This window comes from Streptomyces sp. NPDC058052, from assembly GCF_042885515.1.
Classification (GTDB): domain Bacteria; phylum Actinomycetota; class Actinomycetes; order Streptomycetales; family Streptomycetaceae; genus Streptomyces.
In genome coordinates, this window is the sequence record NZ_JBHVRX010000004.1 from 279911 (window position 1) to 335774 (window position 55864).

58 protein-coding genes, 1 tRNA gene, 1 pseudogene and 1 riboswitch (2 of these 61 cut by a window edge) are annotated in these 55864 nt (G+C 72.7%); of the genes and pseudogenes, 35 read left to right on the top strand and 25 right to left on the bottom strand.

What is annotated here, in order from left to right; translation table 11 throughout:
- The 27 genes from ACFVU3_RS08050 to ACFVU3_RS08180 form a co-directional block, all read left to right on the top strand.
- Positions 1–661, top strand: the 3' portion of a protein-coding gene (locus ACFVU3_RS08050; protein ID WP_390064694.1) for a terminase large subunit. The gene continues 1148 nt to the left of window position 1, outside the view; 661 of the gene's 1809 nt are visible here — the last part of the coding sequence; its start codon lies beyond the left edge, outside the window; its stop codon occupies positions 659–661.
- An 18-nt stretch (positions 662–679) separates the two neighbouring features.
- Positions 680–862 (top strand): hypothetical protein, encoded by a 183-nt coding sequence (locus tag ACFVU3_RS08055; protein ID WP_390064695.1) that lies wholly within the window; start codon positions 680–682, stop codon positions 860–862.
- Positions 862–2874: a phage portal protein gene (locus ACFVU3_RS08060; protein ID WP_390064696.1), complete on the top strand. Its 2013-nt coding sequence runs from the start codon at positions 862–864 to the stop codon at positions 2872–2874. The genes ACFVU3_RS08055 and ACFVU3_RS08060 overlap by 1 nt, the downstream gene beginning before the upstream one ends.
- Before the next feature lie 12 nt (positions 2875–2886).
- Entirely contained in the window at positions 2887–3603 is a 717-nt protein-coding gene (locus tag ACFVU3_RS08065; protein ID WP_390064697.1) for a hypothetical protein, read from the top strand.
- A 53-nt stretch (positions 3604–3656) separates the two neighbouring features.
- On the top strand, positions 3657–4892 hold the full coding sequence (locus tag ACFVU3_RS08070) for a phage major capsid protein (RefSeq protein ID WP_390064698.1): 1236 nt from the start codon (positions 3657–3659) through the stop codon (positions 4890–4892).
- Between the two features lie 14 nt (positions 4893–4906).
- Entirely contained in the window at positions 4907–5284 is a 378-nt protein-coding gene (locus ACFVU3_RS08075) for a hypothetical protein (RefSeq protein WP_390064699.1), read from the top strand.
- A gap of 79 nt (positions 5285–5363) precedes the next feature.
- The gene (locus ACFVU3_RS08080; protein WP_390064700.1) at positions 5364–5717 is read left to right on the top strand and encodes a hypothetical protein; all 354 of its coding nucleotides are present in this window, start codon (positions 5364–5366) and stop codon (positions 5715–5717) included.
- A 4-nt stretch (positions 5718–5721) separates the two neighbouring features.
- Positions 5722–6315, top strand: a complete 594-nt coding sequence (locus ACFVU3_RS08085; protein WP_390064701.1) for a hypothetical protein — start codon at positions 5722–5724, stop codon at positions 6313–6315.
- Positions 6312–6644: a phage head closure protein gene (locus ACFVU3_RS08090; RefSeq protein WP_390064703.1), complete on the top strand. Its 333-nt coding sequence runs from the start codon at positions 6312–6314 to the stop codon at positions 6642–6644. The genes ACFVU3_RS08085 and ACFVU3_RS08090 overlap by 4 nt, the downstream gene beginning before the upstream one ends.
- A 2-nt stretch (positions 6645–6646) precedes the next feature.
- On the top strand, positions 6647–6991 hold the full coding sequence (locus ACFVU3_RS08095; RefSeq protein WP_390064704.1) for a hypothetical protein: 345 nt from the start codon (positions 6647–6649) through the stop codon (positions 6989–6991).
- Complete coding sequence (locus ACFVU3_RS08100) at positions 6991–7170, top strand: hypothetical protein (protein WP_390064705.1); 180 nt, start codon at positions 6991–6993, stop codon at positions 7168–7170. The genes ACFVU3_RS08095 and ACFVU3_RS08100 overlap by 1 nt, the downstream gene beginning before the upstream one ends.
- Before the next feature lie 2 nt (positions 7171–7172).
- Entirely contained in the window at positions 7173–7568 is a 396-nt protein-coding gene (locus ACFVU3_RS08105; protein ID WP_390064706.1) for an HK97-gp10 family putative phage morphogenesis protein, read from the top strand.
- Positions 7565–7987 carry a DUF3168 domain-containing protein gene (locus ACFVU3_RS08110; RefSeq protein ID WP_390064707.1) on the top strand — a complete coding sequence of 141 codons (423 nt, stop codon included), beginning with the start codon at positions 7565–7567 and terminating at the stop codon, positions 7985–7987. Before ACFVU3_RS08105 ends, ACFVU3_RS08110 begins: the two co-directional genes overlap by 4 nt.
- 67 nt (positions 7988–8054) lie before the next feature.
- Entirely contained in the window at positions 8055–8468 is a 414-nt protein-coding gene (locus tag ACFVU3_RS08115; protein WP_390064709.1) for a phage tail tube protein, read from the top strand.
- A 13-nt stretch (positions 8469–8481) separates the two neighbouring features.
- Positions 8482–8883, top strand: a complete 402-nt coding sequence (locus ACFVU3_RS08120) for a hypothetical protein (protein WP_390064711.1) — start codon at positions 8482–8484, stop codon at positions 8881–8883.
- 14 nt (positions 8884–8897) lie between these two features.
- Positions 8898–9203, top strand: a complete 306-nt coding sequence (locus ACFVU3_RS08125; protein ID WP_390064712.1) for a hypothetical protein — start codon at positions 8898–8900, stop codon at positions 9201–9203.
- Positions 9190–11448, top strand: coding sequence for a phage tail tape measure protein (locus ACFVU3_RS08130; RefSeq protein ID WP_390064713.1), 2259 nt, complete (start codon positions 9190–9192; stop codon positions 11446–11448). Before ACFVU3_RS08125 ends, ACFVU3_RS08130 begins: the two co-directional genes overlap by 14 nt.
- Before the next feature lie 4 nt (positions 11449–11452).
- Positions 11453–14806, top strand: coding sequence for a hypothetical protein (locus ACFVU3_RS08135; RefSeq protein ID WP_390064715.1), 3354 nt, complete (start codon positions 11453–11455; stop codon positions 14804–14806).
- A 13-nt stretch (positions 14807–14819) separates the two neighbouring features.
- Positions 14820–15260 (top strand): hypothetical protein, encoded by a 441-nt coding sequence (locus ACFVU3_RS08140; RefSeq protein WP_390064717.1) that lies wholly within the window; start codon positions 14820–14822, stop codon positions 15258–15260.
- Positions 15261–15324: 64 nt separating this feature from the next.
- Positions 15325–15549 carry a hypothetical protein gene (locus tag ACFVU3_RS08145; protein ID WP_390064718.1) on the top strand — a complete coding sequence of 75 codons (225 nt, stop codon included), beginning with the start codon at positions 15325–15327 and terminating at the stop codon, positions 15547–15549.
- Positions 15549–16463, top strand: coding sequence for a peptidoglycan-binding protein (locus ACFVU3_RS08150; RefSeq protein ID WP_390064720.1), 915 nt, complete (start codon positions 15549–15551; stop codon positions 16461–16463). The genes ACFVU3_RS08145 and ACFVU3_RS08150 overlap by 1 nt, the downstream gene beginning before the upstream one ends.
- Before the next feature lie 13 nt (positions 16464–16476).
- A complete protein-coding gene (locus tag ACFVU3_RS08155) occupies positions 16477–16836 on the top strand; it encodes a hypothetical protein (RefSeq protein ID WP_390064721.1) in 360 nt (119 codons plus the stop codon).
- Positions 16833–17177: a hypothetical protein gene (locus tag ACFVU3_RS08160; RefSeq protein ID WP_390064723.1), complete on the top strand. Its 345-nt coding sequence runs from the start codon at positions 16833–16835 to the stop codon at positions 17175–17177. Before ACFVU3_RS08155 ends, ACFVU3_RS08160 begins: the two co-directional genes overlap by 4 nt.
- A 112-nt stretch (positions 17178–17289) precedes the next feature.
- A complete protein-coding gene (locus ACFVU3_RS08165; protein WP_390064724.1) occupies positions 17290–18543 on the top strand; it encodes a helix-turn-helix domain-containing protein in 1254 nt (417 codons plus the stop codon).
- A gap of 87 nt (positions 18544–18630) precedes the next feature.
- Positions 18631–19092 carry a hypothetical protein gene (locus ACFVU3_RS08170; RefSeq protein ID WP_390064725.1) on the top strand — a complete coding sequence of 154 codons (462 nt, stop codon included), beginning with the start codon at positions 18631–18633 and terminating at the stop codon, positions 19090–19092.
- A 145-nt stretch (positions 19093–19237) separates the two neighbouring features.
- Complete coding sequence (locus ACFVU3_RS08175; protein WP_390064727.1) at positions 19238–19783, top strand: glycine-rich domain-containing protein; 546 nt, start codon at positions 19238–19240, stop codon at positions 19781–19783.
- Positions 19784–19814: 31 nt separating this feature from the next.
- Positions 19815–20027 carry a hypothetical protein gene (locus ACFVU3_RS08180; RefSeq protein WP_390064728.1) on the top strand — a complete coding sequence of 71 codons (213 nt, stop codon included), beginning with the start codon at positions 19815–19817 and terminating at the stop codon, positions 20025–20027.
- Between the two features lie 59 nt (positions 20028–20086).
- Here the strand turns inward: ACFVU3_RS08180 and ACFVU3_RS08185 are convergent, their stop codons facing one another.
- Together ACFVU3_RS08185 and ACFVU3_RS08190 are read right to left on the bottom strand one after the other, a co-directional pair.
- Entirely contained in the window at positions 20087–20329 is a 243-nt protein-coding gene (locus ACFVU3_RS08185; RefSeq protein WP_390064730.1) for a helix-turn-helix domain-containing protein, read from the bottom strand.
- A gap of 107 nt (positions 20330–20436) precedes the next feature.
- A complete protein-coding gene (locus ACFVU3_RS08190) occupies positions 20437–21387 on the bottom strand; it encodes a hypothetical protein (RefSeq protein WP_390064731.1) in 951 nt (316 codons plus the stop codon).
- A 184-nt stretch (positions 21388–21571) separates the two neighbouring features.
- Between ACFVU3_RS08190 and ACFVU3_RS08195 the strand changes: the two genes are divergently transcribed.
- Both ACFVU3_RS08195 and ACFVU3_RS08200 read left to right on the top strand, forming a co-directional pair.
- Positions 21572–21724 carry a hypothetical protein gene (locus ACFVU3_RS08195; protein ID WP_390064732.1) on the top strand — a complete coding sequence of 51 codons (153 nt, stop codon included), beginning with the start codon at positions 21572–21574 and terminating at the stop codon, positions 21722–21724.
- 117 nt (positions 21725–21841) lie between these two features.
- Positions 21842–22105 carry a hypothetical protein gene (locus ACFVU3_RS08200; RefSeq protein ID WP_390064734.1) on the top strand — a complete coding sequence of 88 codons (264 nt, stop codon included), beginning with the start codon at positions 21842–21844 and terminating at the stop codon, positions 22103–22105.
- A gap of 70 nt (positions 22106–22175) precedes the next feature.
- Here ACFVU3_RS08200 and ACFVU3_RS08205 read toward each other — a convergent pair whose 3' ends face one another.
- Positions 22176–23465, bottom strand: a complete 1290-nt coding sequence (locus ACFVU3_RS08205) for a tyrosine-type recombinase/integrase (RefSeq protein ID WP_390064735.1) — start codon at positions 23463–23465, stop codon at positions 22176–22178.
- A gap of 98 nt (positions 23466–23563) precedes the next feature.
- A tRNA-Leu gene (locus tag ACFVU3_RS08210) sits at positions 23564–23649 on the bottom strand.
- 381 nt (positions 23650–24030) lie between these two features.
- On the opposite strand from ACFVU3_RS08210, the gene ACFVU3_RS08215 reads away from it, so the two are divergent.
- The gene (locus ACFVU3_RS08215; protein ID WP_390064737.1) at positions 24031–24801 is read left to right on the top strand and encodes an ABC transporter ATP-binding protein; all 771 of its coding nucleotides are present in this window, start codon (positions 24031–24033) and stop codon (positions 24799–24801) included.
- 90 nt (positions 24802–24891) lie between these two features.
- The gene (locus ACFVU3_RS08220; protein ID WP_390064739.1) at positions 24892–27423 is read left to right on the top strand and encodes an ABC transporter permease; all 2532 of its coding nucleotides are present in this window, start codon (positions 24892–24894) and stop codon (positions 27421–27423) included.
- Between the two features lie 63 nt (positions 27424–27486).
- Here the strand turns inward: ACFVU3_RS08220 and ACFVU3_RS08225 are convergent, their stop codons facing one another.
- The 9 genes from ACFVU3_RS08225 to ACFVU3_RS08265 form a co-directional block, all read right to left on the bottom strand.
- Entirely contained in the window at positions 27487–28779 is a 1293-nt protein-coding gene (locus ACFVU3_RS08225) for a class I SAM-dependent methyltransferase (RefSeq protein ID WP_390064740.1), read from the bottom strand.
- 162 nt (positions 28780–28941) lie between these two features.
- Positions 28942–30327, bottom strand: a complete 1386-nt coding sequence (locus ACFVU3_RS08230) for an NAD(P)/FAD-dependent oxidoreductase (RefSeq protein ID WP_390064742.1) — start codon at positions 30325–30327, stop codon at positions 28942–28944.
- 370 nt (positions 30328–30697) lie between these two features.
- The gene (locus tag ACFVU3_RS08235) at positions 30698–31612 is read right to left on the bottom strand and encodes an exopolyphosphatase (protein WP_390064744.1); all 915 of its coding nucleotides are present in this window, start codon (positions 31610–31612) and stop codon (positions 30698–30700) included.
- Positions 31609–32148, bottom strand: a complete 540-nt coding sequence (locus tag ACFVU3_RS08240) for a DUF501 domain-containing protein (protein WP_390064745.1) — start codon at positions 32146–32148, stop codon at positions 31609–31611. Before ACFVU3_RS08240 ends, ACFVU3_RS08235 begins: the two co-directional genes overlap by 4 nt.
- A 34-nt stretch (positions 32149–32182) precedes the next feature.
- Positions 32183–32653, bottom strand: coding sequence for a septum formation initiator family protein (locus tag ACFVU3_RS08245; RefSeq protein ID WP_390064747.1), 471 nt, complete (start codon positions 32651–32653; stop codon positions 32183–32185).
- A gap of 102 nt (positions 32654–32755) precedes the next feature.
- Positions 32756–34042, bottom strand: coding sequence for a phosphopyruvate hydratase (eno, locus tag ACFVU3_RS08250; protein ID WP_390064748.1), 1287 nt, complete (start codon positions 34040–34042; stop codon positions 32756–32758).
- 290 nt (positions 34043–34332) lie between these two features.
- Entirely contained in the window at positions 34333–35073 is a 741-nt protein-coding gene (locus ACFVU3_RS08255; protein WP_390064749.1) for a transglycosylase family protein, read from the bottom strand.
- A 4-nt stretch (positions 35074–35077) separates the two neighbouring features.
- A riboswitch (cyclic di-AMP (ydaO/yuaA leader) is annotated at positions 35078–35252 on the bottom strand.
- 263 nt (positions 35253–35515) lie between these two features.
- Positions 35516–36565 carry a transglycosylase family protein gene (locus tag ACFVU3_RS08260; RefSeq protein WP_390064751.1) on the bottom strand — a complete coding sequence of 350 codons (1050 nt, stop codon included), beginning with the start codon at positions 36563–36565 and terminating at the stop codon, positions 35516–35518.
- A 223-nt stretch (positions 36566–36788) separates the two neighbouring features.
- Positions 36789–38069: a cytochrome P450 gene (locus ACFVU3_RS08265; RefSeq protein ID WP_390064912.1), complete on the bottom strand. Its 1281-nt coding sequence runs from the start codon at positions 38067–38069 to the stop codon at positions 36789–36791.
- A gap of 167 nt (positions 38070–38236) precedes the next feature.
- Between ACFVU3_RS08265 and ACFVU3_RS08270 the strand changes: the two genes are divergently transcribed.
- Positions 38237–39448, top strand: a complete 1212-nt coding sequence (locus ACFVU3_RS08270) for a globin domain-containing protein (RefSeq protein WP_390064753.1) — start codon at positions 38237–38239, stop codon at positions 39446–39448.
- Here the strand turns inward: ACFVU3_RS08270 and ACFVU3_RS08275 are convergent.
- The 4 genes from ACFVU3_RS08275 to ACFVU3_RS08290 form a co-directional block, all read right to left on the bottom strand.
- Positions 39445–39669 carry a hypothetical protein gene (locus ACFVU3_RS08275; RefSeq protein ID WP_390064754.1) on the bottom strand — a complete coding sequence of 75 codons (225 nt, stop codon included), beginning with the start codon at positions 39667–39669 and terminating at the stop codon, positions 39445–39447. The two genes, ACFVU3_RS08270 and ACFVU3_RS08275, sit on opposite strands and share 4 nt — an antisense overlap.
- Positions 39666–40625 carry a nucleoside triphosphate pyrophosphohydrolase gene (locus tag ACFVU3_RS08280; RefSeq protein WP_390064755.1) on the bottom strand — a complete coding sequence of 320 codons (960 nt, stop codon included), beginning with the start codon at positions 40623–40625 and terminating at the stop codon, positions 39666–39668. Before ACFVU3_RS08280 ends, ACFVU3_RS08275 begins: the two co-directional genes overlap by 4 nt.
- 26 nt (positions 40626–40651) lie before the next feature.
- Positions 40652–41344 carry a SurA N-terminal domain-containing protein gene (locus ACFVU3_RS08285; RefSeq protein WP_390064756.1) on the bottom strand — a complete coding sequence of 231 codons (693 nt, stop codon included), beginning with the start codon at positions 41342–41344 and terminating at the stop codon, positions 40652–40654.
- A gap of 122 nt (positions 41345–41466) precedes the next feature.
- Positions 41467–42462, bottom strand: a complete 996-nt coding sequence (locus tag ACFVU3_RS08290; RefSeq protein WP_390064757.1) for a glycosyltransferase family 2 protein — start codon at positions 42460–42462, stop codon at positions 41467–41469.
- Between the two features lie 126 nt (positions 42463–42588).
- Between ACFVU3_RS08290 and ACFVU3_RS08295 the strand changes: the two genes are divergently transcribed.
- The gene (locus ACFVU3_RS08295; protein ID WP_390064758.1) at positions 42589–44964 is read left to right on the top strand and encodes a YfhO family protein; all 2376 of its coding nucleotides are present in this window, start codon (positions 42589–42591) and stop codon (positions 44962–44964) included.
- Positions 44965–45089: 125 nt separating this feature from the next.
- On the opposite strand, the gene ACFVU3_RS08300 is transcribed toward ACFVU3_RS08295, so the two are convergent.
- The 4 genes from ACFVU3_RS08300 to ACFVU3_RS08315 all read right to left on the bottom strand — a co-directional run bounded on the left by ACFVU3_RS08300 (position 45090) and on the right by ACFVU3_RS08315 (position 50687).
- Positions 45090–46217 carry a hypothetical protein gene (locus ACFVU3_RS08300; RefSeq protein ID WP_390064759.1) on the bottom strand — a complete coding sequence of 376 codons (1128 nt, stop codon included), beginning with the start codon at positions 46215–46217 and terminating at the stop codon, positions 45090–45092.
- Positions 46218–46402: 185 nt separating this feature from the next.
- Positions 46403–47953: a protein kinase gene (locus ACFVU3_RS08305; protein WP_390064760.1), complete on the bottom strand. Its 1551-nt coding sequence runs from the start codon at positions 47951–47953 to the stop codon at positions 46403–46405.
- A complete protein-coding gene (locus tag ACFVU3_RS08310; protein ID WP_390064762.1) occupies positions 47950–48579 on the bottom strand; it encodes a hypothetical protein in 630 nt (209 codons plus the stop codon). Before ACFVU3_RS08310 ends, ACFVU3_RS08305 begins: the two co-directional genes overlap by 4 nt.
- Before the next feature lie 50 nt (positions 48580–48629).
- Positions 48630–50687 (bottom strand): N-6 DNA methylase, encoded by a 2058-nt coding sequence (locus tag ACFVU3_RS08315; RefSeq protein ID WP_390064764.1) that lies wholly within the window; start codon positions 50685–50687, stop codon positions 48630–48632.
- 187 nt (positions 50688–50874) lie between these two features.
- On the opposite strand from ACFVU3_RS08315, the gene ACFVU3_RS08320 reads away from it, so the two are divergent.
- Positions 50875–51585, top strand: a complete 711-nt coding sequence (locus tag ACFVU3_RS08320) for a hypothetical protein (protein WP_390064766.1) — start codon at positions 50875–50877, stop codon at positions 51583–51585.
- 54 nt (positions 51586–51639) lie between these two features.
- Here the strand turns inward: ACFVU3_RS08320 and ACFVU3_RS08325 are convergent, their stop codons facing one another.
- The 3 genes from ACFVU3_RS08325 to ACFVU3_RS08335 are packed head-to-tail and all read right to left on the bottom strand — an operon-like array spanning position 51640 to position 54124.
- Positions 51640–52401, bottom strand: a complete 762-nt coding sequence (locus tag ACFVU3_RS08325) for an N-acetyltransferase (protein ID WP_390064768.1) — start codon at positions 52399–52401, stop codon at positions 51640–51642.
- Between the two features lie 52 nt (positions 52402–52453).
- On the bottom strand, positions 52454–53215 hold the full coding sequence (locus ACFVU3_RS08330) for an HNH endonuclease family protein (protein WP_390064914.1): 762 nt from the start codon (positions 53213–53215) through the stop codon (positions 52454–52456).
- A 45-nt stretch (positions 53216–53260) separates the two neighbouring features.
- Positions 53261–54124 carry a hypothetical protein gene (locus ACFVU3_RS08335; protein WP_390064770.1) on the bottom strand — a complete coding sequence of 288 codons (864 nt, stop codon included), beginning with the start codon at positions 54122–54124 and terminating at the stop codon, positions 53261–53263.
- Positions 54125–54222: 98 nt separating this feature from the next.
- Here ACFVU3_RS08335 and ACFVU3_RS08340 point away from each other — a divergent pair.
- Positions 54223–54783: pseudogene (locus ACFVU3_RS08340) on the top strand (TetR/AcrR family transcriptional regulator); the annotation flags it as partial.
- A gap of 139 nt (positions 54784–54922) precedes the next feature.
- Here ACFVU3_RS08340 and mfd read toward each other — a convergent pair.
- A protein-coding gene (gene mfd / locus ACFVU3_RS08345; protein ID WP_390064771.1) for a transcription-repair coupling factor crosses the window boundary here: on the bottom strand, positions 54923–55864 show its 3' end. 2586 nt of this gene lie beyond the right edge of the window; 942 of the gene's 3528 nt are visible here — the last part of the coding sequence; its start codon lies beyond the right edge, outside the window; the stop codon is at positions 54923–54925.

The following is a 55864-nucleotide window of genomic DNA, read 5'->3' on the forward strand; positions in this document are numbered from 1 at the left end:
CGCGCCGAGCCCCGGATGGATCGCCGGCCGCCTCGAGGGGCAGCGGTGCTGGGGCGGCCTCGACCTGTCCTCCAAGCTGGACCTCACCGCCTGGGCGCTGTACTTCCCGAGCGGAGAGATCCTGTGGCGCTTTTGGGCGCCGGAGTCGGTACGGCCGCTGCTCGACGAGCACACCAACGGCGCGTTCGGGGAGTGGGCGGACGACGGCTGGGTGACGCTGACCGAGGGCGACACCATCGACTACGACACGATCTACGACGACATCGAAACGGACCACAACTTCTACAAGATCGTCAACGTCACGTACGACAAGTGGTGCGGCGAGCCGGTCCGCCAGCAGATCGTCAAGCGGACCCGGCTCACCATGATCGAGTCCGACACCACTTTCACCCGCATGACTCCGCCGATGAGCGAGTTCATGCGCGGCCTCAAGGCGCGCGAGTACGCGCACTTCGGCAACCCGGTCGCCCGGTGGATGGCGGACAACCTGGAGTGCAAGAGCCCTCGCGACGACCCCGACCGGATCCGCCCGGTCAAGCCCGACCGCGGCAAGACCGGGAAACGCATCGACGGCATGCCTGCCGCGCTGTTCGCCATCGACGGCGGCCTGCGCGGCATGCCCGCCGCTTCCATCTACGAGTCCCAGGGCATGGCCCTCTGACCCCTCAAGGAGGTGGCCATGGCTGACCTGTGGGACGTCCTCGCATTGCTCGGCATCGTGCTCCTCGGCACCGGCCTCGGCATGCTCGCCCCCTGGCTCGGCGTCGCATCCGCCGGCCTCGCGCTCCTGGCCCTCGGCCTCGGCGGCGCCCTCGCCACCGAACGCCGCGCCCGGGCCACCGAGCAGAAGGGGGGAACCTGATGGGATTCCTGCGCAGCGCCCTGTCCGGCCTGGCCACCCCGGAGAAGTGGGTGGAGGACTGGATGCGCGGCGGCTCGACCAACTCGGCCGGCATCCGCGTCGACCAGGACACCGCCCTCACCTACTCGCCGTTCTTCGCCGGCGTGCGGGTGCTCAGCGAGGACGTCGCCGGCCTGCCTCTGTTCCTCTACGAGCGGCTCCAGCCGCGGGGAAAGCAGCGCGCCACCGAGCACCCGCTGTACACCCTGCTGCACGACCAGCCCAACGCCATGATGAGCGCGGCCTGGCTCAAGGAAGTCCTCATGAGCCACGCCCTGACCTGGGGCGACGGGGTCGCGCACGTCGTCACCCACCCGCGTACTGGGGTGATCGAGGAGATCTGGCCCCTGCGCCCGGACCGCCTCACCATCGGCGTGAAGCGGACCGGCGCCGGACGGTTCGAGCGCCGCTACCGGTACGACGACGACGTCAACGGCATCCACACCGTCCTCCTGCCCGAGCAGGTCCTGCACGTGGCCGGCCTCGGGTTCGACGGCGTGCGCGGGTACCCGGTCGTCGAGCTGGCCGCCAACTCGATCGGCCTCGGCCTGGCCACCGAGCATCACGGCGCCAAGGTGTTCAGCAACGGGGCCGCGCCCGGCGGTGCGCTCTCGCACCCCGGGAACCTCTCCCCCGAGGCGCGGCGCCGGATGGCCGACGACTGGGAGAACATTCACCGCGGCATCGACCGCGCGCACCGCGTCGCCATCCTTGAGGAGGGCGTCACCTTCCAGCAGGTCGGCGTCCCCAACGACTCCGCCCAGTTCCTCGAAACCCGCAAACTCCAGGTCTCCGAGATGGCCCGGTGGCTGCGACTGCCGCCGCACAAGGTCGGCGACCTCGACCGGGCCACCTTCTCCAACATCGAGCAGCAGCAACTTGACTACGTGTCGAGCGCGCTGAACGTGTGGCTGGTCCGCTGGGAGCAGGCGGTGCTCACGCAGCTGCTGCTCCCCGAGGAGCGGAAGAAGTACTACGCCGAGTTCCTCGTCGACAGCCTCTTGCGCGGCGACACCCTCACCCGCTACCAGGCGTACGCCGTCGGCCGGAACTGGGGCTGGCTGTCCGCCAACGACGTCCGCGACCGGGAGAACATGAACCCGGTGCCCGGCGGCGACGAGTACCTCGTCCCGCTCAACATGGTGCCGGCCGCGCGGGCAGTGCCCGGCCTGGAGACCGCGGCCGCCGCCCGGGCCGGACGCTGGGCCCGCCTCCTCGCCGGCCGCACTGCCGCGCGGGAGTCGACGGCCGAGGCATGGGCCCGGAAGCTCAAGGAGTCCGACCAGGAGGTCGCCGACCTCGAGGCCGAGAAGCTCGCCGCCCTGGTCGACGAGCACCTCCGCCCCGCGCGCGGCCGCGGCCGCCGCTCGCTCGCCGCGTTCCTCGCCGCGCTGTCCGTCCTGTACGCCGACGACGGCCCGATCATGGACCGCCTCGTCGGACTGTGGGTGCCGCTCATGACCGCGCTCGCCGGCGAGGTCGCGGAGGCCGCGGCCGAGGAGGTCGCCTACGAGGAACCGGTCGACCTCACCGTGTGGGCCGCCGCCTACGCCCGCTCCCACGCCGCCTACCAGGTGGCCTCGTCGTACGGGCAGATCCGCGGCGTGGTCGACCGGACCGAAGGCACGCCGGAGGACATCGCCGAGGCGGTTGTCGAGCGGTTCACGAAGTGGCAGGAGGAGCGGCCCGCGCAGACCGCCCGGTGGGAGTCCACACAGCTGCCGGCCGCCGCCGCCCGCGAGACGTGGAAATCGGCGGGCGTGCAGCAGGTGCAGTGGGTCGCGCGCGGCTCGGAGACCTGCCCGTACTGCAAGCGCCTCGACGGCACTGTCCAGGAGATCGAGACCCCGTTCATCGCCAAGGGCGACGAGGTCGAGGGCAACGACGGCGAGGCACTCGTCGCCAAGCGCAACACCTTCCACCCGCCCGTTCACCCCGGATGCGACTGCCAGCTCGTACCGGTCATCGACTGAGAAGAGGAGCACGTGAAGCCACAGCGTCACTACGCACGCGCCTACGTCCAGCGTGCGGACGGCGACGAGGCGGGCCAGCCGCTCTCGATCATCGCCGCGACCGAGGGCCGCAAGGGCGACGGCCTCAACCTGACCATGGCCGGCGCCCGCCTGGAGCGGTTCGAGTCCAACCCGGTCGTCGGGTACGGCCACTCCTACTGGGGCCGCGACGGCCTGCCGATCGGGAGGTCCGACAAGACCTGGATCGACGGCGACAAGCTCCGCATGGACCTGACGTTCGACCAGGACGACGAGTTCGCCGTCAAGGTCGAGCGCAAGTACCGGGCCCGGATGATGAACGCTTTCAGCATCGGGTTCGACGTGTGGAACATCGGCGACGACGGCGTCCCCGAGGGGTGGGAGCTGTTCGAGGTCTCCGCCGTCCCGCTGCCGATGGACCCCAACGCGATCGTCGAGTCCGGCCGCAGCGCCCTCGATCTCGCCCGCTCCCTCGACGTCCGCCACACGCCGGACGAGTTCGCCCAGGCCGTCATGTCCCAGCTGGCCGAGCTGGATGCCGCGGGCGTCCGTGCGGGCGCGGTGCTGTCCAAGAAGAACAAGGGCCTCGTCCAGGCCGCGCGGGATGCGCTCCAGGAACTCCTCGACGCCGCCGGCGCCGGGACCGACGATGACGAGCGGGCCGCGCCCGTCGTCGACCACGCCCGGCTGCTCCGCCTCGCCGGCGTCTGACCCCTCGCGCCGCGCAGCCGCGCGGGGCACCCCACCACAGGAAGGACCCCCTGATGGCCACCATCCGGGAGCTGCGCGCCAAGCGCACCAAGCTCGGTGCCGACGCCCGAGCGATCATGACCGCCGCCGAGGAGGCGGGCCGCTCCATGACCCCCGAGGAGGAGGTGAAGTTCGACAAGCTCGTCGACGAGCGCGACGGCGTGGACCGCCACATCGAGCGGGCCGAGAAGCTCGCCGACGACGAGCGGGACGAGGCCGCGCGCGAGGGCCTGGAGCGCGGCCACGGCCGCGATGGCCAGGGCGACGAGGCGATGGGCGCGCTGCGCGCCTACCTCCTCGGCGGCCGGTCCGTCCTCACCGAGCGGCAGGCCCGGGCGCTCGTCTCGGGCAACGACCCCGAGGGCGGGTTCCTCAACGCTCCGCAGCAGTTCGTCCAGGACCTCCTCAAGGGCGTGGACGACATGGTCGCCCTGCGCCGCCTGGCCACCGTTCAGCGGCTCACCCAGGCGGAGTCCCTCGGCGTGCCGACCCTCGACCAGGACCTCAACGACGCCGACTGGACGAGCGAGCTGTCGACCGGCAGCCAGGACGACTCGATGCGGTTCGGCAAGCGTGAGCTGACCCCGAACCCGCTGGCCAAGCGGGTCAAGGTCTCCCGCAAGCTGATGCGCACCAGCGTCATCTCGCCCGAGGTCCTCGTCCGCCAGCGCATGGAGTACAAGTTCGGTGTGACGGCCGAGAAGGCGTACATGACCGGCGACGGCAACAAGAAGCCGCTCGGCCTGTTCACCGCCTCGCCCGACGGGATCCCGACCTCGCGGGACCTGGACATCTCGACGTCTGGCACCGGGCTCGTCAACGTCGCCGCAGGCAACGCCGCGGACGACCTCATTACGGCGAAGTACACCCTCAAGGGCGCGTACCACGCCAACGCCCGCTGGCTGTTCCACCGCATGGTCGTCGCCTCGGTCCGCAAGCTCAAGGACGGCGACGGCAACTACATCTGGCGCGCCGGCCTGGCCACCGACCAGCCCGACCTCATCCTCGACCTGCCGTTCATCATGTCGGAGTTCGCCCCGAGCACCTTCGGGGACGGCGACTACGTCGGCATGCTCGGTGACTTCTCCTACTACTGGATCGCCGAGGCCCTGCAGTTCGAGGTCCAGCGTCTGAACGAGCTCTACGCCGAGCAGAACCAGGTCGGGTTCATCGGCCGGATGGAGGCCGACGGCATGCCCGTCCTCGCCGAGGCGTTCGTCCGCCTCCAGTCCAACGACATCGTCCCGTAAGGAGGCCGCGCACCATGCGTAGCGACATCAAGAACAACCTCGACGTGGTCGCGACCCTGGTCCCGGCGGCGCGGACCGACACCGCTACCGGCACCGGCGTGGACCTGGCGAACTACGACGCCGCCGCCGTCGTCGTCTCCACCGGCGTGGTGGCGAACGGCGCGTTCTCCATCGAGGTCCAGGAGTCGAGCCAGCTCGCCTCCGGCTACACCGCGGTCGCGAACGCGGACCTCGACGGGACCGAGCCCGCCACCCTCACCGCGTCCACCGTGACCACGATCGGCTATCACGGCATCAAGCGGTACATCCGCGTCGTCGCCACCGACGCCGGCACCGGCGACGCGTCGTTCGGCGTGAGCGTCATCCGCGGCCGCGGCCGCGTCCGCCCCTGACCCCAGCACACCCCGCACGGCCGCCCGGGCCCCGCCACACCGGCGGGGCCCGGCCGCGTCCCGCACCAGGAGGACACCCATGCGCGTCGAGATGCTGCGCCTCATGGCAAACCCGAAGTACGGCACCGCGCCCGCGGGCGCGATCGTCGAGATGGACCCGGCCGACGCCGAGCGGCGCATCGCGGCCGGCGACTGCAAGCCCGTCGACGAGCCGAAGAAGAAGCGCCGCCAGGCCCCGGCGGACACCCCGGACCCGGCCACCGGGCAGTCCGGCGACGGCCCCGAGGTGGCCGTCGAGGACATGACCGTCGAGCAGCTCAAGGCGTACGCAGTCGCCGAGGACATCGGCCTCGGCAGCGCCACCCGCAAGGACGAGATCCGGGCCGCGGTCATCACCGCCCTGGAGCAGCGCCGCGACGAGGACGGAGAGTAGCCCCGTGCCGTACGCCACCCCTGATCAGCTGCGGCTGTGGCTGCGGCTCCCCGAGCCGTTCACCGCGGACGAGGCCGCGACGGCCGAGCTGCTCCTGGACCTCGCCCAGGGCGTCATCGACGACGAGACCGGCCAGTCCCTGGAGTCCGCCACCGACACCCTCGTCCTGGACAGCCCCACCCGCAGCGACCCGCACCGGACCGCCACCCGTTCCCACCGCCTGGTCCTGCCCCGCTGGCCGGTCACCGCGGTCGATTCCGTCACCGTCCACACCGAGGACGGCGACGACCAGGCCCTCGCCTACGGGCCGGCCGCCGACTACACCTGGTCCGCCGACGGGATCCTCACCCGCATCGGCGACACCTGGCCCGCGCACGACCGGGCCATCACCGCCGTCGTCACCGCCGGCTTCATCACCCTGCCCTCGGGCGTCACCCGGATCAGCCTGCGCCTCGCGGCCGCAGGCTGGTCCAACCCCGAGGGCCTGTCGGCGGAGACCCTCGGCGACCACTCCCGCAGCTTCTCGGCCGAGGCCCTCGGCATGGAACTGACGGCCGCCGACAAGCGGGCACTCGGCGCGTACCGGGCCCGCACGTGATCGGCCACCACCTGAACCGGACCCTGGAGGTGTGGCGCGCGACGCTCACCCCGGACGGCGCCGGAGGCCAGCGACGGACCATGGTCCGCCAGCCCGCCACGGTCCGCGGCAAGGTCGACCAGCCGTCGGCCACGGACCGGCTGCTCGCCCAGCAGGCCGGCGCCGAGCACACCCACGACGTGTACCTCCTGCCGACGGCCGACGTCGAGCGCGGTGACGAACTGCGCGGCGCCGGACAGCGGCTCACCGTGCGGTTCGTCGTCGAGCCGTCGAGCACCCGCTACCGCAAGGCGGAGTGCACCCTCACCCAGACCAACCCCGGAGGCTGACCATGGCCGCGCTCAACCCCACCCTCGTGCCCGTCGACGGCGGTGTCCCCGACCTCGGCGCCGTCGCCGTCGCGGCGACCGCGCTCGGCGACACCGCCCCCTGCGGGCCCGGCCGGTTCCTCGCCGTCATCAACGCCGACGCGTCCCCGCACACGGTCACCGTCGTCACACCCGGCACGGTCGACGGCCTCGCCATCGAGGACCTGGCCGTCACCGTCGCCGCCAGCAAGACCGCGATCATCCCCCTGCCGCGCCGCCCGTTCGCCGGCGGGACCGGTCGGGCCGCCATCACGTACGACGCCGTCACCGCGGTCAAGGTCGCCGTCCTCGAGATCGGAGGCCAGTGATGGCCGACCAGCCCGAGCAGCCCGACCCGGCCGGGTCCCGGGACACCCGCCAGCGCGCCGAGCGGTTCCTCGACCCCTCTCGGGGGAACACCGACGCCGAGAAGGCGACCGCGTGGGCGCTGCTGGCCTGCGCCGACGAGCTGGGGAAGATCCGCCGCCTCCTCGAGCGCAGGCGGTAGGCGTGCCACCCCGCCGCCGGCGCGGCGGCCGCAACCCGGTGACCGTCCGGATCACCGGCATCGAGCGGCTGCGCGAGCGCCTCGCATCCCTGGACGCCGAGGTCGTCAAGGGGTTGAAGGAAGGCGTCACGGCATCCGCCGAGGCAGTCCGCGACGAGACCGCCCGCACCGTCCGGCGCGATTCCGGGAACCTGTCCGAGACCGTCGACGTCCGCTACGAGGAGGACGGCCTCATCGCCCGGGTCGGATGGTTCGAGGACCCCGAGTTCTACGCGCACTTCGCCGAGAACGGCACCCGGTCCTTCCCCGCGCAGCCGTCGCTCCGCCCGGCCCTGGAGGCCGAGCGCGGCCGCTACCGGGCCCGCCTCACCGAGGCCGTCCGAAGGGCCCTGCGATGACCGCCCCGCTCGCCATGCTCGCCGTGCAGGGCGCCGTGTACGCCGTCCTCGCGGCGGACGACGAGCTCACCGTCGGCCTCGGCGCCGGCGTGTACGACAACGTGCCCGAGCAAGTGTCCTTCCCGTACGTCGTCCTGGGCGAGGCCACCGAGGTCCCGGCCAACTCGCAGGACCGGTACGCCCGGGACACCGTGATCACGCTGCACGTGTGGACGAAAAACCTCGGCCACACCGAGGGCCTGACGATCGGGCAGCGCGTGAACGCGCTCCTGGACCACCAGCCGCTCACCATCCCCGGCCTCGCTCACATCGCCAGCCTGTTCGAGTTCGGGCAGACGCTCACCGACCCCGAGCCGCCGGGCGACATCCGCCACCTGGTGCTGCGCTACCGGGTCCGTACCGAGCAGTCCCCCGCCTGACCCACCCCAACCCCACCCTGTGCCGCCCCGCGGCCCGGGGCCCTACGCATGCCCGGAGGTACCCAGCATGGCCGGAGAGAACGCGTTCGGCGTCCAGTTCGCCCGCGGCGACGGAGCCGGTCCCGAGGTGTTCACCGCCCTCGCGGCGGTCAACAACGTCGGCGGCCCCTCGCTCACGAGGGAGACGATCGACACCACCGCCCACGACTCCCCCAACGGATGGCGGGAGTTCATCGGCGGCCTCAAGGACGGCGGCGAGGTCACCATCGACATCAACTACATGCCGGTCGCCCACGACGCCCTGATCGCCGACTTCAACGACAAGGACCCGCGGAACTACCGGCTCATCTTCCCCGACGCCGACCAGACCACGTGGGGATTCCCCGCGATCATGACCGGCTTCCAGCCGGCGGCCCCGACCGACGACAAGCTGTCCGCCTCGCTGACCTTCAAGGTCGCCGGCGAACCCACCTTCTCCTGAGAGGACTTCCCCCATGGCACTGCTCACCCGCGCCCAGATCGACGAGGCCGACGACACCGCGTTCGAGGACGTGCCCGTCTCCGAGTGGGGCGGCGAGGTCCGGCTCGTCGGCATGTCCGGCACCGACCGCAACGCCTACCAGACCTCGCTCCTGCGCTTCGGACCCGACGGCAAGCCGATCGGCGTCAACATGGACAACCGCGACGCGCGTCTCCTCGCCCGCTGCCTCGTCGATGAGGACGGCCAGCCCCTCTACACCCTCAAGGACGTGGCCGCCCTCGGCGCGAAGAACGGCGCCGTCATCGAGCGCCTGGCCGTCGTCGCCCGGCGGCTGTCCGGCCTCGGCGAGCGGGCCGTCGAGGAAGCCGAGGGAAACTCCGGGCCCGCCCAGAGCGGGTCTTCTACTTCCGCCTAGCGCTCGCCCTGGGCATGCCGGTCGGCGAGCTGCTCGCGCGCATCAGCTCGGCCGAGCTGACCGAGTGGGCCGCCTACGAGCGGATCGCCGGCCCGATCGGCCCCGACCGGCTGGACGCCCTCACCGCGCTCCAGACCGCCGTCATCGCCAACGGATCCCGCGGCAAGAACCAGCGCCCCTTCACCCCGAGCGACTTCATGCCGCAGTGGGGCGGCAAGCCGCGGCAGACGTGGCAGCAGATGCTGGCCGCGGTCAAGACGATGCACGTCCGCCTCGGCGGCAAGCCACGCAAGGAAGGGGGCGGCCGTGACGGTTCTTGACCAGCTGCTCGTCGAGATCGGTATGAGCGCCGAGGACCTGTCCGGCGGCGCGCAGGATGCGGCCCGGGACGTCGACCTGGCGCTCGCGACCGTGGGGGACGCCGCCGACTCGATGGGTCGCGAGGTCGTCCAGGCCGCCGACCGTGCGGCCGACGCCCTCGCCGACGTCGGGGCCTCCGCCGACGAGGCCGCCCAGGCCGCCGACCAGGCCGCGGCCGGCGTCGGCGAGTCGTTCAACGGCATCGCCGGAGCCGCCGCCGGCGCCGCCGTCGGCGGAGCGTTCGGCGCCGCCCTGTCCAACGCGATAGACACCAAGGCAGGTATCACCAAGGTCTCCAACCAGCTGGGGCTCACTGCCGAGGAGTCGGCCCGTGCGGGCACGGTCGCCGGCGAGGTGTACTCCGCAGGCTTCTCCGACTCGATGGGCGGTGTCACCGATGCACTGGGAGTCGTAGCCCAGGCGATGGGCGGCATGGGCAAGGTCGGCGACGAGGAACTCGCCGACCTGACCAAGAAGGCCATCATGCTCGGCGACACGTTCGAGCTGGACGTCGGCGAGTCGGCGACGGCTGCCGGACGGCTTATCGACCTCGGCCTCGCCAAGGACGGAACGCACGCATTTGACCTCCTGACCCGTGCCGCGCAGACGTTGCCCCGGTCGATGGTCGACGACATCACCGCTGGCGTCGTCGAATACGGCAAACAGTTCGAGCGCCTCGGCCTGTCTGGGGAAACCGCATTCGGCCTCATGGGCCAATACGCTGCCGCCGGTGGAAAAGATATCGACCAGGCGGCCGATATTATCCACGAATTCGCTCGAATCACCTCTGAGGAAACCGACCGGGCGGCCGAGGGATTCAAGGGCCTCGGGCTCGACAGCAAGTCGATGCTCAAAGCGATCGGCGAGGGCGGGCCCGCCGCCGAGCAGGCCCTCAGCGCCACCCTCACCGCGCTCCGCGGCATCAAGGACCCCGCGAAGCAGTCCCAGCTGGCCGTGCAGCTTTTCGGCGACATGGCCGGCGAGGCGGGCGACGCACTGTGGGCGATGGACCCCGCCACGGCGGCCGCCGTCACCGGCATGGACGAGGCCGCCGGCGCCGCGGGCCGCGCCACGGAGGCGATGGAGGAGAGCCAGACCATCGAGGCGGTCTGGCGGGACCTGTCCGCCACCCTCGGCGAACTCCTCCTCCCCGTCCTGTCCGCCTTCTCCGACTGGGCCGCAGCCAACCCGGACCTGCTACGCGGCCTGATCGCCGGACTCCTGGCGCTCGCCGTCGTCGTCGGCATCATGACCGTCGCCCAATGGGCCTGGAACACAGCCCTTTTCGCCTGGCCCGGGACATGGATCATCGCGGGCATCCTGGCCGTCATCGCGATCGTCGTCCTGGTCATCGTCTACTGGGACGAGATCAAAAAAGCCACGCTCGAGACCTGGGACGCGATCGTCGAGGCCCTCGGCATCGCGTGGGACTGGATCAAGGACACCTCGTCCAAGACCTGGACGGCCGTCGTCGAGGGCGTGACCGCCGCGTGGGACTGGGTCACGCGAGTCACCAGCGAGACATGGGCCGCGATCACCAAGGGCCTGTCCGACGCCTGGAACTGGACGAAACGCACCGCCGGCGAGGTGTGGGCTGCCGTTGCCAAGGTTTTCTCGGACGGCTGGACCTGGATGGTCAAGAACGTGTTTTCCCCGATCGGGAATTTCTTCACGGTGACGATTCCCGGCTGGGTGAGTTCCGGCGTCGAGACAGTAAAGAGCCTGTGGAACGGGCTGGTCGATTTCTTTGCCAGCATCCCGGACCGGTTCGCGAGCATCGGAAAGAGTATGTGGAGCTTCATTGTGGACGGACTCAAGGCAGCACTGAACGGAGTCATCTACCTGCTCAACAGCGGAGTCCAGTTCATCAACAACGCGCTAATCGGAACAGCGAACAGAGTTCCCGGGGTCGACATTCCCTATATTCCCTACATTCCGTATCTCGCCGAGGGCGGTGTCACCACCGGCCCGACGCTGGCGGTGATCGGCGAGGGCCGCGAGCAGGAGGCAGTCCTGCCGCTGTCCGTCCTCGACGGCATGCTCCAGTCCTCCGCCGCCCCCGTCGTCCAGGTCGGCGCCAGCGGCCCTCAGGAGGTCCGCGTCGTCCTCGACGTCACCGGCGGCACCGACGCGTTCGTCCGCTTCTTCAAGGACACGGTGCAGATCAAGGCAGCCGGGTCCGTGATCCGTCTCGGAGAGGGGTGAGCACATGGCACTCCCGCCGCCGCGCACCGCAGAGATCTACTACGACGACGCGTGGCACCCCGTCAGCGTCCGCGAGGCCGACGCCGTATCCATCACGCGCGGCCTCTCCGGGGCAGGGACCCGCGCGGAGCCGACCGCCGCCACCATGACCCTCGCCAACCGCAACGGCGAGCTGTCCGTGTACGACCCGACCTCGCCGGTGTACGGGAAGGTCGGCCGCAACACGGAGCTCAAGTTCGCCGTGCACGCGGGCGGGCCGCGGGCGGTCCTCCCGGGCAACACCACAGCCGCGCTCAAGACCCCCGACCATCCGAGTCTCGGCGTCACCGGCGACCTGGACCTGAGGGTCGAGCTCGCGTCGGACGACTACAGCCTCTCCCAGGAACTGGGCGAGCGCTGGATCGCCACCGGCAACCAGCGCTCGTGGTCACTCAGCATGCCCAACGACCGCCAGCTGCTCTTCCAGTGGTCGCCCGACGGCACGTCCACCATCTTCGCCTCGACAGTCGCCAGGATTCCCGCCTACGACGGGCAGCGGATCGCCGTACGGGTCGCTCTCGACGTCGACAACGGCCAGGGGGGATGGTCCTGCCGCTTCCTCTGGGCACGCTCCATGACCTCCACGGTGTGGCACCTCCTCGAGGAGGCCACCGGCAGCGGTGTCACCAGCGTCTACGACGGCAGCGCCGGCATCACCCTGGGCACCGTCGAGTGGTTCGTCGGCAACGGCATCAAGGGCCGCCTGTACGGCATGCAGCTGCGCAACGGCATCGACGGACCTGCCGTCGTCGACCTCGACATCGAGCGCGACGCCGAGCTGACCGACACCTCTTTCGCGGACGCCACGGGCCGCGTGTGGTCCCTCGCCGGAGCCACCGCCCTGTCCAACGAGCACGTCAGACTGGACGGGGAGGTCCCCGCATGGCCGCCGGAGCGCCACATCTCCGGCAACGACTCGGTCGTAAAAGTCGCGCCGGCGGGGATCCTGCGCCGCTGCGGCACAGGAAAGAAGCCCCTCCAGAGCGCGTTGCGACGTGCGATCCTCGCGGCCGGGCCGGCCGAGTGCTGGCCGCTGACCGACGGCCCCGAGGCCGCCGCCGGGGTCCCGCTCATCGGCAGAAACCCGCTCCTGGACCAGGGGGGCGCGAACTCAAAGCTCTCGTGGGGCAAGGGTGAGCTCGCCAGCTGGATCGAACCGGTGCTCCTGGCCGAGACCGGCGGGTCATCGCGGCTGGAGGCGCGGTGCCCCGCCTCGGCTGCTGCAGCGAACGGCTGGGCCGTCGACTGGGTCCGCACAGGCGGCGGCACCGCGCCGGGCCCTGAGCTCTTCCACTTCGTCGACAGCGGCCCGGAGGGCGACCAGTGGGTGTGGACGGTCGAGACCGACCCCCCGAACGCCCGGCTCCGCGTCTCCGTCAGCAACGCCGACACGGGCGCCGGCCCGTCCATCACCAACGTCCCCGCCGCGGACGTCTTCGACGGGCGCCCGCACCACCTGCGCCTGCGCGTCTTCAACATCGGCGGAGGGGCCTCCTGGTACCTCGACATCGACGGAGTCGCCCGCAGCTCCGGAACCTGGACCGAGGCGACGACGGCGCTGTCCTACATCGCGTGCATCTTCGTCCTGAACCTCCTCAACGGGGCACCGCCGGTGTCGGTCGGCTACCTGACCTACTGGGCAGGCTCCCCGCCCTCCTCCGAGGACCTGACCCAGGCGATGCTCGGGCACTCCGCCGAGGCGGCCGGCGAACGCATCCTCCGCGTCGCCACCGAGCAAGGCGTACCGGCTTCCTGCGACGGCGACCCGGCGGCCTCCGAGGCGCTCGGGGCACAGGAGATGGACGGCTTCCTCAGCATCCTGGAGACCGCGAGCCGCGCCGACCTCGGCCTGCTCCTCGACCGCCGGGACGAGCGGGCCCTGCTCTACCGGACCCGGGCGACCCTCTACTCGCAGGCGCCGGCCGTCACCCTCGACTACGGCGCGGGGACGATCAGCGGCCTGCGCCCGCAAGATGCTGACCGGCTCGTCCGCAACGAGGTCACCGCGGCCCGGGCCGGAGGCAGCGAGTACACAGCCATCCGGGCCGACGGACCGATGTCCATCCAGGACCCACCGGACGGGGTCGGACGGTACGACGAGGGCGTGACCCTCTCCCTCGCAGCCGACGCCCAGACCGTGGGACAGGCGTGGTGGCGGCTGCACCTCGGCACCGTCGACGGCCTGCGGTATCCACGGGTGACGGTCGACCTCGCCAACCCCCGCATCGGGCCGCTCCTGTCCCGCGTCCTCGCGGCCGACGTCGGCGACCTCCTGCGGCTGGCGAACCTGCCGCCGGAGTACGGGCCCGACCCGGTAGATCTTCTGATCCGCGGCTACACCGAGGAGATCGGCCCCCAGCGCTGGACGATCACGTTCACCTGCGACCCGGGCGACCCCTGGACCGTCGGCGTCCTCGGCGACCAGGTCCTCGGCCGCGCGGACACCGCCGGCTGCATCCTCGGGTCCGCCATCGACGCGGACGACACCACCCTGACCCTGGTCACCACCAAGGGGCCGCCCTGGATCACCACCGCCCTGCGCCCGACGATGTTCCCGTTCGATCTGAGGCTCGGCGGCGAGAAGGTCCGCGTCACCAGCCTCGCGGCCGGCGTCGCCGACGCCTTCGCGCGCACGGTGGCCAGCGGCTGGGGCACGGCGGACAGCGGCGGAACGTGGGCGCAGGTCGGCGGCTCGGCGGCCGACTACGCGGTGTCCAGCGGCTCCGCATCCCACACGCTCACCAGCGTGAACGTGTCCCGCCAGAGCACGCTCACCAGCCCGTACCCGGACATCGACCTCTCGGCCACGGTGTCCGTGTCCGCGGCCGCGACCGGCGCCAGCATTTTCGGCGGTCTCATCTTCCGCGCTTCCGGACCGAACGATCTCTACTTCGCGCGCGCGGAGTTCACGACGAGCGGCGCCCTCGTGCTCGCCCTGCGCGAGCGGGCCGCCGCCGTCGAGAGCACCCTCGCGACCGTGACCCTGCCGTACACCTACACCGCCGGCGCCGTCTTCCGCCTTCGGGTCCAGGCGACCGGAACGACGCTGCGGGCCCGCCTGTGGCCCGTCGCCGACATCGAGCCCGGCATCTGGCACGTCACCGCGACGGACGCCACGCTCACCGCCGCCGGGTCGGTCGGCTGCCGCTCCATCCTCGCCACCGGCAACACCAACGTCAGCCCCGTCGTGCGGTACGACGACGTCGCCATGTGGACCCCGCAGCGCGCCACGGTCATCCGGTCCGTCAACGGCGTCGTCAAGCCACACCCGGCCGGCACCGACGTGCGGCTCTTCCGCCCCATGATCGCCGCCCTCTGAGAGGAGGCCCCCCATGGTCTGGATCCCCTTCCTGGCCGGCGAGGTCGTCGATGCGCACGCCCTCAACACCCGCATCATCGAAGTGATCATGGACTGGACGCCGCTCGCCAGTCTCGGCACCTTCTCCTCCGGGTTCACCCCCAACCCGGCCATGGCGCCCGCCATGCAGATCACCCGCGAAATGGGCGTCCTGCACTGGAAGTGGCAGGGCCGCATCAACAACGCGAACCCCACCAACGTCGTCAACACCACGCAGACGATGTTCACGTACGCGTCGTCCGACCACCGGCCCGCCGTCGAGCGCGGCGCCGAAGTGTACGCCGCCAACTCGAGCCACTACCCGGTCCGTCTGGGGCTCATGACATCTGGAGCCCTCACCGCGTCCGTGCCTGCGGCATCGGGCGGCGCGTCCACCATCTGGCTCGACACATTCTGGCTCCCGAACCCCAGGTAGCCCCGCCCCGACCCTCGCCCCGCGCCGCCCGGCCCGGGGCTTCTTCATGCCTGAGGAGGCACCCATGCCCCGCCACCCCGCCGTCGCCGCGCTGCTGCGGCACTTCACCTTCCACCACCTTCCCCCTCGGCTGGCAGACGTCAGTCGTCCGTACGCCGACCTCGCGCACGGCCTGGCCGACCGACCCGGCCTCGACGGCCCCGAGCTGACCGTTGCGCTGCGCAAGCTCCTGGAGAGCAAGGACGCCGCCGTACGCGCCGCGCTGCCGACGGACGGAGGCGACGCCTGATGGCCACCCCCTTGTCCGCGGACCGGCTGCTCGCCGCGCTCCGCGCCGAAGGTGTCACCGTCGTCGAGCACCCCGGCTGGCGCACCCACAACCGCAACCAGGCCGGCGACTGGGGCCCGGTCGCCGGAGTGATGATCCACCACACCGTGTCGAGCGGCACCGCCCGGTCGGTGGAGATCTGCCACGACGGCTACAAGGGCCTGCCCGGCCCGCTGTGCCACGGCGTGATCGCCAAGGACGGCACCGTCCATCTCCTCTCCGCCGGCCGCGCGAACCACGCCGGCGGCGGCGACCCGGGCGTCCTCCAGGCCGTCATCACCGAGACCTACGCCGACCGGCCGCCCGCCCCGCGCGCCCACCAGGGCAGCCCCGGCGCCGTCGACGGCAACTCGCGCTTCTACGGGTTCGAGTGCATCAACCTCGGCGACGGCACGGACCCCTGGCCGGCCGAGCAGCTGCTCGCCATCGAGCGGGTCTCCGCGGCCCTGTGCCGCGCGCACGGCTGGGGCGCCCGGTCCGTGATCGGCCACCTGGAGTGGTCCGACTGGAAGTCCGACCCCAAGGGGTTCGGCATGCCCGCCATGCGCGTGCGCGTACAGCGGCGCCTCGGCACGGACCCGGCGCGGCCGGCCGTGCCCAAGCCCACGCCGCCGAAGGCTCCGCAGTACGAGCCGTTCCCCGGCACCTCGTTCTTCCGGAAGAACCTCAACTCGCCCATCGTGACCGCCATGGGCCGGCGCCTCGTCGCCGAGGGATGCGGCCGGTACCGGTCCGGCCCGGGCCCGCGCTGGACCGAGGCAGACCGCAAGTCCTACGCCGCGTGGCAGAAGAAGCTCGGGTTCCGCGGCAACGACGCCGACGGATGGCCCGGCGCCGCCTCCTGGAACGCCCTCAAGGTCCCCCGCACGAAGTGAAAGGCGCACGCCCATGAACGTCCTTGCCAGCATCCTCCGCACCGTCGTCCCGCTGCTCGCCGGGTGGATCCTCACCGTCACCGGCGCCGTCGGCGTCGAGGTCGACTCCGCCGCGGTCGCGGGCGGCGTCACCGCCGCGCTGACCTTGGCCTACTACATCGTGTTCCGCGTCCTGGAGGTCCTCGCTGGGCACATCGGTTGGGAACCGCTCCGCCTCGTGGCCGGACTCGTCCTCGGCTGGGCCCGCCCCCCGGCCTACGAGAAGCCGGGCAAGCCCTTGAAGATGTCCGTCAACCCCGGCGACCCGGCCGAGTTCGTCGAGTTCTTCAAGAAGGTCACCGGCGACCGGCGCGACCGTGGCGGCCGCGGATGACCGGTATCCCGGCGCTCGACGCCGTCGCCCTGTGGGCCGGCATCATCGCCGCCGTCGGCGGCGCGCTCGCGGTGCTCTACCGCTGGGTCCGCAGCGCCCGCCGCAGCATTAAGCGCGTGGGCCAGGTCCTCGCTGACTGGACCGGCGAGCCGGGCCGCCCCGGGGTCCCGGCCCGGCCCGGGGTCATGGAGCGACTCGGCGGGATCGACGACCGCCTGGGCGCACTTGACGACCGCCTCGGCAAGGTCGAACACGAGCTCCACCCGAACTCTGGCAGTTCCCTCCGCGACGCGGTCGACAGGGTCGACGCCCGAACCGCGCACCTCGACAAGAGCCCGTAGCCCCCGCCCCCTCCTTCGGGAGGGGGCGCATTCGTGCGTTCTGGATCACATGACAATGGCCTTGCCCTCTACGCTGGCAGGTGTCGAGTCTGACCAGAGAAGGGGCAAGGCCGTGTCATCTGATGCTACCCCGGACCCGTACGCCGACCCGGTGCGTTTCGGGCAGAGAATGCAGATCCTCCGCGAGCGCCGCGGCATGTCCCGCACCGTCCTAGGTGGTCTCGTCGGCATGTCGGCCGAGTGGGTCAAGCAGGTGGAGAACGGCCGTATCCAGGCCCCTGGCCTTGACATGGTTCTCCGGATCGCCGAGGCACTCCGCGTCCGGGACCTCTCCGATCTCACAGGACGCCGCGACATGCCCGCTCCGCTTTTCCAAGGTCCCGGCCATCCGCGTCTTGCCGCTGTGCGAGCCGCAGTTGACGCGTTGCAGATTGGCGCGCCGGTCGATGCGCCACCGCGCCCTGAGCACCTCGCTGCGCGGCTCGCTGTCGCGTGGCGGTCACGGCACGATGCCCCGAACCACCGAGAGATCATCGGCGGCCTCCTCCCCGCCCTGATCCGGGACGCCCACCTCGCTGTCCAGTACGCCGAAACGCCTACGGACTGGCGCGCCGCTCAATCGGTCCTGAGCCAGGTCTACTCGCTGTCACAGTTCTTCCTCGCCTACCAACCGGATCCCTCGCTCCTGTGGAGGGTCGCCGAGCGCAGCATGGTCGCCGCCGCGCAGTCCGCTGACCCTCACGCCATCGGTGTCTCCGCATGGCTCATGGCGCAGGCACATCGCGACTCCGGGCCCGGGCACTATGACGCCGCCGACTCCGTCACGATGCAGGCCATCGAGCACCTCGCGCCGCTGCTGCCCGACGCCGACGCGGACGTCCTCGCCGTCGCCGGAGCGCTCCAGTTCGAGGCCGGCTACACCGCCGCCCGGCGAGGCCAGAAGGGGAGCGCCTGGAGGCACTGGAGCCAGGCTCGGAAGATGGCCCGCCAGCTGCCCCAGAACTACTTCCATCCGGTGACGAGTTTCTCGCAGGCCATCATGGGCGCCCACGCGGTAACGGTCGCGGTCGAACTCCACGCGGGTCCTGAGTCGGTGCGGCAGGCCGCCCGGGCTGACGCCTCGATCATCCCCTCCCGGCCCCGACGCGCCCGCCACCGGATTGAAGAGGCTCGCGGCTACCAGCTCGACGGGCAGCCGGACGTTGCCATCGCCACGTTGGAGAAGGCGCACCAGGCCGCCCCAGAGACGATCCGTTACAACGGCTACGCCAAGTCGCTCATCCTGGAGGAGTGCCAAGCCCGCGCCGCCAGCCGCCGGCGGCGCGCCTCCGAACTCGCTGTGAAGGTCGGTCTCCTCGCCGCCTGACGAGGGGGGTGGATTCCTACCCTCTCCTCCTGCCCCGCGCCCCTACCGTCGTCTGTGCCGCAGGTCACACCGACGGTAGGGAGTGAGATGTCCGAGCAGATCCAGCACGCCAGACCACGCGAGGCTACGCAGGCCATCCCCATCGGGAGTCTCCTCCTGGAGGACGGCCCCTCGGTGGACAGGCGCGCCGAGCACCTCGCCGAGGGGACTATCAAGCGGGTCCTCGCGATGCGGGACCACCCGGGTGAGGCCGAACTGGCCCGCCTCACGGACGATCTGCTCTCGTACTGCACCGTCCTGGCCAACGGCCTCCACGCCGTCCCCGACGGGAACCTGTGCACGCGAGGACAGGCCGCCCTGGTCGTGTGGGACAAGCTGCGTACGGACGGCCCGGCCGAGGGGCGCCTGGGCGCGTGGTCCTACCCCCGGCACCTCGCACACTGCGCCCGAGACATGATGACCGCGGTTCGTGAGCACCGGCAGTCTGCCGCTGCCGCCGCGTTCATCGGCCGGGCCGGCCTGCCGCCCGTACCCACGGGCACCCCATGACGACGCGCTGGGGCGAGGCCCTGTACTTCCTCACCGTCCTCGCGATCCTCGGCGCCCTCGTCTACGGCATCACCCACTGACTCCCGTCCCCCGGGCGGGGGGCGGGCCCAACGCACCATCGGAATCCACCATCAGGAGGAACCCCATGGCCGCTTGCTCGACTGGCCGTCCGTCCAACCCGACGCCTTGTTCCACCGGTCCCCACGCCGACCGCGCGCCGGACGCCCGCGCGCTGCTGGGCGGCGACGCGTACGCCGGCGTCGTGCTCACGGTCATCGACAACAACCCCAGCTGGCCCCTCGCCTACGCGGAGCGGATCGTCACCGAGGCGTTGAAGTTCGTGCACGCCGCCAGCCTGTTCCCGACCGTGCCGATCTCCCCGACCGAGGAGGTCGACGAGGGCTGGCACGCCCTCATCCTCCACACCCGCGTGTACTCGGCCCTGTGCGGCGGCCTCGGTCGGTTCGTGCACCACTACCCCGAGCGTCCCGAGGCGGCCCGCCAGGACCCGGACGTCCTCACCCGCACCATGGCCCTGATCGAGCAGGCCGGTTACACCCCCGACGCCGAGCTGTGGGCCGGGCGCAAGCGTGAACTCGCCGGCGTGGCCCGCCACACCCCGATGCCCGGCGGCTGCGGCCCGATCAACCCCGGCAACTGCGCAACCCACGGAGGTGGCGGGGACGACTAGGCTCGACGCCCCATCACGGACGGAGGCCGCCATGGACGCACACGACGTCGCCGCGCTGCACGAGGCGATGCGCCGGTACGGAATCCCCGGGACCCTGGTACCCCAGGACCCGGGGAACCCCGAGGGCCGGTGGCGTGTGGTCGCCGACAGCGACGGGCGTCGGGACGTCACCGACGAGGTGATCGCCGCCGTGGCCGCCGCCAAGCGCCGACAGCCCGGGCGTGGATTCGTCATCCCTGCATGAACCGCGCCGCACGTCGACGGCCCCGACCGGACCTGGTCGGGGCCGTCGCATCGTGCTTGCTACCCAAGGAGGTCGGCGGCAGGCACTCCGATCGCATCCGCCAGCAGGAAGAGGGTGTCCACCGTCGGGGATGCGCGGCCGGCCTCGATCTCCTGAACCGTCGCGCGGGCCAGGCCGGTCCGCTCGCACACCGCCTGTTGCGTGAGGTTTGCGTGCATCCGCGCGTCCCGCACCCTGACGCCGAAAGCCGCCCGTCGGGTGAGGACCCAATCGGGCGGCTGAACTGATTTCGGGCGGACCACAGGTTCACCCTGGCGACCTCTTGATCATTTGTATGCACGGCTAGCCAGGCTTTTTTGGATCATGAAAGGCGTGCGACATGACTGCAGCCCAGCTGGCCCATGGGGGGTCAGGGGATACCGCGGTCGGCCGACGTCGCCCACCAGTAGAGGAGGGCGTAGGTGGAGGCGAGGCCAAGCGCCGTCCGGAGGCTGGTGAGCTCGCGGCGCACCTCCCGCTCGCTCACGTCCAGCTGCGCGGCGACGACGGCTTGCGTGCGGCCCTCGGCAAGGCCCCGCAGAATGGCGCGCTGCTGGCCCGTCGTCACGGCCTGGGATGCGACGGCGAGCGCGGTCTGCCAGGGCGTGGCGCGGGCCCAGTGAAGTTCGTACACCGCTCGGGCGAACGTGACGCCGGCGATGTCCGTGACGCACCAGCCGGAATCCGGATCCCCGGGGCCGACGAGGTTGTCGACGAACAGGTGGCGCCCGCACAGGACCATGCGCGGGGGCAGGTCCTGCGCTACCCGCACCTCGGCGCCGCCCTCAAGGAGCGCATCGCAGTACTCCCGCGTGGGGGCGTGCTCCAGGGCGGCAGCGGCGTACAGGGTACGGACAGGTACGCCCCGTTCCAGGAGACGCCGAGCCCGCGCGATGCCGTCCCGGTACACCGCCGGGTCTCGATCCTCAGGGCGCCCAGGTTGCACCGTGAGCAGTTCGTCCGTGGCTTCGGCGAGCACCTTGCCGATCTCGGCGTTCATGCCGTCTCGACTTCGGAGCAGCTCACTCGCCGGTCCGCCGTAGAGGCGGGTGGGCGCGTAGTGGTCAGAGAGGGCGGTCAAGGTGGGCAACTGTTCGACCTGGCGGAGCGCGCGTTCGAGGGTGACCCGATGCGCGGCGAAGAGGGCGTGCGCCGCCAGCTGAGGGTCGGCGACATGCAGCTCGTCCCCGACGCGGTGAGCCAGGCCGAGGCGTGCGAGCCGTCGTCCCTGCTGCGGGTCAACGGGTGCCCCCTCGGCGGCCGCGCGGTATGCCGCCACATCGTCGTCAGTCAAGATCGTTTCACTGTCCGGGAATTCCATACCCACACCCTGGTTTCCGTCCGGAATCGGACCTGCCTAAATTCCCCTACCTATGCCACTGGCATACCACCTGATGCGCATGTCAGCCTAGGGGTCACATCAAGGACACGCACACGTGTTCGAATCATCGTGCTAGCACATAGGAGGCACCATGCGACAGCGGGTGATCGTAAGCGTGGCGGGCGTGCTGTTTTCCGCTCTGAGCATCGCCCTCGCCGGCCAGGCCGCGGCCGACCCCGGCTGGGGCCGTCCGGCGCCCGAGCCGACCCCGACCGCGACGTCCACCGTCGAGCCGACACCGCCGGCGACGCCGCTCGCCGACCCCGGCTGGGGCTGACGTACCGGTCGCTCGCTCGTCAGCCCCACATGACGAGCGAGCCCTGCAAGACCCGGGCGCAAGCGCACGGGGGGGATCCGCGATCCGGCCAACCGCCGGGGTAGGTGGGAAGAACTGTTGTCGGACATCGTCCGTGTGGCGCTGCTCGGGGGGATCGCCCTGGCCGTCGCCGCCCTGTGCTTCATGTACCAGTCCCTCCGGGGACAGATCGACGCCCTGCGCGCTGAAGTGGCTTGCCTGCGCATCGAGCGCGTGATGGGGAAGACCCTGGCCCCCCAGGAACCGCCGGCAGCGCCGCAGCGCCTCGCGGTCGGGTTGCTGACTGGAACCGCCATCGGCGCGGCAGCCGCCTCCGGTGCCGCCTGGCTGCTGCTCGGATAGCCCTCACCCCTCGATGCCCCGGCGGCCGAGCTCACACCTCGGCCGCCGGGGCATCGTCGCGTTTCCCGGCCTAGGCCGACGCGACGGCCCGGAGCGTCGCACGGCCTCCCGCAAGCGCCGTCTCGATGGTCGCCATGGCCGCGTCATCCGCCTCCGGCAGGAGATGCCCGTACAGGTCCGAGGTCGTCTTGATCGACTCGTGGCCGAGGCGTCGCTGCACGTACGTCAGGGAGTGCCCCGCGCTGATGAGCGCGGCCGCGTGGGAATGCCGGAGGTCGTGCGGGGTCGGGTGCTTGTAGACCGGCAGGGCCCCATCCTTCTTCGCCCGCCTCACCGCCCGCGCCCACCGGTCGGCGAAGGTGGATGCATGCAGCCGCTGCCCCTGGTCCCCGGTGAAGTAGAGGTCATCGTCGGCCAGGTCCTCGTCGCGCCTCAGTTCCTCGAGGGCCTCGACGACGGAGGCACTGATCCGGATGGTGCGCCGGCCGCGCCGGGACTTGGGCATACCCAGGTAGTAACCGCCGGCCCCATTTTTTTTCCACGCCCGGTGGACATGCAGGCGCATGCGGGCAGGGTCATCGTCGACGAGGAGGTACGGGGCCAGCGCCGTCAGCTCGGAGTACCGCGCGCCCGTGCCGTACTTGACCTCGACCATGAGCTGGTCCTGGCGGAGGGTGAGCCGGTCCCGGATCGCCGCGACCTCCGCGGGGGTCAGAAACTCGATGTCCTCATCCTCGGGGGTGCTGCCGCCGTCGTCTTTCCGGGGCAGCGCTGTGCGCTCGCAAGGGTTACGGGCGCGCAGCGGAGGTTCCTCCTCCACCGCCTCAGTGAGGATCGAGGAGAGCAAGCCGTGAAGGTTCCTGATCGTCTTGGGGGACATCTTCCGGTTGCGGGGACCTCTCCCCTTGGCCACGTAGGTGTTCTCCAGGCATCGCACCCAGGCGCGCACGGTGGCCGAGGAGAAGTGCTCGGTGGACCTCACGTCGCACTCGCCGAAGGTGGGGAAGAGGTACATCTCCAGTTCCCGCATGCACGACCGGCGGTAGTGCTCCTCGATGCCCGTCTTGGTCTCGACTATGGCCGTGGCGTAGGCCCGGAAGCGGTAGCGAGACTCGTCGCCGGCCCCCGCCTCCTCGACCACGATGTACCCCTGACCCTTGACCCAGCCTGCGGGCCACCTCTGACCGGCCTCATCGACAGCCTGCTTGAAGACGTCAGCCGCAGCCTTGCCCTCGTCGTCGCCGTCGAACTTCTCCGTGGCCCAGAGGGGCTCGCCCTCGCGCCGTCCCGCATCTCGCCACTTCACCTGATAGCTGGTGACCTGTCCGTCGCGGTTCTTCCGCGGATGCACGCTCGCCATGGCAGGACTGTAGCCCCGCAGTTCCCAAGGTGTTCCCACGCGGGGGTGACTTTCAGGCGGAGTCAGACTCTTTCCCCAGGTGGGGGCCGTATTCACTTTGGTGCCCGGAACCGGACTTGAACCGGTACGGCCCGAAGGCCAGCGAGGTTTAAGCTCGCCGTGTCTGCTATTCCACCATCCGGGCGTCTCAGCGGAGCTCCGCTTTGGCACAGGAGCCTATCGGGGCCCTTCCCTCGTTCAGCGGAACGAGCGATCGATGTTGTCTTATTTTATTGACGTCTGAGGGTGCGTCAGCCCAGGTGAGCGGCGTTTTCGCAAACTGTGACCGGGGTCGCAGGCGCAAAGCCGCCACCCCCGGATTGACCAGATCTCGCCGAAGGTGTGTCACGTCCGCCGTCGGGGTCGCCGTCATACCAGAGGAGGAGGCACGGGGGGCGCGGTCCGACCCAAGGCGGCCCCTCGAACGGGCACGTGGACGGACGACCCGGGCAGGAACGTTCGAAACGATGGAGTGGTTCCCGGGACACCGGGTTTCCGAGCAGCCGTCCTGACAGGAGTCCCCCTCGTGACCACCACCCCCACCGTGCCCCGCGCCACCGCGGTGGCCGCCCGCGCCACGGAGCTCACGAAGGTCTACGGGCAGGGCGAGACCCAGGTGGTCGCCCTCGACCGGGTCAGCGTGGACTTCCGCCAGGGCGAGTTCACCGCGATCATGGGCCCCTCGGGCTCCGGCAAGTCGACCCTCATGCACTGCGTCGCCGGCCTCGACTCCTTCTCCTCCGGTTCGGTCCGGATCGGCGACACCGAGCTGTCCACCCTCAAGGACAAGCACCTCACCCAGCTCCGCCGCGACAAGATCGGCTTCATCTTCCAGGCGTTCAACCTGCTGCCGACGCTGACCGCCCTGGAGAACATCACGCTCCCCATGGACATCGCCGGCCGCAAGCCCGACCAGGCGTGGGTCCAGCAGGTCATCGACATGCTCGGCCTCTCCGGCCGCCTCAAGCACCGCCCGACCGAGCTCTCCGGCGGCCAGCAGCAGCGCGTCGCCGTCGCCCGCGCCCTCGCCTCCCAGCCCGAGATCATCTTCGGCGACGAGCCCACCGGAAACCTGGACTCGCGCTCCGGCGCCGAGGTCCTCGGCTTCCTCCGCAACTCGGTCCGCGAGCTCGGCCAGACCGTCGTCATGGTCACCCACGACCCCGTCGCCGCCTCCTACGCCGACCGCGTGATCTTCCTGGCCGACGGCCGGATCGTCGACGAGATGCTCCGCCCCTCCGCCGACGGCGTGCTCGACCGCATGAAGGCGTTCGACTCCAAGGGCCGTACGAGCTGACGCGCCGGCGCCCTCGCGGGCGCGCCGCGCGCTCCGGGGCCCCCGGCCCCGCACCCGACTTCCGTCCCGCCTTCCTCCAGGACCTCACCCATGTTCCGTACCGCCCTGCGCAACGTCCTCGCGCACAAGGCGCGGCTGCTGATGACCGTGCTCGCCGTGATGCTCGGCGTCGCCTTCGTCTCCGGCACCCTCGTCTTCACCGACACCCTCTCCCAGGCGTTCCGCGGCCAGTCCGCGAAGAGCTACGACGACGTGGCCGTCGCCGTCGGCCTGCGCCCGAGCCCCGAGGAGGCCGCGAAGAACCCCGGTCTCTCCCAGGCCACCGTCGACAAGGTCGCGAAGCTCGACGGCGTCACCGGCGTCCAGCCGCGCGTCGACGGCTTCGCCGGCGTACCGGACGCGAAGGGCAAGCTGATCGGCGTCGGCTGGTCCAACAAGGGCACCAACTTCGCCCCCGGCCCGGACGGCAAGGACCCCGCCCTCGCGTTCACCGGCGGCGCCGGCCCCACCGAGGCGGGTCAGATCGCCCTCGACCAGGCCACCGCGGACAAGGGCGGCTACAAGGTCGGCGACACGGTCCGCGTCGCCACCAACGGCCCGGTGAAGGAGTACACCCTCTCCGGCGTCTTCACCACCGAGGACGGCGCCGTCAACGCGGGCGGCAGCCTCGTCGTCTTCGACGCCCCGGTCGCCCAGAAGCTCTACCTGAAGCCGGGCTACTACTCCGACCTGAACGTGGCCGCGGCCGCCGGCGCCGACGCCGACCAGCTCCGCGACGCGATCCTGAAGGTCGTCCCGAAGGCCGCCACCGCGCAGACCGGCGCCGACCTGGCCGACGAGCAGGCCCGTCAGATCGAGTCCGGTCTCGGCACCCTCAACCAGGTCCTGATCGGCTTCGCCGGCATCGCGCTCTTCGTCGGCGTCTTCCTGATCGCCAACACCTTCACGATGCTGGTGGCCCAGCGCACCAAGGAACTGGCCCTGATGCGCGCGGTCGGTGCCTCGCGCAAGCAGATCACCCGCTCCGTCCTGGCCGAGGCCGGCATCGTCGGCGTCGTCGCCTCCGCGGTCGGCTACCTCCTCGGCATCGGGCTCGCCGTGGGCCTGCGCTCCGGCATGGCCGCCTTCGAGATGAAGGTCCCGGACGGCGACCTGGTCCTCGGCGCCACCCCCGTGCTCGCCGCCTTCGGCGTCGGCGTCGGCATCACCCTGCTCGCCGCCTACCTGCCCGGCCGCCGGGCCGCGAAGATCCCGCCGGTCGCCGCGATGAACAGCGTCCACGCCACCCCGAACGCCAAGTCGCTCCTCGTGCGGAACGTGATCGGTGCCGCGATCACCGCCATCGGCGCGGTGCTGATCGTGCTCGGCGCGAACATGGGCGGGGACGAGGGCCGCATGGTCATCGCGGGCGGCGCCTTCGCCACCCTCATCGGCATCATCATCCTCATCCCGTTCCTGTCCCGGCCCGTGATCGCCCTGATCCGCCCCTTCTTCGTGAAGGTCTTCGGGATCTCCGGCAAGCTCGCCGGCCTCAACGCGGTCCGCAACCCGCGCCGCACCGGCGCCACCGCCTCCGCGCTCGCCATCGGCCTCACCCTGGTCACCGGCCTCACCGTGATCGGCGTCAGCGCCGGCCAGGCCCTGGACAAGATGACCGTCGACCAGATCAAGGCCGACTACATGGTCTCCATGGCCAGCGGCGACGGCCTGTCGCAGGAGGCCCTGTCGGCCCTGGAGAAGGCCCCCGGCGTCACCGCGGTCTCCCCGCAGCAGGCCGGCGCCCTCGACATCAAGGGCTCGTACGTCTCCGCCTCCGGCGTCACCCCCGGCGACATCGAGAAGGTCCTGAGGATCGACGTCGTCGAGGGCTCCCTCGGCACCCTCGCCGACGGCCAGATCGCGGTCGCCGACAAGACCGCCGCCAAGCGCGGCCTGAAGGTCGGCGCCTCCGTCCCGGTCGAGTACCTGGACAAGAAGAAGGGCACGCTCACCGTCGGCGCCGTCTACAAGGACAGCGAGTTCCTCTCCCCCGTCCTCGTCGACACGAAGATCCTCGACGCGCACGACCCGCAGAAGTACGTTCCGCAGATCTTCGTCTCCACCGCCGGCGGTCCCAGCGACGCCAACGAGCAGGCGCTGATCAAGGCCATGGGCGACAACCCGGCCATCGGCGTCCTCGACAAGAAGGACATCCGCGACACCTTCGGCGGCCAGATCAACCTGATGCTGAACATCATGTACGGCCTGCTCGCGATGGCCCTGATCATCGCCGTCCTCGGCGTCGTCAACACCCTCGCGATGTCCGTCTTCGAGCGTCAGCAGGAGATCGGCATGATCCGGGCGATCGGTCTCGACCGGCGCCGGGTGAAGCGGATGGTCCGCCTGGAGGCGGTCGTGATCTCGGTCTTCGGCGCGATCGTCGGCATCGGCCTCGGCACCTTCCTCGCCTGGGCCCTCGGCAAGACCTTCGAGTCCAGCATGCCGGGGTACGGCCTGGTCCTGCCCTGGGACCGCATCGGGATCTTCCTGGCCCTGGCCGCCCTGGTCGGCGTGCTGGCCTCGCTCTGGCCGGCCCGCAGCGCCGCCCGCCTGAACATGCTCTCCGCCATCAAGGCCGAGTAGCCCAGCCGGTACGACACGGAGGGCCGGTCCCCGCCCGGGGGCCGGCCCTCCGCCGTTCTCCTCCTACTCCGTCCACTCCCGCGGCCGCAGCGGCACCCCGCTCGCCCCCGACGCCGGCGTCCGCACCGCCAGGAACTGGTTCACGCCGATCCGGTTGCGCTCGAAGGCGACCGCCGAGGCCGCCATGTAGAGCCGCCAGATCCGGGCCCGGCCCGGGGAGGTCAGCCGGACCGCCCGGCCCCACTCCTTCTCCAGGTTCGTCACCCAGCGGCGCAGCGTCAGCGCGTAGTGCTCCCGGATCGCCTCCACGTCCCGGACCTCGAAGCCCGCGTCCTCCAGGGTCGTCAGGGTGCGGCCCATCGGGGCGAGTTCGCCGTCGGGGAAGACGTACGCGTCGATGAAGGCGTCCACGCGGTACGCCTCCTCGTCGGGCTCCGGGCGGCGCGAGATCTGGTGGTTCAGGAGCCGTCCGCCGGGCTTGAGGAGGCCGTGCAGGAGGTCGGCGTACTCCCGGTACCGCTCCGCTCCCACGTGCTCGGCCATGCCGATGGAGGAGATCGCGTCGAACGGCCCGTCGGGCACGTCGCGGTAGTCCTGGACCCGGATCTCGACCCGGTCGGTGAGCCCCTCCTCGGCGATCCGCTTGCGGGCGAAGGCGGCCTGTTCGCGGGAGAGGGTGATGCCCACGGCCCGGGCGCCGTACGCGCGGGCCGCGTGGATCGCCATCGAGCCCCAGCCGCAGCCCACGTCGAGCAGCCGGTCGCCCTCCTTCAGCGCCAGCTTGCGGGCGATGAGGTCGAGCTTGTCCCGCTGAGCGTCCTCCAGCGTCCCCGCCTCGCTCCAGTAGGCGCACGAGTAGACCATCGACGGGCCGAGCACCAGCGCGTAGAAGTCGTTGCCCACGTCGTAGTGGTGACTGATCGCCTGCTTGTCGCGGCGCCTGCTGTGCCGTCCGCCGCTGCGGCCCCGGACCTCCTCGGCCGGCGGCCTCGGCGGCGGCAGCGGCCCGGCCAGCCGGAGCAGCTCCCCGGCGGCGGCCCTGATCCGCGGATCGCGGAGGGAGGAGAGCAGGCCGCCGGACTCCCCGCCGCGCTCCCAGATGAACCCGGAGAGCTGGTCGAGGGCTTCGTAGAGGTTCCCCTCGACGTCGATCTCGCCGGCCACCCAGGCGCGGGCCAGGCCCAGTTCGCCGGGCCTCCAGATCATCCGGCGCAGCGCCCTGCGGTCCCGGATCACCAGCACGGGGCCACCCGGCGGGCCGGCCTCGCTGCCGTCCCAGGCGCGCAGCCGCACCGACAGGGGACTACCCAGCAGATCCTCGGCGAGAGTCGCGAGCCGCGTCGCGGCGTCGGCCATGGTGACACACCTCCGTGGTGCTTGCCCCAGACTTGTCCGTCACCAAGGGAACACCGTCGGTAGGCGTTTCCCATCCCGCCGCGACGCAAGACGTGCGCAAAACACGCCGAAGGGCCGCCCGCACCACGGATGACGGACGGCCCTTCGGTACTGCCGGGGGTGTTACGACGCCTTGGCCTTCTCCGGGGCCGGGGCGGCCGCGGCGGGGGCCGGGGCGGGCTTGGCGGCCTCGTAGAACTCCTCGCGCGGCGTCTCCATGGCGCCGAGCGAGACGACCTCGCGCTTGAGGAACATGCCGAGGGTCCAGTCGGCGAAGACGCGGATCTTGCGGTTGAAGGTCGGCATCGCCATGCCGTGGTAGCCACGGTGCATGTACCAGGCGAGACGGCCCTTGAGCTTGATCTTCACCTTGCCCATGACGATCATGGCGACGCCCTTGTGCAGACCGAGGCCGGCCACGGCGCCCTTGTTGGCGTGGCTGTACTCGCGCTGCTCGAAGCCGCGCATGCCGGACACGACGTTGTCGCCGAGGACCTTGGCCTGGCGCAGCGCGTGCTGGGCGTTCGGCGGGCACCAGGCGTTCGGGTTGCCGGCGCGGCGGCCGACCATGTCCGGGACCTGGGCGTTGTCGCCCGCGGCCCAGGCGTAGTCGAGGCCGTTGATCTGCAGCTTCTCGTTGCAGTCCACGTGGCCGCGGGGGCCGAGCGGCAGACCGAAGCGGGCGAGGGCCGGGTTCGGCTTGACGCCGGCGGTCCACACGATGGTGTTGGAGTCGACCTCGAGGCCGTTCTTGAGCACGACGTGGCCGTCCACGCAGGAGTCCATGGAGGTCTCCAGGTAGATCTCGATGCCGCGGGACTCCAGGTGCTCCTTGCCGTACTGGCCGAGCTTGGGGCCGACCTCGGGGAGGATCTTGTCGGCGGCGTCGACCAGGACGAAGCGCATGTCCTCGCGCGAGACGTTCTGGTAGTACTTCGCGGCGTCGCGGGCCATGTCCTCGACCTCGCCGATCGTCTCGGCGCCGGCGAAGCCACCACCGACGAAGACGAAGGTCAGGGCCTTGCGGCGGACCTCCTCGTCGGTGGTCGAGTCGGCCTTGTCCAGCTGCTCGAGGACGTGGTTGCGCAGGCCGATGGCCTCCTCGATGCCCTTCATGCCGATGCCCTGCTCGGCGAGGCCGGGGATCGGGAAGGTGCGGGAGACGGCACCCATCGAGATGACCAGGTAGTCGAAGGGCAGCTCGTACGCCTCGCCGACGAGCGGCGCGATCGTGGCGACCTTGCGGTCCTGGTCGATGGTGGTGACCCGGCCGGTGAGCACCTCGGCTCCGCGCACGACGCGTCGCAGCGGGACGACGACGTGGCGCGGCGAGATGCTGCCGGCGGCGGCTTCGGGGAGGAAGGGCTGGTAGGTCATGTACGACCGGGGGTCGACGACCGTGACGGTCGCCTCGGCGTAACGCATCTTCTTGAGGATGCGCCGCGCGGCGTACAGGCCAACGTACCCGCCGCCTACGATGAGGATCCTGGGACGCTCCGTGGTGCTCATGGCATCGAGTATCCACCCACTCGGGGGGGTCACCTCGTGCGCCCCTTCACAAGCTTCCGGGAGTGCTCTGCTACACTCCGCCGCCCACGTGATCCACGTCATGGTCGTGCAAAGGAACCGGAATGCAGTGGTGAACGTTGTTCACCCCTACTGAACTGGCCCGGAGAGCCTTCGTTAACGCCGAACCAGCGGACGCGTTCACACGATGGAAACTTCGAGCGAAGTGGCCTCCGGACCTGCGAAAGGGCCCTGAGGACCCCCTCGGAAGGCCCAAAGACCTCCCTCCGGCGCCATCAGGGCCCTTTTCCTTGTGAAGAACTTCACGAAGCTTCTCCGGCAGGGTGTCGCCGGATGCCTCGATAGCTGCCCGCTATGCCACGGATAGGGCGATCCCATCGAGGATGTCGTGCTCGCTGACCACGACCTCGGCGGCTCCGACCCGCTCCACGATCTCCTGGAGGACCAGCGCGCCCGCCACGATGACGTCCACCCGGCCGGGGTGGATCGCGGGGATCGCGGCCCGCTCGTCGTGGGTGGAGGCGAGCAGCCGTCCGGCGATCTCGGCGACCTGCGCGGCGGGGATCCGGGCGTGGTGGATCTTCTCGGAGTCGTACCCCGGCAGGCCGAGGGCGATGGCGGCGATGGTGGTGACCGAGCCGGCCAGGCCGACGAGGGTGCCGGCCGTGTCGAGCGGCACGGTCTCGGCGGCGAGGTCGAGGGCGGCGCGCACGTCGGCGCGGATCGCCTCGGCCTCCTCGGCGGTCGGCGGGTCGTGCCGGACGTGCCGCTCGGTGAGCCGGACGCAGCCGATGTCGACGGAGCGGGCGGCCTCGACGTGCCGGTCGCCGGTGACGAACTCGGTGGAGCCGCCGCCGATGTCCACGACGAGGTACGTCTCCGAGTCCGGCAGCTCGCCGGTGGCACCGGTGAAGGAGAACTCGGCCTCCTGGTCGCCGGTGATCACCTCGGGCTCGACGCCCAGGATCTCCACGACCCCGTCGACGAACTCCTGCCGGTTCTCGGCGTCGCGGGAGGCGGAGGTGGCGACGAAGCGGATCCGCTCGGCGCCGAACTCCTCGATGACGGCGGCGTACTCGCGGCAGGCGGCGAAGGTCCGCTCCAGCGCCTCGGGAGCGAGGCGGCCGGTCCGGTCCACGCCCTGCCCGAGCCGGACGACCAGCATCCGGCGGTCCAGCTCGACGAGGTGGCCCGTCTCCGGGTCGACGTCGGCGACGAGGAGGCGGATGGAGTTGGTGCCGCAGTCGATTCCGGCGACCCGGGTCATTCCGCGGGCTCCTTCTCGTCCGCGCAGGGGGTGACGCACGGGCCCTTGGCCCACCACTCGGGGAGCATCGCGAGGGCCTCGTCGCCGAAGGGGTTCACGCCCGGGCCGGCGACCAGCGAGTGGCCGACGAGGACGTGCAGGCACTTCACGCGGTCGGGCATGCCGCCGGCGCTGGGGAAGCCCTCCAGGACCTCGATGGCGTCCCGGCGGGCGAGGTAGTCCTCGTGCGCGGCGCGGTAGGCGGCGGCGAGCTCCGGGTCGGTGGCGAGCCGGGCCTGCATCTCCTTCATGACCCCGTTGGCCTCCAGGGTGCCGATGGCCGAGGCCGCCCGGGGGCAGGTGAGGTAGTACGTGGTCGGGAAGGGGGTGCCGTCGGGCAGCCGCGGCGCGGTCTCGACGACGTCCGGGTTGCCGCAGGGGCAGCGGTGCGCGATGGCGCGCAGGCCGCGGGGCGGCCGTCCGAGCTGCGCCTCGAAGGCGGCGACGTCCGCCTCGGTGGGCTCGGTGCGTTCGGTCTGCGGAGGGGGCGTTTCCATGTCTGCCTTGCTCGTGGGGTCGTGTCGGGCGTCGTCAGGGACGGTCGGCGTGGTCCACGCCGTCCCACAGGTTGTCGTACCAGGGGCGGTCGGCCGTGCCCTGGTCGGCGCGGGGGCGGTCGGCCGCCCCGGGGTCGTTCACGGTGAAGCCGGTCTCGCCGGGGAGCACGTAGTGGAGGTGCTCGCGGGCGAGGCGGCGGACGTAGGCGGGGTCCTGGAGGCGGGCCTTCTCGTCCCGCAGCTCCTCGACCCGCCGGGCGGCCTCGGCGGCCTTGCGCTCCTGTTCGGCGATCTCGCCCTGCTGGGAGACGTAGCTCCGTATCGGGTAGGCGAGGGCGACGACGAGGGAGCAGACGACGAGGGCGAGGAAGGCGGCGCGGCCGGTGAGCCGGGAGCGCCGGGCCTGGCGCCGGGTCTGGGAGCGGTAGACACGGGCGGCGGTCTGCTCGCCGAGCAGCCTGATCCGGGTCGCGGTGGAGAACCGGTCCCGGTCCTTCACGGCCATGTCGTGTCGCCTCCCCTGTCTCCGGTGTCCCTCAAACGTGCGTCCCCGCACACGGTACGGGACCGGGTGCGGGGACGGACGGAACTACGGTGCCGGGCAGGTTCAGCCCTTGAAGCGCGGGAAGGCGCTGCGGCCGGCGTAGACGGCGGCGTCGTCGAGGATCTCCTCGATGCGCAGCAGCTGGTTGTACTTGGCGACGCGCTCGGAGCGGGCCGGGGCGCCGGTCTTGATCTGGCCGCAGTTGGTGGCGACGGCGAGGTCGGCGATGGTGACGTCCTCGGTCTCGCCGGAGCGGTGGGACATCATGCACTTGAAGCCGTTGCGCTGGGCGAGCTCGACGGCGTCGAGGGTCTCGGTCAGCGAGCCGATCTGGTTGACCTTCACCAGGAGGGCGTTGGCGGACTTCTCCTCGATGCCGCGGGCCAGGCGCTCGGGGTTGGTGACGAAGAGGTCGTCGCCGACGAGCTGGACCTTGTCGCCGAGGCGCTCGGTGATGACGTTCCAGCCGGCCCAGTCGTCCTCGAACAGCGGGTCCTCGATGGAGACGAGCGGGTACGAGGAGACGAGCTCCTCGTAGTACTCGGTCATCTCGGCGGCGGAGCGCTCCTTGCCCTCGAAGAGGTACTTGCCGTCCTTGTAGAACTCGGAGGCGGCGACGTCCAGGGCGAGGGCGACGTCCTTGCCGGGCACGTAGCCGGCCTGCTTGACGGCCTCCAGGATGAGGTCGAGCGCCTCGCGGTTGGAGCCGAGGTTCGGGGCGAAGCCGCCCTCGTCGCCGAGGCCGGTGGAGAGGCCCTTGGCCTTCAGGACGGACTTGAGGGTGTGGTAGACCTCGGTGCCCCAGCGGAGGGCCTCGGAGAAGGACTCCGCGCCGATCGGGGCGATCATGAACTCCTGGATGTCGACGTTGGAGTCGGCGTGCGACCCACCGTTGAGGATGTTCATCATCGGAACGGGCAGCAGGTGCGCGTTCGGGCCGCCGAGGTAGCGGAAGAGGGGGAGGTCGCTGGCCTCGGAGGCGGCGTGCGCGACGGCGAGGGAGACGCCGAGGATGGCGTTGGCGCCGAGCGACGACTTGTCCGGGGTGGCGTCCAGGTCGAACATGGCCTGGTCGATCAGGCGCTGCTCGGTGGCGTCGTAGCCGACGAGCTCCGGGCCGATCTGCTCGATGACGGCGAGGACGGCCTTCTCGACACCCTTGCCGAGGTAGCGGTTCTGGTCACCGTCGCGGAGCTCCAGGGCCTCGAACGCACCGGTGGAGGCACCGGACGGAACGGCAGCACGGCCGGTGCTGCCGTCGTCGAGGCCGACCTCGACCTCGACCGTGGGGTTGCCTCGGGAGTCCAGGATTTCCCGGGCTACGACGACGTCGATGGACGGCACGAGCATCTCCTTCTGGGATGTGACGCTAGGTGTGGCGCATGGGTCGCAAGGTCTCGTTCGCCTTGCGACATGAGCCTAACCGGCTCCGGCGCTCCGGCCAGCCGACCGCCCGTCCCCTGGGACGAAAAAGGGCCCAAGAGCACGCATCGAAGGACGAAAGCCCCGGGATCTACTGGACAGTAACGGCAGAACCCCGGTCCCGGGCCCACGGGGGAAGGGGGCTCGGGACCGGGGTGGTCACCGCGGGAGGGTCGCAGGGCACCGGTGAGCCGCCGGACTCACGGGTGCCGCGGGGCTCACTTCAGGTGGAGCTGCTGGCCCGGGTAGATCAGGTCGGCGTTCTCGACGACGTCCTTGTTGAGCTCGAAGAGCTTCGCCCAGCCGCCCTCGACGCCCTGCGCCGCGGCGATCTTGCTGAGGGTGTCGCCGGCCGTGACCTTGTACTCGCCGTCGCCCTTCTTGACCTTCTTGCCGGTCGGGGTGGTGACGGTCTTCTTGGCGGCGGCCTGCGGGGCGGCCTGGGCGGCGGTCCGCTTCGGGGCCTGGCGCTGCTCGCTGCGGTTGGCGGGCTGCTCGGCGGAGCGCTTCGGGGCGCTCTGCTGCGGGGCGCTCTGCTGGGTGCTCTGCTGCTGCGGAGCGGCCTCGGCGGAGCCGCCGTCGTACGAGGCGCCGGAGAGGCCCACGCCACAGCTCGGCCACGCGCCCTTGCCCTGGCCCGCGAGGACCTTCTCGGCGATGGCGATCTGCTGCGACTTGCTGGCCTGGTCGGCGGTGGAGGCGTAGGCGGTGCCGCCGTACGCGGCCCAGGTGGAGGCCGAGAACTGGAGGCCGCCGTAGTAGCCGTTGCCGGTGTTGATGGACCAGTTGCCGCCGGACTCGCACTGGGCGACGCGGTCCCACTCGGAGGCGGTGGCGGCCGAGGCGGTGCCGGCGGCCATCAGCGGGGCGGCGACGGCCGCACCGGTGACGCCGACGAGGGCGACGACGCGAGTGGCCTTGGAGGGACGACGACGCTTGCCCGTGCCGGAGAACAGCATGGAGATTCCTCTTCACCGACGCCTGTGAGGTGAGCTGTCGGGTTCGGGCTTGAAGAGTGCGCCCGGCCGCGTGTCCTTGCACGCGGCTTCACCCCAAGCCGGTCGATCGGCCGTCTCTCGACGGCCGGGACCGGCGCAAACCTTGGGTCCCCCACTCCTGCCTACGGCGCTTTCGCGACGACATTCCCGGCGGCCGACGGCAGGACTCGGCGTTTCGGTCGACGGGGCCCGCGGTGGCGAGCGGTGTCGACCGTAGACACACACCCGCTTGAAGTTCAAAGGGCCTTACGACGGACAAATCGCCCTTACTTGCATCCCGTCAGACCTCGTTTGCGCAGGTGAGAGCTGACGGGAGCAAAGTTTGCGGACGTGACACGCCAGTTGGGGCGAAGAGACCCATGTCTCACTTTCCCAAAAGCGGACATAAAGCCCTGAAACGGCCTCACTTCTCCGATGAAGGGACCGTCAGCTCAAGGCTCTGACCAGGGAGGATGAGATCCGGATCGATGCCGACCGTCTGGCGGTTGGCGTCGTAGAGGGCGTCCCAGCCGCCGGGGAGGTCGTTCTCCTGCGCAATCTCCGACAGGCTGTCACCCGGGCGCACGGTGTAAGCGTCGCTTGCGTCCGAGTTGACGGGGGTTGAGGTGACCTTGTCCGAAGCTGCGGCATGACGTCCGGAATCCTGCTCCGTGTCCGTCTTGTCGCTTTCCTCCGGTGCGGCCTCGCCCCGGTGCTTGCCCGTCCCGGGCGTGTCCGACGACACGTCAGACCCGTCCGCACCGGGGGTCACCGGGGTGCCGGGCGCCACGGGCGTCTCCGAGGCGTCCGGCGGCGTGCCCGGGGTGCCGGGCGTGCCCGGCGCGACCGGGGTGCCCGTGGAGGCGTCCGGGGCGTCCGGGGCGGTGTCGGCGGGCACGTCCGGGGTGACGGCGGACGGCGGCGGCGTGACGGTGCCCGCGGAGGGCGGCGTGGCGGGCGTGGCGGAGCCGGCGGGCGTCGTGGGGGCGGCCGGCGTCGCCGGGGCGGTGACGGCCTCCTTCTTCTCCGCGGCCTTCTCCTCCTTCTCCCCCACCCCGGGCGCCTTCGCGGGCGCGGTGGGGGCGGAGGCGGACGAGCCGCCGGTCCAGTTCGACTCGGGGGCCACGCCGCCCTCGTCCTCCTCCTGGACGGCGGGGCCCGGCTGGACGCCGGTGGCCCTGCCGTCGTTCGTCAGACCGGCGATGGGGGCGCAGGTGGCCCAGTCGGTGCTGCCGGAGGAGAGCGCCTTGTCGGCGACGGCGATCTGCTGCGCGCGGCTGGCGAGGTCGGGGCTGGGGGCGTAGGCGAGTCCGCCGTGCCGCTCCCACGCCTCCTGGGTCATCTGGAGGCCGCCGTAGGCGCCGTTGCCGAAGTTGGCGCTCCACTGGCCGCCGGACTCGCAGGCGGCGACCCGGTCCCAGGTGGCCGCGTCGGCGGCGGAGGCGGAGCCGGCGGCGAGCAGCGGCAGTGCCATGGCGGATCCGGCCACTCCTGCGGTGACGACGATCGCGGGAGCCTGACGGGGTCGACGGTGTCGTCCGTTTCCGGAAAGCATGTCGGGGCCTTTCGCGTGACGGCGGGGACGGCAGGGACGGCCGGGTTCCGGCCGAACGCTGGCGCGAAGGTAGCCGCATTCGAACGTCCGTCACAAGTCGATGGCTGCCCGATCACGTGAAGATCACATTTCTGACACGTCGTCACACGCGCTGCGGGGGTGCGGATGGGGTGAACTCCACCGGAAGCGTGCGCAATCCCCTCATGATGAGCCCTCCGCGCCACCGCAGTTCGTCCGGATCGGCGCCAAGTCGCAGGTCCGGGAGGCGGGTCAGGAGGGTGGCGAGCGCGGTCTGCCCCTCCAGACGGGCGAGCGGCGCACCCAGGCAGTAGTGGATGCCGTGCCCGTACCCGAGGTGCTGGTTGTCCCTGCGGGCGAGGTCGAGGGTGTCCGGCGCGCCGAAGCGGTCCGGGTCGCGGTCGGCCGCCGCGAGGACGACGAGGACCGGGTCGCCGGCCGGGATCGCCTGCCCGCCGAGGGTGAGGCCGGTGGTCGCGTACCGCCAGGTCGCCAGCTCGACCGGCCCGTCGTACCGCAGCAGCTCCTCGACGCCGGTCTCCAGGAGCCCGGTCTCCCCGGCGGCGAGCGAGCGCTGGAGGAGGGCCCGCTGCCCCGGATCGCGCAGCAGGGCGTAGGTGCCGTTGCCGATCAGGTTGATGGTCGTCTCGAAACCCGCGAACAGAAGCACGAAGCACATGGCGACGGCCTCGGCCTCGGTGAGGTGGTCGCCGTGGTCCGAGGCGCGGATGAGCCCCGAGATGAGGTCGTCGTCCCCGTCCTGCCGCAGCTCCTGCCGCTTCCGGTGGATCAGCTCCGCCAGGTACCCGCGGATCTTCTTCACCGACCGCGCCACCCCGCCCCGCGGGCCCCCGCCGTGCCGGATCATCATCCCGGCCCAGTCCCGGAAGTCGTCCTGGTCCTCGGCGGGCACGCCGAGCATGTCGCAGATGGCGTAGATGGGCAGCGGGAAGGCGAACTCGTGGATGAGGTCGGCGCTCCCCCGCGCCGCGAAGTCGTCGATCAGCCGGTCGGTCAGCTCCTGCACGCGCGGCGCGAAGGCGGCGACGCGGCGCGGGGTGAACGCCTTCGACACCAGCCGCCGCAGCCGCGTGTGGTCCGGCGGGTCGATGTTGAGGAGGTGGGTCATCAGCCCGGCGCTGCGCTCGCCGGGGATGCCGGTCTTGCCCGGCTCCGCGTGGTGCACCGGATTCTTCGACAGCCGCTGGTCGGCGAGGGCCTGCCGGGCGTCGGCGTACCGCGTGACGAGCCACGCCTCGACCCCGCTGGGCAGCGTGGTCCGGTGCACCGGGGCGTGCTCCCGCAGCCAGGCGTACGCCGGGTACGGGTCGCTCGCGAACTCCCAGCTGAACAGCTCGGGCACCGGCCCGGAGGCGGCGCCGGTGACGGGGCAGGAGGCCGGCACGGGGCTCGTACCGGATGTTCCCGGCGTATCGGTCGTCTCGGGCGTCGGGGCGGGTCCTTCACTCACTCCCCGACCGTACCGTCCGGCCCCCGGCGCCCCTCCGGCCGACCTGACGTGATCACCCGCCGGTGACCACACCGTGACGGCCCGTGCCCTACATTTCCCGCGTGGACCTCCCCTTGCTCAGAAGCACGTTCGCGGTCGTCGAGAGACGGGCCGAACACGCCGTCACGTACTTCTACTCGCACCTCTTCTGGCGCAACCCCGGCGTGCGCGAGCTCTTCCCCGAGGACATGGTCCCGCAGCGCGACCGGCTGTTCGCCGCGCTCACCCACGTGGTGACCACCCTCGACGACCCCGCGCTCCCCGCCTATCTGGGCCGCCTCGGCCGCGACCACCGCAAGTTCCTCGCCACCCCCGCCCTCTACGCGGCCGTCGGCGAGAGCCTGCTCGCCGCCTTCGCGCACGCCGCCGGGTCGACATGGACGATCGAGGCGGAGAAGGCGTGGTCGGAGGCGTACGGGGTGGTCTCCGACCTGATGCTGCGGGGCGCGGAGGAGTCCGCGGCGGACGGGGAGCCGCCCTGGTGGGACGCCGACGTCGTCGGCCACGAGCGGCACGGCGACGACCTGGCCGTGCTGACCCTCCGCCCCCGCCGCCCCTACCCCTACCTCCCCGGCCAGTACGCCGGCGTCAGCTCGCTCCGGGTGCCCCGCGTCTGGCGCACGTACTCGCTCGGCAACGCCCCCCGCCCGGACGGCACGCTCGACCTGCACGTGAGCCGCATCCGGGGCGGGGCGATGAGCACGGCCCTGGTGGACCGGGTCCGCCCGGGCGAGACGCTGCGGCTGAGCGCCGCCGGCGGCGCGGCGACCTGCCGGACGGCGCCGGGCGCGCTCCGTACCTATATATGCGCCGGTACGGGCTGGGCGCCGGTCAAGGCCCTCCTGGAGGAGGCGGCCGGCTCCGACCCGGAGGCCGAGGGCCGGATCTTCGCGGTGGCCCGCTCCCGCGAGTACCTGTACGGGCGCGAGGAGCTGGACCGGCTGGCCGCCCGGCTCCCCGGCCTGAGCGTCACCTACATCACCTCGGCCCCCCGCCACCCCCGCGACCAGGCGACCGAACGCCTCCTGACCGCGCTGCGGTCCTGCGGCCGCTGGCCGGACCACGACGTCTACCTGGCGGGTCCGCCCGGCTTCCTCGCCGAGGTCTCCGAGGTCCTGGACGACCTGGGCGCACGGCCGGACCGGATCCGGCACGACGTCCTCCCCCCGGCCGGCCGCTTCACCACCCGCCCCGCCTCCCGCGCCGAATGGCTCCTGGGCCCCCCGGCCGTCCGCTGGCACGACCCGGCGGCCCGGGCCCCGCACACGGACTAGGCCGTTCCTTCCGCGCGGCGGCCCCTCCGTCGCTCGACGGCGACGCGGATCAACTCCGCGGCGCACGCGGCCGCGGACACCAGCAGGGCGATCCGCACCCAGAGCGGGGTGTCGTCACCCGACGCCCAGGAGACGAACGCCAGCATCATGAGGAGCGTGTACCCCGGTCTGTCCGACTGGTCGGCGAACCACCAGCGCAGGGCGCGGCGGGCGCGGCTCACACCCCCTCCGCCCCTCTGATCGCGTCCCGGTACGCCCGGGCCGCCGCCCGCAGCGCCGCCTCCGGGTCCACGCCCGCGGCCTCCGCGCGGACGGCGAGGGCCAGCAGTTCGTAGCCGATGCCGTCGCCGGCCGGGAGCGGCACGCCGAGACCCGCCGTGCGGACGCGGCCCGCGAGCTTCGCGGCGAGCGCGAGGCCGGGCTGTCCCACGGGCACCCCGTCGGTCACCGACTCCCGGCCCTTCTCGACGGCCTTGGCGCGCAGCCAGTGGGCGCGCACGTCCTCGGGGGTCTCGGCCGTCTCGTCGCCGAAGATGTGCGGGTGGCGCTGGATCAGCTTCTCGACGAGCGTGCCGGCCACGTCGTCGACGGAGAACGGCTCCTCGGCGTCCTCCTCGGCGATCCGCGCGTGGAAGACGACCTGGAGGAGCACGTCGCCGAGCTCCTCCCGCAGTTCGTGCCGGTCCCCGGCCTCGATCGCCTCGACCAGTTCGTACGCCTCCTCGATGGCGTACTTGGCGAGGCCGCGGTGCGTCTGGAGCGAGGACCACGGGCACTGGCGGCGGATGACGTCCATGACCTGGACGAGGTCGAGGAGGCGGGCCCCGGGCAGGTCGTACGAGCCGGGCAGCAGCTCCAGGTCGGGCATGGCGGTGCGGCCGGAGCCGGCGAGCCGGGCGAGCCCGTCGGTGAGGGCCCCGTCGCCCTCGCCGGAGGGGAGGACGACGACGGTGCGGCCGCCGGCGCAGGCGGCGACCAGTTCCTCCGCGGTGGGGCGGACGTGCTCGACGGCGACGCCCGCCTCCCGCAGGTACGGCAGCTGGGGGTGGCGCTCGTCGGGGCAGAGGACCCGGTCGGCGCCGCGCAGCGCCTGCCAGGCGGGCCAGGACAGCAGTCCGGGCGCCACGCGGTGGCTGGCGGTGAGCAGGACGACGCGGCCGGGGTTCACGGAAGTCACCCCTCGAACCTACCCCGCGCGCGGGGTCACCCCGGAAGCTGCTCCGCCCCTCCGGCGGCCGGGTCCTTCGCGACCTCGACCAGCCAGGGAGCCGTGTCGGCGCTGGTGTCGAGCTGGACCTTGGTGTCGTCCCAGGCGCCGTACCGCGGGTTCACGTCGATGTCGAGGGACTTCGACGCGGCGGTGAAGAGCTCCTGGAGCTTCTGCTGGCCTTCGGGGGTCTCGGTGATCCCCTGCTTCTCGATGATCTTCGTCATGAGGACGTTGCGCCGGACGACGTCGTCGATCTGGTCGGGGGCGACGCCCTGCTGCTGGAGCAGGACGGCCTCCAGGCCCTCCTCGCCGCCGTTGTCGCGCACGAACGCCTCGCGGGTCTCCTGGAGCTCGGCGCGGCTGGCGGTGACGCCCTGGTCGGCGGCGACCTCCCCGAGGATCCGGTCGAAGATCATGCCGTTGAGCTTCTGCCGGCCGAGGTCGCCGGTGGCGGCGATCAGCTGGGCGGACTGCGGGGACGCGGACTGGGCGTCGCGGGCCGACTTCACCTGGGCCTGGAGGCTGGAGACGTCGATGCGCTCGCCCCCGACGACGGCCGCCGCCCCCGGATGGGCGTCGCCGCCGCACGCGGTGAGCAGCGGGGCCGCGGCGAGGAGCGCGGCGGAGAGGGCAAGCGCGGTGCGGCGGCGTGCGGGGCTGTCGTGGCGGCGGTCGCGGCGGTGCAAAGGAGCCTCCCGGGCTGGTCGTGCGTCAGTTGGACGACCTTGCGGTGATCGATGGTAGGGAGTCGCCGGGACCGTAGCCACTACTTCGCAGAGACAACTTGCCCGTCACCGCGTCACGGAGGTCACTTCCGGACGACCGTCTCCCACAACGAGGCACCCGCCGCCCGGGTGTCGGTCCGCCCGCCGTCCTTCTCGCGGCCCGTGTGCGTCTCGGCGACCAGGTAGTGGGGCCGGCGCTTCACCTCGTAGTAGATGCGCCCGACGTACTCGCCGATCAGGCCGACCATGACCATCTGGACGCCGGCGAGGGCGGTGACGGCGACGAGGAGCGTGACGTAGCCGGGCGTGTCGACGCCGTGGGCGAGGGCGTCGGCGACGATCCAGCCGGCGTAGGCGAGGGCGACGGAGACGAGCAGCAGGCCGAGGTAGACGGCGGCGCGCAGCGGCTTGTTGTTGAAGGAGAGGAGTCCGTCGAGGCCGTAGTTGAGGAGCTTGCCGAAGGTCCACTTGGACCGGCCCTCCTCGCGCACCGCGTTCTCGTAGGCGAAGGTCGTCGTCCGGAAACCGACCCAGGAGAAGAGCCCCTTGGAGAAGCGGTTGTACTCGCCGAGGCCGAGGATCGCGTCGACGGTGCGCCGGGAGAGCAGCCGGAAGTCGCCGACGCCGTCGACGAGTTCGACGTCGACGAGCCGGTTGATCGCCCGGTAGTAGAGGCGGGCGGTGAGGGTGCGGGTGACCCGGTCGCCCTCGCGGGTGCGGCGGGCGACGACCTGGTCGTACCCCTCGGCGTGCAGCGCGACCATCCGGTGCACCAGCTCGGGCGGGTGCTGGAGGTCCGCGTCCATGATCACGACGGCGTCGCCGGCCGCGTGCCGGAGCCCGGCGAGCATGGCGGCCTCCTTGCCGAAGTTGCGGCTGAAGGAGACGAAGCGGACCCGCGAGGGGTCGGCGGCGGCGAGGTCCCGCAGGATCGGGAGGGTCCGGTCGCGGCTTCCGTCATCCACGTAGACGATCTCGAAGTCGCCCTCCAGGGCGTCGAGTTCCTTCGTCACATGGGCGTGGAAGCGGGCGAGGACGTCCTCCTCGTTGAAGCAGGGGACGACGAGAGAGAGCAGCACATCCGACACCCAAAGGCAGGCCGGTGACCCTCCCGCCCCGCCGGGGTGACGACGGGGCGACCATTGCGTGAACTGCCCCTCGGCGGCCGCCCTCCGCCCCTCCGGCGCTGCGATATTCGACCCGCCATGCGAACTGCCCTGCGAACCGCCCCGCCGTCCACGCCCCCGCCGGACCCGGCGCCCGGGTCCCCGCGCCGCGCCACGGCCGCCGTCTGCGCGCTGGCGGGGCTGCTCGCCGTCGCCGCCGTCTGTGCCGGGGACGCGGCGGCCCGGACCTTCCCCTTCGGCCCGCGCCACCGGTCGGTGAACGACCTGGCGAACCAGTTCGTCCCCTTCCACGCCCACCTGTGGGACCTGCTGCACGGCCGCGCCGACGGCGGGCTCCTGCTGAACTGGCGGGCGGGCGGGGGCACGAGCTTCCTCCCCGACCTCGGCACCTATCTCTCCAGCCCCCTCGCCCCGCTGGTGGCGCTCGCCCCGCGCGCGGACATCGAGTACGCCCTCTACGCCCTGACCCTCCTGAAGACGGCCCTGGCGGCGGCCGCGACCGCGCTCCTCCTCCGCCGGATCTCCACCGCCCCCGCCCCGTGGTGGCCGGCCGTGCTCGGCGCCGCGTACGCCCTGTGCGGCTGGTCCCTGGTGGAGGGCACGTACAACCCGATGTGGCTGGACGGCCTGATCGCCCTCCCGCTGCTGTGCCTGGTCGCCGAGTGGGCCCGCGAGGGCGTCCGTCCCCTGCTGTCCGTCCTGACGGTGGCGGTCTGCTGGACGGCGAACTTCTACACGGCGTACATGGCGACCCTGGGCGCCGGCCTCTTCCTCCTCGCCCGTCTGGCGACGACCGGCCCGTTCCGCCCGCGCGCCCTGCTCCGGGCCGCCGGATCCACCGTGCTGGGGGTGGGGCTGGCCGCGCCCGTGCTCGCCCCCGTCCTGCTGTCGACCCGGCAGGCGCACCCGGGCGTCGTGCGGGAGTTCGATCCGGCCGGGGCGGCGGACGTGCTGGCCCGGCTGCTGCCGGGGACGTACGGCTTCTCGACGCCGGCCGCGTTCGTCGCCGCACCGGTGCTGCTGCTGGCGGCGACGCTCGCCTTCCGGCGGGACGTGCCGGACCGGGAGCGGTGGGTGTGGACCGGCCTCGTCCTCGGCGCGGCCGCCTCCTTCCAGTGGGGCCCGACCCACCTGGTGTGGCACCTCTTCGCCACGCCCAACGGCAGCCCGTACCGCCAGACCTTCGTCCTCGCCGGCCTCCTCGTCGTCGCCGCGTACACCGGCCTCGCCCACGGAGCGCCCGGCCGGCGGCCGCTCGCCGCGGGCTGCGCGGTGGTCCTCGCCCTCACCGCCGGCGCCCTCCCCAGCGGGCTCGCCACCCGCCCCGCGCTGCTCCTCGCCGTCGCCGGCCTCGCCGCGGCGGCGGGCGCCCTCGCGCTCCCCCGCCGCCGCCGGTACGCCGTCCTCGCCGCGCTGCTGGTCACGGGCACGCTCCTCGGCCAGGCCGCCGCGACGACGGCGTACGCCGATCGCAGGCGCCCCGCGCACCTCGACGACTACCCGCCGTACGGCCCGGAGCAGGAGCGCCGGGCGGCGGCCCTCGCGGCGGCCGACGGCTGGCCCGCCTTCCGCACCGACCCCGGGCTCCCCCGCGTCGCGGGCAACGACCCGCTGCTCCTGGGCGGCCAGGGCGCCGCCTACTACAGCAGCCACACCCCCGCCGTCCTCACCGGCCTGCTCACCGCCCTCGGCGGCGGCTGGACCTCCCGGGGCCGCAACCTCCAGAGCCTCGACAACCCGGTCGTGGACGCGCTGTTCGCGGTCGGCGCGCGGTGGCGGGACGGCGAGGTCGTCCGCACGGAGGTGCGGCTGCCGCTCGTGACCGTCCGGCCGCCGGGTGCCGCGCCCGCCCTCGGCCCGGACCCCTTCCGCAACCAGGAACTCCTCCTGGGCGCCGAGGTGTACGTCCGCCCGGCGGGGGCCGGTGCCTGCCCGGCCGGCACGGAGGTCTTCCTCTGGGCCCCCGAGCGCACCGGCGAGGCCCGTCTCGGCGGCGGCGCCCCCGTCCGCCTCCTCGGCGGCGGACCCGGGCGGCGGGCCGCGATGACCTCCCTGGGGACGCAACGCGCCCCGGACGCCCGCCCGCAACTCCCGCCGGGAAAGGGGCCGGCCGAGGCCGGCTGCCTGGACCACGACCGCCTCCGCGCGGCGGTGACGGCCCTGCGGGACCGGGCCGCCGTCTCCGTGGAGACCACCTCCTCGGGCCTCACCGCCCGCCTGCCGGAGGGCGCCACCGGGACGGTGGTGGTCGCAGCCCCCGCGATCCCCGGCTGGACCTGCCGGGGCCGGGAGGCGGAGTCGTACGCGGGCCTGCTGGCCGTCCGGGCCGGCGGAGCGGCCACCGTGAGCTGCTCCTTCCGCCCGCCGGGGCTCGCCCCCGGCCTGGCGGCGGCCGGGGCGGCGGTCCTGGTCCTGGTGGCGGCGGGGTGGCGGCGCAGGCCCGGCGCCGCCTGACGCACCGCACCAGCGGTCGTCCCGCTCCTCGCCGGTCGGCCCGAGGACGTGGGTCCGGGTGCCGTCGAGGGCGATCCGGCCCGGGGCCCGGACCTCGACGTCCGCGCCGCGCGCCGCTCTCCGACTCAGCCCCTGACGCGGAAGTCCTGCACCGGCGGGACGTCGAAGCGGTCGGTGTCCGGTGTCCGGCTGTTGGCGCTCGACGCGGTGAGGGGCGCGTGGACGAGGGCCGCGGCGGCCAGCAGGCCGAGGCCGCCGCTCACCGCGCCGGAGACCACGTCCAGGAGGACCGGGGTCAGGGCCGCCAGCGCCACCGCCAGGCTCAGGAACATGCGGCCGTGGACCTCCGGCCGGAAGGCGGGCAGCGGGCGGAGCGGACGGGCCGCCAGGCCGGGGACGGTGGGGCGCAGGTGGGCCGGGTCGGTGAGGTAGCGGTCGGTGTGGTCGAGCGCCGCCCAGCCCCAGACCATCGCGCCGGTCTCGGAGACCATGGCCACCGGGTAGGCGGGCCGGCCCTTCCGGCGGGCGACCGCGAGGACCGTCTCCCAGCGCGCCGGCCACATGACCCAGACGTGCTCGCCCCGGGAGGCGGCGGCGAAGCGCGAGAACGGGCCGATCCCGCTCGGGCCGAAGGCGCCCTCGCTCAGCGGCTGGGTGCCGTAGTACGCGCCGTGCTCGTCGCGGAGCCTCAGCATCTGGACGACCGACGGGGTCGGGTCGACGAGCTTGCGGTGGTCCTCGTCGATGATCCGCACCCACTGGCCGGACTCCAGCACGAAGCGGACGGCGTACACCTGGCCGGCCGCGGCGTCCTGGGCCAGGAACCGGTGCCGTTCGGGGAACGGGCGGACGAGCGCCCTCCACAGCGCCGGCAGGGTCAGCAGGGCCCAGAGGACCAGCGGGAGGGCCCAGAGGACCATCCACGCGTCGCCCACCTCGCCCCAGGAGGCGAAACGGTACGCCGCGAAGGGCGTGATCCCCGCGAGCGACGTGCTCACGACCGCGTACCAGTCCACCGGATCGCGGTGCAGCACGGACGGCAGTCCCGGCCAGGGCCGCGGCGCCGGCCGGGGCACCGGCCGCCCCCGGGTCGCGAGCGCCCACGCGCCGGCGCACGCGGCGCCCGCGACGAGCGCGGCCAGCACGTCCCAGCGGGGACCGTCGGCCCGGTCGTGCGCCAGGGAGAGGACGAGGGCGACGGCGGCGCAGCCGAACGCGGCGGCGCGCAGGACTTCGGTGGCGGTACGGCTCACGGGCGGTCTCCCGGTCGGTCCGGCGGAGCCGGGCGGGGCGTGGTCGGGTCTGGGACGGGCGGGGTCGGGGGCGGGGCGTGGTCGAGGGCCGGCCGGGCCGGACCGGGTCGTACGGCCGTCCGTCCCGGTGCGGACCCGCGCGGTCACCGGAAGGTCCGGCTCCCCGTCACGGGCGCCCGCACCGGTCAGGCGTGGCGGCCGAGTTGACGCTGGTGCTCCAGGGCGCGGCGGAGCTCCGCCGCGAGCGGGTGGTAGGGGCCGTAGAGCCGCTCCGCGTCGAGGAGGAGCCGGTGCAGCTCGGCCCGGCCCTCCTCGTGCTGCCCGGTCGCGACGAGGAGCAGGCCGGTGCGGCGCCGGATGTCGAAGGCCCGGCCGGGGTCCTGCGCGGGGCCCTGCTCGAAGGCGGGGAGGACCGCGCGGAAGGCGGCGAGGGCGTCGGCGGTCTCGCCGAGCTGCTCCAGGCAGAGCGCGATGTCGTAGCGGAACTGGGCGTTGCCCGGGTCGTCGGCGGAGAGCCGGCGCAGTTCGGGCAGGGCGCGCCGGTACTGCCCGTCGTCGAGCAGGGTGGAGGCGTACTGCTTGCGCAGGATCCGGACGATCGGGGACGCCTCGCCGTGCGCGGCGGCGGCGGCCGGGAGGATGCCGCCGAGCATGTCGACGGCCTGGGTGAGGGCTCCTTCGCCGAGGAGCCGCTTCACCTCCTCCACGGCGCCGGCCACGTCGGTGCTCCGGGGCGCGTGGGCCGGGACGGGGGGCTGGGCCGGGACGGCGATCCGGGGGTCGGCGGCGGCCGGGCGGGCGGCCTGGACGGGGGCGGCCGGGCGCGGCGCGGCGGGCCAGGGGGCGTGCGGGCGGAGGAACGGGCGGGTGGGGTCCATGGGGCCCGAGGGGGTGCCGCGGGCGGGGAGCAGCGGCAGCAGCGCCTCGTACACCTCGTGGGCGCCGGAGGGGCGGGCGGCCGGGTCCTTGGCGAGGAGGCGCAGGACGAGGGCCTCCAGGAGCTCGGGGACCTCGGGGCGCACCTGGCGGAGCGGGAGGGGCGGCTCGTACAGGTGGCGGTGGAGGACGCCGAGGGCGGTGGAGCCGGCGAACGGCACGTTCCCGGAGAGGAGTTCGTGGAGCAGGACGCCGAGGGCGTACAGGTCGGTCTGCGGGCCGACGGCGCCGCCCATGGCCTGTTCGGGCGCCATGTAGGCGGGGCTGCCGATGGGTTCGCCGGTGTGGGTGAGGCGGGTGGTGTCGGAGTCGAGGACGGAGGCGACGCCGAGGTCGAGGACGGTGACGGTGCCGTCGGGGCGGATCATCACGTTCCGCGGCTTGAGGTCGCGGTGCACGATCGGCACGGCGTGGACGGCGGCGAGCACCGCGCACAGCTGGGCGGCGACGCAGACCGCCCACTCCCAGGGGTAGGGGTCGTGCTCGGCGAGGTGGTCGGCGAGGTCGGCGCCGTCGACGTACTGCATGACGAGGTAGAGGTCGTCGGCGTCGCTGCCGGCGTCGTGGACGGTGACCAGTCCGGGGTGGTCGACGTGGGCGGTGACCCGGCACTCGCGGACGAAGCGGCGGCGCAGTTCGTCGGCGGCGGTGGCGGGGCCGGTGAGCGCGGCGGGGCTGAGGAGCTTGACGGCGACGCGGCGGTCGAGGCGGGTGTCGTACGCGGTCCACACCTGGCCCATGCCGCCCTGGCCGATGACGGTGGCGAGCTCGTAGCGCCCGCCGACGACCCGTCCGTTCACTTCTCGCCCTCCTTGCGGAGGAGGTCGCTGAGCTCGTCCAGTTCGGCGCGGACCTGGTCGATGCGGGGGGAGGGCGGGGGTGTGGGGGCGTTCACGGGGGCGTTCACGGGGGCGGCGGGGGCGGCCGGGGGCGGCGGGGTGCTCGCGTACGGGTTGGGGACGGGGGCGGGGGCCGGTCCCTGCGGCGCGTACGGGTGGGGGCCGGGGGCGGTGACGGCCGTCGCCGGGTTCACGGGCGGGTAGCCGTACGCGGGCGCGTGGGGCGCGGGGTACGGGCCGGGCGCCGCGGCCGCGCGGTGGTGGCGGATGTCCGTGGCCAGGTAGTACCAGGCCACGCCGGCGCCCATGGCGAGGATCAGGCCCGCGCCGACGTCGCTCTTCCAGGAGTTCGCGAACTGCTCCTGGAGGAGGACGAAGCAGCCGATGGTGGCGGCCAGCTGGGTCCAGAAGAGGGCCCAGTCGCGGACGGTCCGGCGCATGATCGCGAGGCGGAGCATCGCGACCCAGGCGAGCAGGCCGAGGGAGAGCACGACGGCGGCCGTCACGAGCGCGCGGACGGCGACGGTCCCGGCGGACGGGCGGCCGCCGGGTCTCGGCGCGGGAGCGGCAGGCATCTGTCCGTACATGCGAATTCCCCCCAGGGACGGCTGTTCAGGCTACGAGATTAGCCCCGTCCTCACCCCGGCTGAACGCTTCCGTCCGCGAGCCCGTCGTACAGGCCCTGGACCAGCTGTTCGCCCAGCCTGGCGGTGAGCCGCAGGGCCTCCTCGAACTCGGCGAGGGAGCGGTAGCGCGCGCCGTGCCGGCGCTGGTCGGCGAGGGGCAGCCGGGGCAGCTGGAGGCGGCGGACGTCGAGCCTGGTGGCGGTCGAGGCGAAGCTGCTGGCCTGCCGGTTGTTGGCGGTGCCGCGCAGGAAGCCGGCGAGGAACCAGGGGTCGAGCGCGTCCGGGTCCGGGCGGAGCAGCTGGAGGCTGCGGCCGAGGGCGGCGCCGGCGGTGGCGGCGTCGACGACCCGGGCGGACGGGCCGCCTCCGAGGACGGGGACGACGACGTCGCCCTCGCGGACGAGGACGGGGTCCTCGGCCTGGCCGTCGGGCGCCTCCGGGAGGGTCCCGGAGGGGACGCCGCCGGTGAGGACGTCGTGCTCGGTGAGGACGGGGACCTCGCGGCCGGCGGGGGCGGCGCCCTGGCCGCCGGTGCGGAGCTGGAGGGCGCCGGTGCGGGCCAGTTCGCCGACGGTGGTGAGCGGCCGTGGCGCGGGGCGGGCGGACTCGGGGACGGGGGCGAGGGTGAGGGTGCGGCGCAGGGTGGCGTCCAGGCGCTCGCGGACGGCGGCGAGTTCGGCGGCGGAGCCGCCCGCGTCGGGGGCGGTGAGGTAGCGGGCGGGGGCGAGGTCGACCTCGTCGTCGAGGAGGTCGATGACGGGGACCGCGCGGGCGAGGGTGTCGTCGACGGCGCGGCCCGCCCAGGCGTCGAGCACCGCGTTCTGCAGGGCCGTCCAGGGGAGCTTGTCGCGGCCCGCGTCGGGCACGAGCCCTGCGGTGTCGACGAAGAGGGCCTCGGCGGGGGGCCGGCGGTCGGCGGCGGGGCGGACCAGGACCCAGAGGTGGAGCGGGATGCCGTACGGGGGCGCGGCGCCGGCCGGGAGGGCGACGACGGCCCGCAGGGCGCCGCGGCGCAGGAGGTCGGCGCGGATGCGGCGGCCGGAGCGGCGGGAGGCGACGGCGGGGGGCATGAGGAGGACGGCGGTGCCGCCGTCGCGGAGCCGGGCCAGGGCGTGCTGGACCCAGGCGAGCTCGGACTCGGTGCGGGCGGGGAAGCCGTACTCCCAGCGGGGGTCGTAGGCGAGTTCGTCGTGGCCCCAGGCACGCTCGTTGAACGGCGGGTGGGCGAGGACGGTGTCGGCGCGCAGGTCGGGGAAGGCGTCGGCGCGGAGGGTGTCGCCGGCGGCGGAGCGGATGTCGGCGTCGCCGTGGAGGGCGAGGCGGAGCGCGGAGAGCGCGGCGAGCCCGGGGTCGGCGTCCTGGACGGCGAGGGTGGCGGGGTGGCCGGCGGCGCGGAGGAGGCCGCCGGTACCGGAGGCCGGGTCGAGGAGGACGCCGGCGGGCGGGTCGCCGGCGCTCGCGGTCGCGGCGGCCGCGAGGGCGGCCATCAGCTCGGCGAGCGGCGGCGGGGTGAGCGTGTACTGGCGGGGGTTGGCGTCCAGGTGCCGGCCGAGGAGGAACTCGAACGCCTGCCGGGGGCCGCCCAGTTCGGCCGCGAGCTCGACGGCGGCGCGGAGCAGCGGGACGGCGGGGGCGAGGTCGCCCGCGGTGGGGGTGGGGACGGCCCTGGGGACGCCGAACCGGAGGGTCAGGACCTCTTCGAGGGCGCCGGTCAGGGCCTGGGCGAAGCGCGGGTCGGGGAGGGCGGCGAGCGCGGCGGTGCCGGGGGGCCGCTCCCGCAGGAGCAGCAGGACGCAGCCGGTGTGGACGAGGCCGGTGAGGGTGCCGGCGGGGTGGCCGGCGAGCTGCTGCCAGACGCGCTCGCGGAGCGGGACCTCGGCGAGCTTGCCCTGCTCGCGGAGCCACCGCTCGACCTCGGCGAGGGAGAAGGAGGGGCTGGTCTCGGTGCCGCCCACGGGCTTGGGGAAGTCGGTGTGGCGGCGGCGCCAGTTGCTGACGGCGGCCCTGCCGACGCCCGCGAGCCGGGCGATGCCGGCGGCGGTGACCTCTGTAGCGCTGTCCTCGGGCACCAGGACCCTCCGTCCTCCCGCTCGTACGACTCGTGAACGACGAGCATACCGATCGCAGGCGTTCACGGCGTGAGCCGAGACGATCCTCGTGAACACTGTTGACTCGGTTCACAGACTCTGCTGTGATTACGTCATCGAAACACGGAGTCCACAGGAATCCCTCGACACCTGAAAGGTGTTCACACCCATGTCGAAGTCGCAGCGCAGCTGGTTCGCCCGCCACAAGATCCTCACCGCCGCCGGCGCGGTCGTGGTCGTCGTCGCCATCGGCGCGGCGATGGGCGGGGGCGGGGACGAGGGCACCACCGAGGCGAAGCCCTCGGCGACGGCGTCCTCGGGCGGGAAGGCGACGGAGTCCGGCGCGAAGGCCCCGGAGTCGAAGGCGCCGGAGAAGAAGGCCGTCACGATCGACGGGGACGGCGACTTCGAGGTCGGCTCCGACGTCAAGCCGGGCCTCTACCGCACGACGGGCAACGAGGACGCCCTGTGCTACTGGGAGCGCTCGAAGGACGCGACCGGCGAGCTCGACTCGATCCTCGCGAACGACAACGTGACGGGCACGGCCTACGTCGAGATCAAGAAGAGCGACAAGTTCTTCAAGTCCACGGGCTGCTCGGCCTGGGAGGCCGTGGACCCCAAGGCCACCGGCACGCCCAAGGGCACGCTCAAGGGCGACGGCGGCATGTTCAAGGTGGGCGTCGACGTGGCGCCGGGCACCTACAGGTCCACGGGCAACAAGGACGCCGAGTGCTACTGGGAGCGCTCGAAGGACGCCGGCCACGGGGTGAACGGCATCCTCGCGAACGACAACGTGACGGGGACGGCGATCGTGAAGGTCTCCGCCACGGACGGCTACTTCAAGTCGGTCGGCTGCGGCGACTGGACCAAGACGTCCTGACGCCGCCGCGCCGCACACCGCCCGCGGCGGGACGGGCGGAGGGGTGCCGGAGGGTCAGCCGGCCGAGACCGGGTGCCGCACCCACACGTTGGGCTCGACGTAGACCGCGTACCCGCGCGCGGCCTCGCAGTGGACGGGCACCAGCGCGCCCGGGACCTCCACCGGCCCCTCGGTGTCGAAGGGCAGCCCGGTCCACTGCCGCCACTGCTCCAGGGAGCCGGAGATCGTCATCGACGCGGGCGCGACCGCCTCGATCCGGCCGCCCGCGCGGACGTGCACCCGCAGCCACGGATCGGCCGGCAGTCCGTCGGACTCCCGGGTCCGGAAGGCGTACTCGTGGATGGAGGCGGCGGCCTCCAGGTGCTTGCCGTTCGGCCGGACCGGCGCGACCAGCTCGGAGAAGCCGAGCCGGCGCACGTTCTCCCGCATGGCGGAGAGCATCGCGTGCGAGACGCCCTTGCCGAGCATGCCGGTGTCGACGGTGATCTCCAGCGCGCTGACCGTGTCGGGCTTCCGGCCGTGCCGCAGGTCGGAGAAGGCCCACAGCACCACCTCGTCCCAGCCCCGGGCCGGCAGCGTGCCCCGGCCCTTCTCGTCCAGCCGGAAGGGCACGCTGAAGCCGCGGGCGACGACCGCGCCGTCCGCGTCGGTGGCGACGAGCACGTGCTCCGGGAACTCCCGCACGACCTGTCCCATGTACGACCAGCTGACCGGGTCGTACATCGTGAACGCCGGCCAGAGGTCCTTCATGGACCACATCGCCCCTTCGAGTCCGGGGCGCTCCGCGAGTGTGGTGATCGTCAGTTCCTGGTCCATAGCCGCAGGTTAGAGGCGCCTCGACAACCAGCCAACCGATTATCGGACCGGCTCATCCGCCGCACTGGCGCAGCATCGTCGTCCGGTCCGCCGCGGTCACCGGCAGCTCGTACTTCTCCGCCACCTGCGCGAAGCGGACCGCGTAGGCGCAGCGGATGCCCTTGGCCGGCGGCAGCCAGGAGGCAGGACCGGAGTCCCCCTTGGCGGAGTTGGCGCGGCCCTGCACCGGCAGGAGGTTGAGCGGGTCGTTGGCGAGCCGCTCGCGCTGCGCGTCGGACCAGCGGGAGGCGCCCATCCGCCAGGCGTAGGAGAGCGGGACGACGTGGTCGATCTGGACCTCGGCGGCCTTCTGCTTGCGCCAGTCGATGGTGGTGCCGGTGTACGGGTCGTCCAGCGTCATCGCCACGACCACGCAGTCCGAGCCGTCCCGGAAGCGGAGCTCCCGGCCGTCGCGGCGGAGCAGGTCGTTGCGGGTGTCGCAGCCGTTCCGCGCGAACGGCACGCCGTCGGCCCTGTCCAGCCAGGCGTGCCCGAACTCGTCCCGCGCGTACCCGGTGCGCGGCCCCCGCCCCTTGGTGGCGAGCCCGTCGATGAGCGTCCGGGCCCGCGCCCGCTCGTCCTCCGCCGTCACCGCCGCGAGGCCCGGCCGCGTGCCGTCCGGGTTCCGGAAGGGGCTCGTGACGCGGGCGCCGGACGCGGAGCCTCCGGACGACTCCTGGCCGGCGTCGCCGGGCAGGGCGCACCCGGAGAGGAGGACGAGCCCGGACAGCAGGGCGGCGGGCACGGCGGCGGGGTGGAGCCTTCGGCGTATCAGCACCCGGGAATCCTAGGCGCAAAGACGCCGATAGTGATCATTTCATCAGATCTTGCCGATCCCGAGCGTGTTGTCCGAAGGCAGCAGCCCCGAGCCGATGGCGGCGAGCCAGGGCCCGCCGAGGAGCTCCGAGAGGCGCCCGACGGCGTCGGGGCCGAGCGCCTCCCAGGGAGCGGCGGCGCGTTCGTCGGTGTGCCGCTCGACCTCGGCCCGCAGCTCCCGCCCGGCCGGCGTGGCGGCTCCGCCGGCGTCGACCAGCCCCCGCGCGGCCAGCCGCTCCCGGGCGGCGGCCCACTCCTCCTCGCTCCAGCCGCGGCTCGCGAAGACGCTCTCGGGCGCGGCCCCGACGGCGGCGAACGACACCAGCGCCTCGACCGGGTCGAGGCCGGCCGTGAGCAGCGCGGCGACGTGCCCGTCGCCCCGGTGCTCGCGGAGCAGGGTCGCGGCCTGCCAGAGCACGAGGTGCGGCGCGTCGGCCCAGGGCAGTTCGGCATGGGCGGCGGCGAGCGGCCGGCCGGCGGTGTCCGCGGCCTCGGCGGCGCGGCGCGCTAGCGCGGCGGCCTCGCCGAGCCCGGAGCCGCCGGGCCCGGAGACGTCGAGCAGCCCCCGGTAGGCCCGGTCCACGCCCCGCAGCCGCGCGGCGAGCACCTCCCCGGGCGCGGCGACCTCCCAGGCGGCGGGCACGTACCGCGCGACCATGGCCGGGCTGAAGCTGTAGAAGGCGGAGGCGACCCGGGCGGGCCCGACGGCCCCCAGCGGCGCGGCCCGCCAGGCGAAGTAGGAGGGCCAGCGCTCGCCGGTGTCGTATCCGAGCGCGGCGGCCTCCTCGAAGACCTCGGGGGCGTAGTAGTGCAGGGCGTGGAGCGGTTCGAGCAGGTGCCACATCTGTCGTACGCGAGCGGTGTCCATGGGGACCTCCGGGACGGCGGGCGCGAATCTAGCCACTGACAAGACTGCTCCCGGACGGGGGAACTTGTCAATGACTAGATGCGGGCTAGGCTGCTGCCATGACATCGCGGAGCACGGAGCGGAACAGCTACCACCACGGCGACCTGCGACAGGCGGTCCTGTCGGCCGCCCTCGACGTGATCGCGGCGGACGGCCCCGGCGCCCTGAGCCTGCGGGACCTGGCCCGCCGGGCCGGCGTCTCCCACGCCGCCCCCGCCCACCACTTCGGCGACCGGACGGGCCTCCTCACCGCCATCGCCGCCGAGGGCTTCGGCCTGCTCGCCGACGCGCTGGCGGGCGGGGCCACCCTGGCGGACCGGGGCCGCCGCTACGTCCGCTTCGCGGCCGGCCACCCGGCCCACTTCCAGGTCATGTTCGCCCCCGGCCTGCTGCGCGCCGGCGACCCGGACCTCACGGCGGCCCGCGAACGGGCCGGCGCCGAACTCCGCGCCGGCGTCACCGCCCTCCCCGGCCGGGACGCCCGCGCCACCGGCATCGCCGCCTGGTCGCTGGCCCACGGCTTCGCCACGCTGTACCTCACGCACAACGTGGACGCGGCCGTGGGCACCCTGCCCCCGGAGGAGTACTTCGCCTCGCTGACGGGCTTCCTCACGGACCCCGGGGGCCCCGTCTCGGACCCCGGGGACACAGCCACGCCCCCCGGAGACCTCACCGCGCCCCCCGGAGCCCCCGTCACGAACCCCGGAGACCCCGTCACAGACCCCGGGAACGCCCCCGCGAGTCCCTGAACCCGGCCGGTCAGTCCAGGATCGTCGTCAGGAACTCCCCGGTCCACGCCAGCAGTTCGCGCCCGACGAGCGGCTTGCCGCCGATCGGGCGGGTGGCCGGGCGCGGCACCAGGATCTGGTGGACGGCCGGCTTGATCACCGACTTCGGGTGGAGCCGCTTCAGGCGCAGCTCCTGCGACTCTCGGAGCTCCACCGGGGCGAAGCGGATGTTCGGGCCCTGGAGGACGATCTCGGCGACCCCGCAGGCCCGGGCCAGCATCCGCAGCCCGGCCACGAGCAGCAGGTTCTCGACCGGCTCGGGCAGCTTGCCGTAGCGGTCGGTCAGCTCCTCCCGGACCGCCTTGACGTCCTCCTCCGAGTTCGCCGAGGCGATCGCCCGGTACGCCTGGAGGCGCAGCCGCTCGCCCGGCGCGTAGTCGTGCGGGACGTGCGCGTCGACCGGCAGCTCGATCTTGACCTCCAGCGGCGGCTCCTCCTCCACCCCGCCCTCCAGCGAGGCGCGGTAGTCCGCCACGGCCTCGCCGACCATCCGCACGTACAGGTCGAAGCCGACGCCCGCGATGTGGCCCGACTGCTCGCCGCCGAGCAGGTTGCCCGCGCCGCGGATCTCCAGGTCCTTCATGGCCACGTACATGCCCGCGCCCATCTCGGTGTGCTGGGCGATGGTCGCCAGCCGCTCGTGCGCGGTCTCCGTGAGCGGCTTCTCCGGCGGGTAGAGGAAGTAGGCGTAGCCGCGTTCGCGGCCCCGGCCGACGCGGCCGCGGAGCTGGTGCAGCTGCGAGAGGCCGAAGTTGTCACCGCGCTCCACGATCAGCGTGTTGGCGTTGGAGATGTCGATGCCGGACTCGACGATCGTCGTCGAGACGAGCACGTCGAACTTCTTCTCCCAGAAGTCGACGACGACCTGCTCCAGGGCGCTCTCGCTCATCTGGCCGTGGGCCGTCGCGATCCG

Bases quoted from the DNA above. Each gene is read 5' to 3' on its own strand.
- ACFVU3_RS08055 (WP_390064695.1), top strand. From the start codon at position 680: ATGGCTGACCTGTGGGACGTCCTCGCATTGCTCGGCATCGTGCTCCTC.
- ACFVU3_RS08060 (WP_390064696.1), top strand. From the start codon at position 862: ATGGGATTCCTGCGCAGCGCCCTGTCCGGCCTGGCCACCCCGGAGAAG.
- ACFVU3_RS08070 (WP_390064698.1), top strand. From the start codon at position 3,657: ATGGCCACCATCCGGGAGCTGCGCGCCAAGCGCACCAAGCTCGGTGCC.
- ACFVU3_RS08075 (WP_390064699.1), top strand. From the start codon at position 4,907: ATGCGTAGCGACATCAAGAACAACCTCGACGTGGTCGCGACCCTGGTC.
- ACFVU3_RS08080 (WP_390064700.1), top strand. From the start codon at position 5,364: ATGCGCGTCGAGATGCTGCGCCTCATGGCAAACCCGAAGTACGGCACC.
- ACFVU3_RS08095 (WP_390064704.1), top strand. From the start codon at position 6,647: ATGGCCGCGCTCAACCCCACCCTCGTGCCCGTCGACGGCGGTGTCCCC.
- ACFVU3_RS08100 (WP_390064705.1), top strand. From the start codon at position 6,991: ATGGCCGACCAGCCCGAGCAGCCCGACCCGGCCGGGTCCCGGGACACC.
- ACFVU3_RS08110 (WP_390064707.1), top strand. From the start codon at position 7,565: ATGACCGCCCCGCTCGCCATGCTCGCCGTGCAGGGCGCCGTGTACGCC.
- ACFVU3_RS08115 (WP_390064709.1), top strand. From the start codon at position 8,055: ATGGCCGGAGAGAACGCGTTCGGCGTCCAGTTCGCCCGCGGCGACGGA.
- ACFVU3_RS08120 (WP_390064711.1), top strand. From the start codon at position 8,482: ATGGCACTGCTCACCCGCGCCCAGATCGACGAGGCCGACGACACCGCG.
- ACFVU3_RS08125 (WP_390064712.1), top strand. From the start codon at position 8,898: ATGCCGGTCGGCGAGCTGCTCGCGCGCATCAGCTCGGCCGAGCTGACC.
- ACFVU3_RS08135 (WP_390064715.1), top strand. From the start codon at position 11,453: ATGGCACTCCCGCCGCCGCGCACCGCAGAGATCTACTACGACGACGCG.
- ACFVU3_RS08140 (WP_390064717.1), top strand. From the start codon at position 14,820: ATGGTCTGGATCCCCTTCCTGGCCGGCGAGGTCGTCGATGCGCACGCC.
- ACFVU3_RS08145 (WP_390064718.1), top strand. From the start codon at position 15,325: ATGCCCCGCCACCCCGCCGTCGCCGCGCTGCTGCGGCACTTCACCTTC.
- ACFVU3_RS08150 (WP_390064720.1), top strand. From the start codon at position 15,549: ATGGCCACCCCCTTGTCCGCGGACCGGCTGCTCGCCGCGCTCCGCGCC.
- ACFVU3_RS08155 (WP_390064721.1), top strand. From the start codon at position 16,477: ATGAACGTCCTTGCCAGCATCCTCCGCACCGTCGTCCCGCTGCTCGCC.
- ACFVU3_RS08160 (WP_390064723.1), top strand. From the start codon at position 16,833: ATGACCGGTATCCCGGCGCTCGACGCCGTCGCCCTGTGGGCCGGCATC.
- ACFVU3_RS08170 (WP_390064725.1), top strand. From the start codon at position 18,631: ATGTCCGAGCAGATCCAGCACGCCAGACCACGCGAGGCTACGCAGGCC.
- ACFVU3_RS08175 (WP_390064727.1), top strand. From the start codon at position 19,238: ATGGCCGCTTGCTCGACTGGCCGTCCGTCCAACCCGACGCCTTGTTCC.
- ACFVU3_RS08180 (WP_390064728.1), top strand. From the start codon at position 19,815: ATGGACGCACACGACGTCGCCGCGCTGCACGAGGCGATGCGCCGGTAC.
- ACFVU3_RS08190 (WP_390064731.1), bottom strand. From the start codon at position 21,387: ATGGAATTCCCGGACAGTGAAACGATCTTGACTGACGACGATGTGGCG.
- ACFVU3_RS08205 (WP_390064735.1), bottom strand. From the start codon at position 23,465: ATGGCGAGCGTGCATCCGCGGAAGAACCGCGACGGACAGGTCACCAGC.
- ACFVU3_RS08220 (WP_390064739.1), top strand. From the start codon at position 24,892: ATGTTCCGTACCGCCCTGCGCAACGTCCTCGCGCACAAGGCGCGGCTG.
- ACFVU3_RS08225 (WP_390064740.1), bottom strand. From the start codon at position 28,779: ATGGCCGACGCCGCGACGCGGCTCGCGACTCTCGCCGAGGATCTGCTG.
- ACFVU3_RS08230 (WP_390064742.1), bottom strand. From the start codon at position 30,327: ATGAGCACCACGGAGCGTCCCAGGATCCTCATCGTAGGCGGCGGGTAC.
- ACFVU3_RS08235 (WP_390064744.1), bottom strand. From the start codon at position 31,612: ATGACCCGGGTCGCCGGAATCGACTGCGGCACCAACTCCATCCGCCTC.
- ACFVU3_RS08240 (WP_390064745.1), bottom strand. From the start codon at position 32,148: ATGGAAACGCCCCCTCCGCAGACCGAACGCACCGAGCCCACCGAGGCG.
- ACFVU3_RS08245 (WP_390064747.1), bottom strand. From the start codon at position 32,653: ATGGCCGTGAAGGACCGGGACCGGTTCTCCACCGCGACCCGGATCAGG.
- eno (WP_390064748.1), bottom strand. From the start codon at position 34,042: ATGCTCGTGCCGTCCATCGACGTCGTCGTAGCCCGGGAAATCCTGGAC.
- ACFVU3_RS08255 (WP_390064749.1), bottom strand. From the start codon at position 35,073: ATGCTGTTCTCCGGCACGGGCAAGCGTCGTCGTCCCTCCAAGGCCACT.
- ACFVU3_RS08260 (WP_390064751.1), bottom strand. From the start codon at position 36,565: ATGGCACTGCCGCTGCTCGCCGCCGGCTCCGCCTCCGCCGCCGACGCG.
- ACFVU3_RS08295 (WP_390064758.1), top strand. From the start codon at position 42,589: ATGCGAACTGCCCTGCGAACCGCCCCGCCGTCCACGCCCCCGCCGGAC.
- ACFVU3_RS08310 (WP_390064762.1), bottom strand. From the start codon at position 48,579: ATGTACGGACAGATGCCTGCCGCTCCCGCGCCGAGACCCGGCGGCCGC.
- ACFVU3_RS08320 (WP_390064766.1), top strand. From the start codon at position 50,875: ATGTCGAAGTCGCAGCGCAGCTGGTTCGCCCGCCACAAGATCCTCACC.
- ACFVU3_RS08325 (WP_390064768.1), bottom strand. From the start codon at position 52,401: ATGGACCAGGAACTGACGATCACCACACTCGCGGAGCGCCCCGGACTC.
- ACFVU3_RS08335 (WP_390064770.1), bottom strand. From the start codon at position 54,124: ATGGACACCGCTCGCGTACGACAGATGTGGCACCTGCTCGAACCGCTC.